Origin of the sequence: Streptomyces sp. NPDC001668, assembly GCF_042893155.1 — a bacterium.
GTDB lineage: Bacteria > Actinomycetota > Actinomycetes > Streptomycetales > Streptomycetaceae > Streptomyces.
The window spans coordinates 445,796-503,466 of record NZ_JBIAUQ010000007.1 but is presented as its reverse complement, the minus strand read 5'-3'; the positions used below and the strand labels follow the sequence as shown (position 1 = coordinate 503,466).

The window sequence follows — 57,671 nt, the reverse complement described above, 5'->3', positions numbered from 1 at the left end:
ACCATGCGGATGTGCTGCTGCTGCCGGGGCGGGAGGACGAGGCGATCTGGGCGTACTTCGCGTCGGTGGGCTTCCCGCCCGAAGACCAGGTGCGTCGCACGCTGGCGGTACTGGAGGAGGCGGGCCGTCCGCTGTCACTGCCGGCGCTGGAGCCGTTGGTGGATCTTCGGCGCTCGCGCCTGGAGACGATGCTGAAGGTCCTGGACGTGGACGGAGCGGTCAAGCGGGTGAAGGGGGGTTGGACCGCCACCGGGCAGCCGTGGGCGTACGACGCCGAGCGGTACGCCTGGGTCGCGAAGCAGCGGGCGGCGGAGCAGCAGGCCATGCGGGACTATGTGGCGACCACGGGCTGCCGGATGGAGTTCCTGCAGCGGCAGCTGGACGACGAGAAGGCGGTTCCGTGCGGGCGCTGTGACAACTGCGCCGGGCCGTGGCTGGAGGCGGCTGTCCCGCCCGGAGCTCTTGCGGCGGCGACGGGCGAGCTGGACCGTCCGGGAGTTGAGGTCGAGCCTCGCAAAATGTGGCCGACCGGGCTCGCCGCGGTCGGCATGGACCTCAAGGGTCGTATTCCCACGGGCCAGCAGGCGGTGACGGGGCGTGCGTTGGGCAGGCTCTCGGACATCGGCTGGGGCAACCGACTGCGCCCCCTCCTGTCGGCGCAGGCCACGGACGGACCGGTCCCGGACGATGTGCTGGCCGCCGTCGTGACGGTACTGGCCGACTGGGCGCGCTCACCGGGCGGCTGGGCCGGCGGCGCTCCCGACGCGGTGGCGCGGCCCGTGGGCGTCGTCGCCCTGCCCTCCCGCACCCGGTCCCATCTCGTTGGCTCCCTGGCTGAGGGCGTGGCTCGGGTCGGCAGGCTGCCGCTGCTGGGCAGCCTGGCCTACACCCCGCAGGCCGGCGACCATGCGGCGCACCGCAGCAATTCCGCCCAGCGGCTGCGCGCCCTGGCCGACTCGTTCACCGTGCCCGAGGAACTCGCCGCCGCCCTCGCTGACACCCCCGGCCCGGTCCTGCTCGTCGACGACTACACCGATTCCGGGTGGACCCTGGCGGTAGGCGCACGCCTCCTGCGCCAGGCCGGAGCCGACCAGGTGCTCCCGCTCGTACTCGCCCTGGCCGGGTAGAGCGCGTTCGCAACCGGCCTTCTCGCTGAATGGGCCGAGCCGGACCAGGATCCCGGCGGCAGCCTCGCGCGAGTCCGTCCTGCTCGTGTGTGGCGTGCCTCCATACAGCAGGGCGCCTCCGACAACGGAGCGTGATGGTGGTCGGGTTGTGGACGACGGGACCGGGCTTGTCGTGGCCCTGATCGGACTTATCCACAGGCTCAAACGGAACATCGGGATTCGCGAGATCGTCGGCGCATGACGAACCACAGCGAAACGACCGGACCCGCCGCAAACGGCAACAACGACGGACGACACGGCGACGGACGGAACGGCCGCGGACGACACGGCGACGGACAGAACGGCGGCGGGCGGAACCGCCACGGGGCGCACAGCGGCGGACGGAGCGGCGACGGCCGGGACAACGGTGGCGGCTCGGGAATCGGTGACCGGGTCGGATTCGACGCACACGGCGCCGAACACCAAGTAACCCTGCGGACTCCGGGCGAACTGGCCGACGCCCTGCCCTACCTGCTCGGGTACCGGCCCGAGGACAGCATCGTTCTGGTCGCCCTGCACGACCGGGACGGCCGTGGCCGGTTCGGAGGGCGGGCCCGGCTGGGCATTCCCGCGAACAAGGACGACTGGGCGGCCGTGGCGAGGCAGCTGGCCCACGGACTGATCACCGGCAGCGAGCGCAGGGGCGCCCGCCCCGAGCAGATGGTCGCCTACCTCTGCCAGGAACCGGGGGCAGGAGAGACGGGCCGGCAGATCACGGAGCGGCTCGCCCCTCTCGCCGGGCTGCTGCGCACCGAGTGCGGCCGGCTCGACGTCCCCGTGATCGAGGCGTTGTGCATCTCCGACGGCCGCTACTGGTCCTACTGCTGCCCGAGCCAGGAATGCTGCCCCGCGGAGGGACTCCCGATGGGCCTGCCCGGTACGTCCGTGCTGGCCGCCGCGGCCACGTACGCCGGACTGCAGGTGCGCGGCTCACTGAGCGAGCTGCGGGCCAGGCTGCAGCCCTTGGAGACCGCGGCCGCGCTGGAACAGGAGGTCGCCCTCGACACCGCGGGTATGGCCCTGGTGCCCAGGATGCTCGACGAGGTGAGCCGGGCGGACGTGGCCAAGGAGACGCTGCGCCTGGCCCGGCGCGCCATGACACGTCTTGCCGAGGCACCGCCGGTGCCGGGCTCGCTCCAGGCCGATCTGCGCGACGACGAACTGCTGGGTCACGAGGAGGCGGCGGAGCTCATCCTCGGTCTGCAGGACCGCACGACCCGGGACCGCGCCGCCGAGTGGATGGAGGCGGAGGAGGCCGGACCAGCTCTGCGTCTGTGGCGCGCACTGGCTCGCCGGTGCGTCGGACCCTACGGCGAGCACGCGGCGGCGCCGCTCACCCTCGCCGGGTGGGTCGCCTGGTCCGGTGGCGACGAGATCGAGGCCAGGGAGGCGCTGGCCATGGCCCTGGGCGCGGATCCCAGCTATCTCTTCGCCCGGCTCCTGCACCAGGCCTGCAACGAGGGGCTCGACCCGGAGTCCATCCGCCGATGCCTGCGCGCGGAACGCGAGGGGCGCGACGGACGCGCGCGCTCCGAGGCCGCCCAGCCCACCGACACCGGGGTGTCCGAGGACCTGCTGCCGCCGAACACGCCTGGTCCTGAGGGGACCCGGGCGGCGTCCACATCTGGTTCCGAGAGGGGCTCGGACGGCGAGTCACGGCCCGGCCGGCCCGACGACACGCTCCCAGCAGGCCCGTCCCGCGCTGAAGGCGTGTTGCCGCCGTGCCCGTCCGGTACCGACGGGACGCCGCCGACACCGCCCTCCACGGCCTCCCGCCGAGGCAAGCGGGTGCGGTCCGGCGCTCGCGCCGACGCCCTTCCCCGCCCCACGGAGGCGGAGGGACGGCAGTGCGCCGAATCCCGCCCAGGCTCCCGGACGGCCCGCGGTACGCGTCCTGGGACCCTCCGCCGCACCACGGGCAAGGACGACGCGCGCCGACCCGAGGGCACACGGCCCGGGGGTACTGCCACTGAGGACGAGGGATGAACGACCGCTGGAGGCGTGTAGTGCGCGAGTGGTCGCACCTGTGCCGCCGGGTGGTGGTTCCGGCCTGCCGCCATTCGGTCGGCTTCCGCGGCCATGGGCGTGACCCGCGACAGGCCCCTCCCGTTCACCTGAGTGGCGGAGCGCCCGACCGGACCGTACCGCCACGTCGCCCATGTCCTTCAGGAGCCCCGCACCGGGCGCCGAGCACGCCCGAGCCGCGCAGAGCGGAGAGGAAGCGCCCCTTGCATCAGCCGACTCCGCCCTCCACCGACGAAGGCCGCCCCGCCCTCGGCACGCCGGCGGCGGCATGGCAACCAAGCGCCGGTCCACCGCCGCGGGCCACGGACAGCGGCATGCCCGAGCCGAGGTTCCCGAGCGGCAACCGGCGCACCTCGCCGACGGCGGAACACCGCTGGAACCCGGCTCCGGACCACGACCGGGAGGACACCGGTTCGTCGCCTTGGTTCGATCAGGAGCCTCGGTCGGCGGGGCCCGTACGACGCCCGTCGACACCGACCAGGCAGGGTCCACCCCCGCCTGCGACAGCGAGCCGTCCTGCTCGCCCGCCTTCACCCGTCCCGTCCGGGCCGCCGTCACAGAATTCCTCCTCGGGCCCCCGAGGCCCCGCTGAACTTCCTCCGGCGCATTCGGTCATCATCTGCGTGGCGCTGCCGGGCCTCGCCATCTCCACGGACCGGGGGCAATTGACCGGCCAGGGGCTGGAAGGCTTCTACCGCGCGGGCAGGCGGGTGCTCTCCCGGTGTCAGATCCGTGTCGCCGGCCGTGAGCCACTCGCCGTCCAGGCACGGGCAACCGCGGCGGACCGTGCGCGCTTCGTGGCCACCGCACGTGTCTCCCAGGGCGGAGGCCCGGACCCCGATGTGGTCGTCGAGCGCACACGTCACGCGGACGGGACGGAACACATCAGGCTGCACAGCGCCGCCACCCGCCCCCTGCGACTGCCCGTGGAGGTGGCACTCGGTACGGACCTGGCGGACCTGGGCGCGATCGCGTCGGGCCGAGCGGGACCCGAACTGCCCGCGAGCGTCCACGACTCAGGCCTGCGCTGGTCCTGCGCGGTCGGCGGGGCGTCGGTGACGGCCGACCCGCCACCCGCCGACGCGCTCGCATCGGCCGGCCTGCTGCGCTGGGAGTTCGACCTGCCTCCTGGTGGTACGGCCGGCCTGGAGCTGCGCGTACGCCTGGACGGCGCGGGCCCCCTCCGGGCCGTGGGGCACGCCGCCACCAGCCCTCTGGCGTCCGCCCGTGCGACGGGAGACCACCCGGCGGTCCAGCCACTCCTGCACACGAGCATCGAAGATCTCCAGTCCTTGCTGCTGCGCGACCCGGCACACCCCACTGACACCCACCTCGCGGCCGGAGCCCCGTGGCGCTGCGGGCTGGCCCCGGCGGACGCGCTCATGGCGGCCCGGATGGCACTGCCGCTCGGTACCCGGCTCGCCGCCGGGACACTCCGTACCCTCGCGCGCACCCAACTCCGCGGGCAGACAACGGGGTCCGGCATGATCCCCGGGCCGCGCCGGGACGCCGGTGCGCACCTTCCACCCGGTTGCACGGGTACAGAAGCGACCCTGCTCTTCCCCGTCCTCCTCGCCGAGGCCTTTCGATGGGGACTCTCGCAGCAGGAGACGGAAGAACTCCTCCCGACAGCCGAGCGGTGTCTGGGCTGGTTGCGGGCGGCCGTGGGGGAGAGGCCGTATCTGTGCGACCCGCAGCCCGGCGGTCCCGCCCGTTGCGAGACGCAGGCGTATGCGCATCGCGCGGCCGTCCTCGGTGCCGATCTGCTCGACGCGTTCGACAGGCCGGGAGGCCAGGGGCTGCGGCAGTGGGCCCGCGAACTGCGCACGGCCTTCCGTGAGGACTTCTGGATCGAGGACCGCGGCGGTGGCCGACCCGCGGCCGCGCGGGGCCCGGGCGGGCGCCTCGTACCGCACCTCGGAGCCACGACCGCTCATCTCCTGGACACCGGTCTGCTGGGCGGCGGAGAACAGGCGCCGGGCCTGCTCGACAGGGTGCAGACCGAGCAGCTCGCCCGGCTGCTCGGCAGCCCGGCCATGGATTCCGGCTGGGGGCTGCGCGGACTGGGCGCGAAAGAGGCGGGATACAACCCGTTCGGGCATCGCAGCGGTGCTGTTCGCGTCCACGAGACAGCGGTCGCCGTCGCGGGCCTGGCCGCAGCGGGGTACGAGAGGGAGGCCGGCTCGCTCCTGCGGGGGCTGCTGGCCGCGGCTGGGACCTCCTTCGGCCACCGGCTCCCCGAGATGTTTGCGGGTGAGCAGCGCACCGACGGGAGCGCCCCGCTCCCGCACCCGGCGGCCTGCCGTCCGGCGGCCACTGCGGCGGCCTCCGGAGTGCTGTTGTTGAGCGTCCTCGTGGGAATCCGCCCCGATGTCCCGGCGGGAACGGTCACACTGCGCCCCGTGAGCAGTGCGCCTCTTGGAGAGATCGGCCTGACCGGACTGAGGCTCGCGGGAGCCCCCTTCTCGGTACGGGTCAGCAGACTCGGCCTCGCCATGGTCGAGGAGGCCGCCGAAGGGCTGCAACTGCGGGCGTGACCTCGAACGACACCGCATCCGGCGGAGACCGGGAGGAGAGGTGGGGCCTGGCCGGGACAGCAGCGGATCAGTCACCCGTGCGACCGGCGAAGGGAGTGTTTATCGTCAGGCAGACGACTATGATCGCCGCATGCCCTACGACCCGTCAGCCTTCCCGCCCTTCGCCGTCACCGTGGACCTGGTCGTCCTGACCGTGCGCCGCCACGCCCTGTGCGCGCTCGCGGTGCGCAGGGGCGAGCCGCCGTTCCAGGGACGCTGGGCACTTCCCGGCGGTTTCGTACGGGCCGACGAGGATCTGGCGCAGGCCGCGGCTCGCGAGCTGGCCGAGGAGACGGGGCTGCACGCCCATGACCCGGCTGTACCCGCGCAGGACAACGGAGCGCACCTGGAGCAGCTCGCGACCTACGGCGACCCCAAGCGTGATCCCCGCATGCGGGTGGTGAGCGTTGCCCACCTCGCCCTCGCCCCCGACCTGCCCGCCCCCCGTGCCGGCGGTGACGCCAGCAACGCGCGCTGGGCGCCCGTCGAGGAGCTGCTGCAGCAGGGCGGTTACGGCCGAGACGGCGAGCCGGTCGCACCGCTCGCCTTCGACCACGCCCAGATCCTGTCGGACGGAGTGGAGCGCGCCCGCTCGAAGATCGAGTACTCGTCGCTGGCCACCGCGTTCTGCCCGCCCGAGTTCACCGTCGGCGAGCTGCGCCGTGTCTACGAGGCGGTGTGGGGAGTGGCACTGGACCCGCGCAACTTCCATCGCAAGGTGACCGGCACACCGGGCTTCCTGGTCCCCACCGGCGGCACGACCACACGCCAGGGCGGCCGCCCTGCCCAGCTCTTCCGGGCGGGCGGCGCCACTCTTCTCAACCCGCCGATGCTGCGCCCCGAAGTGTGACGACCCCGAAAACCGGACATAACGCGCTATCTTGCTACGGGTGATCCAGGCCTTCGGACTGACCAGCGATTCCCGCAAGGACCTCCCGCCCGCGGTCGACGACGTGTCCTTCGAAGCCGGCGCGGGCCATGTCACCGCGCTTCTCGGAGCGACCGGCGCGGGCAAGACAACGGCGCTCAGACTGATGCTCGAACTCCAACAGGGCCGTGGCCTCACCCACTTCAGGGGCCGCCCGCTGCATCGCATTGCGCATCCCTCGCGCGAGGTCGGCGTACTCATGGGCGATGTGCCCGGCCATCCCGCGCGCACGGTCCGCGGCCATCTGCGCATGCTGTGTGCCGCGGCCGGGGTCCCGGTCCGGCGGGCCGACGAAGTGCTCGAAGCGGTGGGGCTGGTCAGCCTGCGCGACGAGCGGCTCGGCATCCTGTCTCGCGGCATGGACCGCCGCCTGGGCCTCGCCTGCGCCCTGTTGCCGGACCCGCACACGCTCGTGCTGGACGCTCCCGCCGAAGGGCTCTCCGCTCGTGAGAGCCACTGGCTGCACGGCATGCTCCGAGCACACGCCGCCCAGGGCGGCACGGTCCTGTTCACCACGTCCGAGCCGAAAGAGGCCGCGCGCGCCGCAGATCACGTCATCACCCTCGAACAGGGCAGAGTCGTCGCCGACCAGGTGGCCGCGGAGTTCGCCCGCACCAGGCTCCGGCCCCGTGTCGCCGTCCGTACCCCCCATGCCGCCCGTCTGGCCGCCCTGCTCGCCGCGGAGGCCCGCACGGCCCACCGCTCCGTCGAAGTCGTCCGGGAGGGCGGCAACCGCCTGTCCGTGTACGGCAGTACCTGCGCCGACATCGGCGAGACGGCCTTCCGCCACGGCGTCCTGGTCCATCAACTCGCCGATGAGATCGGGGACATGGGGCCCGGTGCGGGTCCGTTTCCCGGCGAGGCTCCGGAAGCGGCGGGCGGTTCCTCGGCCGTGCCCCCCGCCGGGGCGGAGTCCGGCGAGTTTTTCGGCGCCGGGGCTGTCGGAGCGGCCCTGAGGGGAATGAGGGGCGGCCAAGTCGCGCACGGCGACCAGGCGGGGCACGGCAGTCCGGAAGCCCACAGCGGCCCGGCCGCGGGAAGACCTGGCACTTCTCTGGACGCCGCTCGAAGCGCTGCCGCCGCTTCGAGCCCCGCCCCGGTTTCCAGGGCTCCCGCCCCGCTGTCCCCCCTCCCGCCCCCCATCTCCGTCAGGTCCGCCCCCAGCCCGCTGCGCCCCCTGCGCTACGAACTGCGCCGCGCGGCGGGGATCGGCACCGGGTTCCTCACCGGCGCCGTCGTACTCGTCACGTCCGCCCTCACCGCCGTACTCCTGGCACGGGTCGGTCACACCCCGCAGGCGCGGCTGCTGGCCGCCTGGCCGAGAGATCTGCCACTGCCCCCGGCCGCGCTCGGGGCCGGACTGCTCGGCGCGCTCGCGTTCGGCGACGAGTTCCGCCACCCCGCCCTGGCCGCGGACCGCGGCACCGTCCCCCGCCGACTGGGGCTGCTCACCGCGAAACTCGCCGTCGCCGCCGTCACCGCGCTGGCGCTGGCTTTTCTCGCGGTGGGCTGCGACGCCGAAGTGCTCTATCTCGTCTACGGACGGGAACTCACGGAAGTTCCCGCCGACTGGATTGCGCTGAGCGCGAGTTGGTTCGGTCTCGTCGCCGGGTGTGCCTGGGCCGGTGTGCTGGCCGCCGGCATCTTCCGGTCCACCACGGCCGGGCTCGCCGCGGTGGTCGCCGTGCCCGTTGTCGTCGTACCCCTCGTACAAAAGGCCCTGGAGGGAGCGTCCATGCGGTCGGCGGCAGGTCTTCCCGCGCGGCTGCGCGAGGTCTTCCTGCTGCAATGGCCCTTCGGCGGAGAGCGCTATCTGGCCGGGGCGGTGCGTGTGATCGCCCAACCCGTGGGCGGAGCGCTGACGTTGTCGCTGACCGCCCTGCTGTGCGCATATCTGCTCACGAGCCTGCGTAGCAGGGTCCGATGACGACCGTCCGGGCGCTTCCGGTCTCGACCTGCGCACAACTTCCCGAGGAAAGCGCATTTCTTTCCGATAAGGCGTCAATTGCGACGGGGTGAGCGATCACCCTTTCGTGTGCTTTTCACCAAAGACCTCAAGGGAGTTGGAGGCGGCGCCGACAAAGGATCCGTGAGTACCCTTGCGCACACCATGATGACCGCCGCCCGCTCCGCCGACTCCGGTCTGGCCGGCCCGGGCGAACTCGATCGCTACCCCTACGCCGAGGCCCCGGCCGCAGGCCGCGTCGGCGCCTCCGTCTGGGACGGCTCGGACCCGGAGCTGGGCCGCGTGGGCCGACGGGCCGCGGGCAGTCGCGGGCGCGGACTGCACGGCCAACTCGTCCAGCAGCTGGGCCAGATGATCGTCTCCGGTGACCTGGGAGCCGACCGGCCGCTGGTGCCCGAGGAGATCGGCCAGCGTTTCGAGGTCTCCCGTACCGTCGTCCGTGAGTCGCTCCGCGTCCTGGAGGCCAAGGGCCTGGTCAGCGCCCGCCCGAACGTCGGCACGCGCGTGCGTCCGGTCAGCGACTGGAACCTCCTTGACCCGGACATCATCGAGTGGCGCGCTTTCGGGCCGCAGCGCGACGATCAGCGCCGTGAGCTGAGCGAGCTGCGCTGGACGATCGAGCCGCTCGCCGCGCGCCTGGCCGCCGGGCACGGCCGGGAGGATGTCCAGCAGCGTCTCGGCGACATGGTGGAGATCATGGGCCACGCCATGAGTCAGGGTGACGCGCTCACCTTCTCCCGTGCCGACGCCGAGTTCCACTCCTTGCTCATCCAGCTCGCGGGCAACCGCATGCTGGAGCATCTTTCCGGGATCGTCTCCGCCGCCCTTCAGGTCTCCGGCGGCCCGGTCGCCGGCTGCGACCGGCCGAACGAGGCGTCCTTGGCGCACCACGGCCGGATCGCCGACGCCCTCGCCGCCGGCGACGGCACGGCTGCCGAAGCGGCCATGCGTCAACTGCTGACCGTCCATCCCGGGGTGGAGCGCGTGGTGCCCGCGCCGCGCGAGCACTGACCGCGCGCCGCGGGCGGCACGGCCGAGGACGTCCTTCCCCTCCTGCGACATCGTTCGGCCGCCGCACCGCCTCCGTCGGACCCCGCAGGATCACCGGTGACCCTGCGGGGTCCGACGGCGCGGCGTGGTGACGGTGCCCCGGACCGCTGCTGGTCGGGATGGGTGACTGACCTCGTCTGTCCTTGTCTGACCGTTTTTGGTCGCTTACGGGGTGTGACTCGGGCCACGCAGATTGGGCGTAACGCTCGCGGGAGCAGCACGATGACCTAAGAGGTGACAGCCGCGGAGGGAATACGGACGCCGTTTCAGGCGCTGTGCATCTTCCCGGCCCCCCGCCCGCGCCGTCGGCCACTCCCAGGCCGGTGGTCGGCTCCTGTCCGTCCTGGACGGGGCCGGAAGCCGTTTTCCAACGTTCCGAGAGGTTGTTCGTGTCGGCCAGCACATCCCGTACGCTCCCGCCGGAGATCGCCGAGTCCGTCTCTGTCATGGCTCTCATTGAGCGGGGAAAGGCTGAGGGGCAGATCGCCGGCGATGACGTGCGTCGGGCCTTCGAAGCTGACCAGATTCCGGCCACTCAGTGGAAGAACGTACTGCGCAGCCTCAACCAGATCCTCGAGGAAGAGGGTGTGACGCTGATGGTCAGTGCCGCGGAGCCCAAGCGCACCCGAAAGAGCGTCGCAGCGAAGAGTCCGGCCAAGCGCACCGCCACCAAGACGGTCGCGGCGAAGACGGTGACCACGAAGAAGGCCACCGCCACCGCCACCCCGGAGGCTCCCGCCGCCGAGCCCGCAGTCGAGGGCGAGGCGCCCGCGAAGCCCGCCGCGAAGAAGGCGGTCGCCACCAAGAAGGCGGCCGCGAAGAAGACCGTCGCCACCAAGAAGACGGCGGCGGCGAAGAAGACGACCGCCAAGAAGGACGACGCCGAGGCCGTCGAGGACGAGGTCCTCGAAGAGATCAAGCCCGGCGAGGAGGAAGAGGAGGGGGCCGAGAACAAGGGCTTCGTCCTCTCCGACGACGACGAGGACGACGCGCCTGCCCAGCAGGTCGCCGTGGCCGGCGCCACCGCCGACCCCGTCAAGGACTACCTCAAGCAGATCGGCAAGGTCCCGCTGCTCAACGCCGAGCAGGAGGTCGAGCTCGCCAAGCGCATCGAGGCCGGCCTGTTCGCCGAGGACAAGCTGGCCAACGCCGACAAACTCGCCCCCAAGCTCAAGCGCGAGCTGGAGATCATCGCCGAGGACGGCCGCCGCGCCAAGAACCACCTTCTGGAGGCCAACCTCCGTCTGGTGGTCTCCCTGGCCAAGCGCTACACCGGCCGCGGCATGCTCTTCCTGGACCTCATCCAGGAGGGCAACCTCGGTCTGATCCGCGCGGTCGAGAAGTTCGACTACACCAAGGGCTACAAGTTCTCCACGTACGCCACCTGGTGGATCCGTCAGGCGATCACCCGCGCCATGGCCGACCAGGCCCGCACCATCCGTATCCCGGTGCACATGGTCGAGGTCATCAACAAGCTCGCGCGCGTGCAGCGCCAGATGCTTCAGGACCTGGGCCGCGAGCCCACCCCGGAGGAGCTGGCCAAGGAACTCGACATGACCCCCGAGAAGGTCATCGAGGTCCAGAAGTACGGCCGCGAGCCGATCTCCCTGCACACCCCGCTGGGCGAGGACGGCGACAGCGAGTTCGGTGACCTCATCGAGGACTCCGAGGCCGTCGTCCCGGCCGACGCGGTCAGCTTCACGCTCCTGCAGGAACAGCTGCACTCCGTCCTCGACACCCTGTCCGAGCGCGAGGCGGGCGTCGTCTCGATGCGTTTCGGTCTCACCGATGGTCAGCCGAAGACCCTCGACGAGATCGGCAAGGTCTACGGCGTCACGCGCGAGCGCATCCGTCAGATCGAGTCGAAGACCATGTCGAAGCTGCGCCACCCGTCGCGTTCGCAGGTGCTGCGCGACTACCTCGACTAGGTCGACGTCGTACGACATCGAAGGCCCGGTCCCTCTTCGGGGGCCGGGCCTTCGTGCTGCGCGCGCAGGCGCCCTGCATGACTCTGGGCTTCCGATCATCATCCCGGAGTGAGGAGCATGCATGCGTCATCCCATTGCCCGGGCGCTGGCCCGGCCGCTGGTTCTGGCGGCCGTGGCGGCGGCCATACCGCTGGTGTCGGCCGCCCCGGTGGCCGCCGACAACATCGTCGTCGGGGGTTTCCCGGTCGATGTGTCCAAGGCACCCTGGACGGTTGCCCTGTCCAGCCGTGACCGGTTCGGGGGTACGCGCGCCGGGCAGTTCTGCGGCGGTGTCGCCGTCGGCCGGACCACGGTGCTCACCGCGGCCCACTGCATGGGCGAGGACGTCCTGGGGGCACCCCCGGAGCAGGTGAGGGACTTCCGTGTCATCGCGGGCCGTACGGATCTGCTCTCGGACCAGGGGGAGGAGATCGCCCTACGTGAGGCATGGGTGAATCCGGGCTACGACCCGCAGAGCAACGCGGGGGACTTCGCCGTCCTCACGCTTGCCGAGCCGCTGCCGCAGAGCGCGGTCCTCACCATGGCGGCCACCGGTGACGCCGCGTACGAGCCGGGGACCGGTGCCACGGTGTACGGCTGGGGTGACGTCACAGGAGGCGGTGACTACGCGCGCAGTCTGCGGGCGGCAACCGTGCACGTGCTGTCCGACGCGAGCTGCGGGGAGGCCTATCCGGGCGGCGCGGACGGGACCTACCGTGCCGACAGCATGCTGTGCGCCGGGGAGGACTGGGGCGGCCGCGATGCCTGCCAGGGGGACAGCGGAGGACCGCTGGTCGCCCAGGGGAAGCTGATCGGGCTGGTGTCCTGGGGCAGCGGCTGTGGGCGGGTGGGCCGACCCGGTGTCTACGCTCGCGTGTCCGAAGTCATGCGGACATTGGACTGGGGTGCTCGCAGTACGGCGGGCGGACGCCACAGGAGCGCGTGAAAGTGCCGCGTGGGGACTGCTGAGTGCCCACGCGGAGCCATGAGCAAGGGCGGCTGCCCCTGAGAGCAGGGGCAGCCGCCCTTGTGCCGGCCTGTGCCGGAGCTGGCTCGTCGTGGACGCGAAGTGTCAGCGCTCTTCTTCTGATACGGATGCGGGAACGGCCGTGAGCCGCTCCGTCTCGTCCTGTATCTCAGCGGCGATCTTCTTGAGTTCCGGCTCGAACTTGCGACCGTGGTGGGCGCAGAAGAGCAGTTCTCCGCCGCTGAGCAGCACGACGCGCACGTACGCCTGGGCGCCGCAGCGGTCGCAGCGGTCAGCGGCCGTCAGCGGGCTCGCGGGGGTCAGAACAGTAGTCACGTCGCCTCTTCTCTAGCTCGACGAGCTGTCGTACCAGGGTCAACATCCAACCAGCCCCAAAACGTTCCCGCTCGGGGCTTCACCCAGAGAGAAATTTTCCGGACGGCCGGCTGCTGCCGGTTTGGCGGCGAATGTGCCGTATTGCGTGTCTGTGTGTCCTACGGTTTCGCGCTGTCGGTCAAGGTCGGTCCTGCCGGCTGGGTTGCCGGTTGTTCATGAGGACGTGCCCGGAGCCTAAATGGTTCATGCCCCCAAGGGAACGTGATATGTACTTCACCCCATCGAGGGATCGAACAGGTATGCGACCCTGGACTACTCTGTGTTTCCGCACGAGGGTGGCGTTACAACGGCTCTACCAGGCCTCGGTACCCTCTTGACGGCGACCGAAGCCGCGCCCTTACCCACAAGGGCCCCATCTGAAATTCAGCGAGGAGCGAACCGCGTGACCGCCGAGACGTCCGTGCCGTCCACAGCTCTGCTGGCAGGAGCAGACCGGGACGGGTCCAACTACACCGCGCGGCACCTGCTCGTCCTCGAGGGGCTCGAGGCCGTACGCAAGCGCCCGGGGATGTACATCGGCTCGACCGACAGCCGTGGCCTGATGCACTGCCTGTGGGAGATCATCGACAACTCCGTCGACGAGGCCCTGGGCGGATACTGCGACCACATCGAAGTGATCCTCCACGACGACGCCTCCGTGGAGGTCCGGGACAACGGCCGGGGCATCCCGGTCGACGTCGAACCCAAGACGGGTCTGTCCGGCGTCGAGGTCGTCATGACCAAGCTGCACGCCGGCGGAAAGTTCGGCGGCGGCTCGTACGCCGCCTCCGGCGGCCTGCACGGAGTGGGCGCCTCCGTGGTGAACGCCCTGTCCGCGCGGCTGGACGTCGAGGTCGACCGTGCCGGCAACACCCACGCGATCAGCTTCCGGCGCGGCGTGCCCGGTGCCTTCGCGGGGAACGGCCCCGACGCCAAGTTCGAGGCCGCGAGCGGCCTGCGCAAGGCCAAGAGGATCCCCAAGACCCGGACCGGGACGCGTGTGCGCTACTGGGCCGACCGCCAGATCTTCCTCAAGGACGCCAAGCTCTCCCTGGAGAACCTCCACCAGCGCGCTCGCCAGACCGCGTTCCTGGTGCCCGGCCTGACCATCGTCGTCCGTGACGAGTTCGGTCTGGGCGAAGGCGGCAGCAAGGGCGAGGAGTCGTTCCGGTTCGACGGCGGCATCAGCGAGTTCTGCGAGTACCTGGCCACCGACAAGCCGGTCAACGACGTCCTCCGCTTCTCCGGCCAGGGCACCTTCAAGGAGACCGTCCCGGTCCTCGACGACCACGGCCAGATGACGCCCACCGAGGTCACCCGCGAGCTCGGTGTGGACGTGGCGATGCGCTGGGGGACCGGCTACGACACGACCCTGAAGTCGTTCGTCAACATCATCGCCACCCCCAAGGGCGGCACCCATGTCGCCGGCTTCGAGCAGGCCGTCGCCAAGACGATGAACGAGGTGCTGCGCGCCAAGAAGCTGCTGCGTGTCGCCGAGGACGACATCGTCAAGGACGACGCTCTCGAGGGCCTGACCGCGGTCGTCACCGTCCGCCTCGCCGAGCCGCAGTTCGAGGGCCAGACCAAGGAGGTCCTCGGCACCTCGGCGGCCCGCCGCATCGTGAACACGGTGATCTCCAGGGAGCTCAAGGCGTTCCTGACGTCCACGAAGCGGGACGCCGCGGCCCAGGCCCGGGTCGTCATGGAGAAGGCGGTCGCCGCCGCACGCACGCGTATCGCGGCCCGTCAGCACAAGGACGCCCAGCGCCGTAAGACGGCTCTGGAGTCCTCCTCGCTGCCCGCCAAGCTCGCCGACTGCCGCAGCGACGACGTCGACCGCAGCGAACTGTTCATCGTCGAGGGCGACTCCGCGCTCGGCACCGCGAAGCTCGCCCGGAACTCCGAGTTCCAGGCGCTGCTGCCCATCCGGGGCAAGATCCTCAACGTTCAGAAGTCGTCCGTCACGGACATGCTCAAGAACGTCGAGTGCGGTGCGATCATCCAGGTCATAGGAGCGGGCTCCGGCCGGACCTTCGACATCGACGCGGCACGCTACGGCAAGATCATCATGATGACCGACGCCGACGTCGACGGCTCCCACATCCGCTGCCTGCTGCTGACGCTGTTCCAGCGCTACATGCGGCCCATGGTCGAGGCCGGCCGGGTGTTCGCCGCGGTGCCGCCGCTGCACCGCATCGAGCTGGTCCAGCCGAAGAAGGGGCAGGACAAGTACGTCTACACCTACTCGGACCGTGAACTGCGCGAGAAGCTGCTGGAGTTCCAGAGCAAGGGGGTCCGGTACAAGGACTCCATCCAGCGGTACAAGGGTCTGGGCGAGATGGACGCCGACCAGCTGGCCGAGACGACGATGGACCCGCGGCACCGGACTCTGCGGCGGATCAACCTCGCCGATCTCGAGGCAGCCGAGCAGGTCTTCGATCTGCTGATGGGCAATGACGTGGCGCCGCGGAAGGAGTTCATCTCGGGCTCGGCCGCGACGCTGGATCGGTCGCGCATCGACGCGTAACTGTGCGCCGGGGCCGGGTTTCTCTGGCCGGCCCCGGCCCCGGCTTCACGTTCGTCGGGGTTGTGGTCCCGAACAGCCCGGGCTCGAAGGTCTCCACCCGTGGGTGGAGGGTCCGCCGCCTGGGAATCCACCCGCGATCCACCCCGGCTCCGATCTCCCGACCTGCGGATTTCCGTAGCTTCGAAGGTGTCGGCGGCGTCCGCTGCCGGCAGACCCTTCCTCGCTCACGGAGGCTGTGATGTCCGGGCTCGTCGACGCGTTGCTGATCGTGGTCGCGGTGGTCGTGGTGATCGCCCGGCAGTTCCGGCCGAGCCGGATCGACAGGGACAAGCGCTGGTGGATGCTGCCCGTCGTCCTGGCTGCAGTGGCCCTTCGCGAGCCAGGGCTGGTGGACACCCATCACCGCGTGGCCTCCGTCGCCCTGCTCACCGCCGAGCTGCTCACCGGCCTCGCCATCGGAGCCGGCTGGGCCTGGACGAGCCGGATATGGACGGAGCCGGACGGCGCGGTGTGGAGCAGGAGCACCAAGGCGAGCGGGGCTGTCTGGGCCGTCGGCATCGGCCTGCGTGCCGGCCTCTTCGGGCTCGGAGCGGCGATGGGCGTCCACCAGAACAGCTCCGCGCTGCTGCTCGCCCTGGCGGCCACCCTGCTCGTGCGCTCCGGGACTCTCGTCCAGCGAGCGCATTCCCAGCGCCCCGGCGTCGTACCCGCCCCTGCGTACGGTGAGCCCATCTTCCGGTCCACGGGGAAGGAACGCGCGTGACGGACAACGTCTGGACCCGCTGGCCCTCCCGGGAGGCACTCGGGCGTGAGGCGACCACACGTCCCCGGCGGCTGCTCGGCTGGGTGGCGCGGTCGCTGGTGCTCGCCATGCTCCTCTGGGGAGCTTTCCACAGCAGCCACGTACGGGGCTGGGGCGTGCTCGGAGCAGTGGCGGGAATTCTCCTGGCGGCACTGGTCGCCTGGGCACTCTTCCGCACCACCCTGGAGCACCGGCTCTGGCTCTCCCTGGCACTCTTCGGCGTCCTCCTGGCGATAGCGGCCGCCGCACAGGCCACCGACTTCGGAGTCGTCGCCCTCGTCCTGTGGTGCGGCTGCGCCATCACCGCTCTGGAACGGCTGCCGATCGCCGCCGCCCTGCCCGTGACCGTGGTCGCCCTCGGCCTCTATGCCGCCGGCAACAACGACGCGTGGCTGACCACCGTGGTCACGACGGCGGGGCTCGCACTGGCCGGTTACGTCCTGCGGCTGGACGCCGAGGCCCGCGGCAACGCGCAACGGCTGCTCAACCAGGAGCGGGCCGCGCGGGCGGCCGAGGCGGAGTCGGCGGCACTCGCGGAGCGGGCCCGTATCGCACGCGAGATCCACGACGTGCTGGCCCACAGCCTCTCGGCCCAGCTCGTGCACCTGGAGGCGGCCCGGTTGCTGATCGAGCGAGGCGCGGATCGGGACCAGATCCTCGAAAGGGTGGTGGCGGCCCGTGGCATGGCCCGCGACGGTCTCGCGGAGACCCGGCAGGCGCTGTCGGCTCTGCGCGGGGACATGACTCCGCTGGAGGAATTCCTCAGCCGGCTCGTCGGGACGGCCGATGGAGCGGAGACCACCATTTCGGGTGAGCGCAGACCGCTGACGGCCGAGGCGTCGCAGGCCGTGCGCAGGGTCGCTCAGGAGGCCATGACCAACGTCCGCAAGCACGCGCCGGGGGCCAAGGTCCGGGTGCGGCTGGAGTACGGCGAGGACCAGGTGACGCTGGTCGTGCGGGACTCGGGGGGCTCGCCGGGTGAACTCACCACCACCGGAGGCGGATACGGTCTGCTGGGGATGCGGGAGCGCGCCGAACTGCTGGGCGGTTCGCTGGACGCCGGGCCGGACGACGAAGGGTTCGTGGTGACGTTGAAGGTGCCGGCATGACGGAGAGGGCGGAGACGAAGCCCGCGCGGGTGGTGGTCGCGGACGACCAGACCGTGGTGCGCGAAGGCATCGTGATGCTGCTGGGTCTGCTGCCCGGGATCGAGGTCGTGGGCGCGGCCGGGGACGGCGAGGAGGCGGTGGGACTCGTCGCCGAACTGGCCCCGGACGTCGTGCTGATGGACCTGCGCATGCCCCGCTGTGACGGTGTGGAGGCGACCCGGCGGATCCGGGCCGAGTACCCGGGGACGCAGGTCGTGGTGCTGACGACGTTCGGGGACGACGAGTCGCTGTTTCCGGCGCTCAAAGCGGGGGCCCGGGGCTATCTCACCAAGGACGCGGGAGGTGACGAGATCGTGCGGGCCGTGCACAGCGTGCTCTCCGGGGACGCCGGACTGTCGCCGAGCATCCAGCGGCGGCTCCTGGAGCGGCTGTCGGATCCCGAGCCGCCGCAGCCGGTCTCCGCGGAGACGCCCGACGGGCTCACCGCCCGCGAGGTCGAAGTGCTGGCACTGATCGCCGAGGGACTGAGCAATCAGGAGATCGCCCGCCAACTGCATGTCTCCACCGCCACGGTGAAGACCCACATCAACAACCTCTTCGCGAAGACGGGCATCAAGGACCGTGCGCAGGCGGTGCGTTACGCCTATGCGAAGGGGCTTGTACGGCCACCGATAGGAGGAATCACCTGATGGGGTGAAGAGCGGGGGGAAGAAGAGTCGGGGATCTTCCCGTTCTGTCCATCCTTGGGCATGCAGTCAAGCAACGCTCGTCCCCGCGGAAGCGGGGGTGATGCCGAGAGTTCGGCCGAGAACCACGACGGCCACGAGGTGGCCCCCGCCGAAGCGCCTACCGGGGTGCGGTACGACGACCCCTGGTACGACGCCCTCGCCTCTGGCTGGGGCGAGACGGGCGGTGACGGCTCAACCGTGGCCCCGGTCGCGACGGCACGTGCGGAGCGCGAGGTCAGGGCCGCCGCGGCGGCCGACGTCTACCTCGAGGTGCAGCGCAGCGCGGCCTTTCAGGAAGTGCGCAGCAGGTACCGGAGGTTCGTGGTGCCGGCGGGCATCGGGTTCTTCGTCTGGTACGTGGCCTACGTCGTGGCGGCGACGAGCGCGCCGGGACTGATGGCGCGGCCGGTGGCGGGCGCGGTGAACGTGGCGATGCTCGCGGGACTCGGGCAGTTCCTCACCACGTTCCTGCTGACCTGGGCCTACGCCCGGCACGCGAGGCTGCGCCGGGACCGGGCGGCCCTCGAACTGCGGTGGGACACCCAGGAACTGACGCGCACGGCCCGGGGCGGTGCGTCGTCGTGACGGGGAACCACCAGACGCTGGCGTTGCTGCTGTTCAGCGCGTTCGTCGCGGTCACGCTGGGGATCACGACGTGGGTGAGCCGCCACCGGCACGGTTCCGCGGAGGAGTTCTACGCGGGCGGCCGGCTGTTCTCGCCGATGGAGAATGGTTTTGCCATCGCGGGCGACTACATGTCGGCCGCGTCCTTCCTCGGAATCTCCGGGCTCATCGCCCTCTTCGGGTACGACGGGATGCTCTACTCGGTGGGCTTCCTCGTGGCCTGGCTGGTGGTGCTGTTCCTCGTCGCCGAACTGGTGCGCAACTGCGGGCGGTTCACGCTCGCCGACGTGGTCGCCGCGCGGATGAGTGAGCGGCCGGTGCGGATCGCCGCGGGGACCTCCTCGGTGACCGTGTCCGTTCTGTACCTGGTGGCGCAGATGGTGGGCGCGGGCAGCCTGGTCGCGCTGCTGCTCGGCGGTACCAGCGAGGCTGCCCAGTCCTGGACGGTCATCGCCGTCGGGGCGCTCATGGTGATCTATGTGTCCCTGGGAGGGATGCGGGCGACCACCTGGATCCAGATCGTCAAGGCGGTTCTGCTGCTCGGCGGGACCATCGTGCTGACCGTGCTGGTGCTGGTGCGGTTCCATGGCGACTTCGACCAGTTGCTGCTCACTGCGGCGCAGCGCAGTGGCCACGGCGAGTCCTTCCTGGCACCCGGTCTGAAGTACGGCGGGGACTGGACCGCCCGCCTGGACTTCATCAGCCTGGGACTCGCCCTCGTGCTCGGCACAGCAGGGCTGCCGCACATCCTGTCCCGCTTCTACACCGTGCCCACGGCGCGCGCTGCACGGCGTTCGGTGGTCTGGTCGATCGGGCTCATCGGCGGCTTCTACCTGATGACGATCGTCCTCGGGTTCGGTGCTGCGGCCATCGTGGGGCCCGAGACGGTCCGGGGATCGAACGCCGCGGGCAACACCGCGGTCCCCCTGCTGGCCCTCGACCTGGGCGGTGGCGCCGACTCCACGGGAGGAACGGTTCTGTTCGCCATCGTCGCCGCCGTCGCCTTCGCCACGATCCTCGCCGTGGTCGCCGGAATCACCCTCGCCTCCTCGGCCTCCGTCGCCCACGACCTGTACGCCTCACTGCGGCGCCGCCGTGCCAAGCCGCACAGCGAGGTGGCCGTGGCCAGAACCGCCGCCGTCGGGATCGGCGTGATCGCGATCGCCCTCGGCCTGCTGGCCCGCGACCTCAACGTCGCCTTCCTGGTCGGCCTCGCCTTCGCCGTCGCAGCCTCCGCAAACCTGCCGGTGCTGCTCTACTCGCTGTTCTGGCGCGGCTTCACCACCCGGGGCGCCGTCTGGTCCGTCTACGGCGGGCTGATCCCGGCCATGGCCCTGGTGCTGCTGTCGCCCGTGGTGTCCGGCAGTCCCGAGTCGCTCTTCCCCGGAGTCGACTTCCAGTACTTCCCGCTGCAGAACCCCGGCCTCGTCTCCATCCCGCTGGGCTTCGTCGCGGGCTGGCTCGGCACGGTCACCTCGGCGGAGGTCGCCGACGAGGCCAAGCACGCGGAGACCGAGGTGCGCTCGCTCACGGGGGCGGGGGCTGTGTAGGGGCGGCGACCTGGACGGACGGCGCCCTCGTCGTCGTACGGCGTCCGTCTTCGTCGTACGACGTCTGCCGCCCAGGCATCTTGCCGCGTACGGCTATGGCGCCACCCACGCGTACCGGTGCTCCGGGCGCCCTGTGTCGCCGTATCTGAGGGACAGGCGGAGGCGGCCGGCCTGTTCGAGGTGGCGGAGGTAGCGCTGGGCGGTGGAGCGGCTCAGGCCGGTCTCGGCGGCGACCTCGTGGGCCGACAGCGGATGGTCGGCGCGTGCAGGACCCGGCAGATGAGGTCCGTCGTCGGCTCCGAGTGGCCGCTGGGCAGGCCGGGGGAGGTAGGGGCCGGTGTGGTGCGCAGGGCGCTGAAGATCCGGTCGACCTGTTCCTGGCCGGCGATGCCGCGGCCGCCGACCCGGTCGACGGTGCGGCGAAGGGCGGCGTAGGAGTCCAGCCGGGTGCGCAGGGCCGCGAAGGTGAAGGGCTTGACCAGGTAGTGGAGGGCGCCCAGGCGCATCGCGGCCTGGACGGTCGTCACGTCCCCGGCTGCCGTGATCATGATGACGTCGGTGCCGTGGCCCTGTTCCCGCATGCGGTGGATGAGTTCGAGGCCCGTCTGGTCGGGCAGGTAGTGGTCGAGCAGGACCAGGTCGATGGTCCCGCGCTGCACGCTGGCCAGTGCCTGGGCGGCGCTGTGCGCGCGGGCGGCCACCCGGAAACCGGGAACCTTTCCCACGTACTTGGCGTTGATCTCGGCGACGCGGAAGTCGTCGTCCACGACCAGGACGTCAATCATCGGGCCTCTTTCCCTCAAGGCCTGGCGGGCCTCACGCCCGTGTTCGGCTTCGCTGTTGTAGCGCGCGCAAAACGAGCACAACAGGCCGTTGCAAGCAAAAGAACGGCATGTGCCCAGAAGACTGATGCCGTGGCGCAGGCCACATCTACCGTCCCCGGCCATGAGCGCAGACACCAGCCCCGCCATCGAGCTGCGGGGCGCGAGCAAGACATTCCGGACCCCGTCGGGGGGTCTGCACACGGCCGTCAGCGGACTTGACCTCACGGTGGGGCGTGGGGAGTTCGTGGCGGTCGTCGGTCCCACGGGTTGTGGCAAGTCGACGACGTTGACGCTGGTCAGTGGGTTGGAGGAGCCCTCCGAGGGCGAGGTCCTGGTCGTCGGGGAGCCGGTCCGGGGAGTCGGGGACAAGGTGGGTTTCGTCTTCCAGCAGGACGCCACCTTCCCCTGGCGCACGGTTCTGTCCAACGTGATGGCCGGTCCCCGCTTCCGTGGTGTGCCCAAGGCTGAGGCCAGGCAGAAGGCGCGGGAATGGCTGGCCCGGGTCGGGCTCGCGGCCTTCGAGGACCGCTACCCCCATCAACTCTCCGGGGGCATGCGCAAGCGGGTCGCGCTCGCCGCCACCTTCGTCAACGATCCCGAGATCCTGCTCATGGACGAGCCGTTCTCCGCGCTCGACGTGCAGACCCGGGCCCTGATGTCCGACGAACTGCTCGAACTGTGGGAGGGCACGGGTGCCTCCGTCGTCTTCGTCACCCACGACCTGGAGGAGTCCATCGCGCTGGCCGACAAGGTCGTCGTGATGACGGCCGGGCCCGCCACCGTCAAACAGGTCTTCGAGATCGACCTGCCGCGGCCGCGCAAGGTCGAGGCGGTGCGCCTGGAGCCGCGGTTCATCGAGATCTACCGCGAGATCTGGGAGTCCCTCGGCGAAGAGGTCCGCATCACGCGTGAGAGGGGCGCCGCCCATGTCGCCTGACGTCCTGCCCGAGGCCCAGGTCGCGCCGGCCGTGGCCGAGCCCGGCAACAAGACGGACCGCGCGCACTCACGCGCGCGTGCCGCCCGCAGACGCCGGACCGTTGTCGCGGCGTCCCGTGTGCTGCTCCTGGTGGCCGTTCTCGGTCTGTGGGAAGTGCTCTCCCGGGCCGAGGTCATCGACCCCTTCAACTTCTCCATGCCCTCGAAGATCTGGGACCAGATCTGGACCTGGGTGACGCACGGGACCGCACTCGGGTCGTTGGGCGAACAGATCTGGTACACGCTGTACGAGGCGCTGCTGGGCTGGGTCGTCGGCGTGGTGGCCGGGGTGGTCTTCGGTATCGCGCTCGGGCGGATCACCTTGCTCGCCGACGTCCTTGGTCCATACATCAAGGTGCTCAACTCAATACCGAGGATTGTCCTTGCACCCATCTTCGTGATCTGGTTCGGACTCGGACCGGCCTCCAAGGTGGCCTCGGCCGTCGTCCTGGTCTTCTTCCCGGTCTTCTTCAACGCCTTCCAGGGCGCCCGCGAGGTCGACCGCAACCTGGTCGCCAACGCCCGCATCCTCGGCGCGAGCGACCGCAGGGTGACGCTTCAGGTCGTCATCCCGTCCGCGACCTCGTGGATCTTCACCAGCCTGCACGTGAGCTTCGGCTTCGCCCTCATCGGCGCGATCGTCGGTGAGTACATCGGCGCGACCAAGGGCATCGGCCTGCTGGTCGCACAGTCGCAGGGCACCTTCAACGCGGCAGGGGTGTACGCCGCGATGGTCATCCTCGCCGTCGTCGCCCTCCTCGCCGAAGGGCTGCTCACCTTCGCCGAGCGCCGCATCTTCCGCTGGAAGCCGGCGAGTTCCGACAGCTGAGGTCTCCGCAGAGGCCGTTCCGCCTCAGCAGCAGCCCAGGCACGCGGACGCCCCCTTCAGCTGCCGCTCATCTGCTCACCCTTCCCGCACCGCCCTCACAAGGACGTGAACTCCATGCGCAAGACCGCCAGATACACCTCCCTGGCCGCCGCAGGCCTGCTCGCCCTCTCCTCGCTCACCGCGTGCGCGAACGACGCCGCCAGTACGGCGTCGGCCGACTCCGGGAGCAAGGGCGACGGCAAGGGAACCAAGGTCAAGATCATGGTCGGTGGCCTCGACAAGGTCATCTACCTGCCCGCCATGCTCACCCAGCGACTCGGCTACTTCGACTCCGAGGGGCTCGACGTGGAACTGCTGAGCGAGCCCGCCGGTGTCCAGGCCGAGACAGCGCTCGTCTCCGGCCAGGTCCAGGGGGCCGTCGGCTTCTACGACCACACGCTCGACCTGCAGGTGAAGGGCAAGGACGTGGAGTCGGTCGTGCAGTTCTCGCACGCGCCCGGAGAGGTGGAGATCGTCTCGAACAAGGCGGCGGGCGACATCACCTCGGCCAAGGACTTCAAGGGCAAGAAGCTCGGCGTCACCGGCCTCGGCTCCTCGACCGACTTCCTGACCAAGTACCTCGCGGTCAAGAACGGCGTGAAGGTCAGCGACTTCACCCCGGTGGCCGTCGGCGCCGGACCGACGTTCATCTCGGCGCTCCAGCAGGGCGCGATCGACGGCGGCATGACGACCGACCCGACCGTCGCGACGATCCTGGACAAGAAGGCCGGCAAGATCCTCCTGGACATGCGCACGCCCCAGGGCTCGGACGAGGCGCTCGGCGGACCGTATCCCTCGTCAAGCCTGTACATGCAGACGGACTGGGTCAACGGTCACAAGGACACCGTCCAGAAGTTGGCCAATGCATTCGTCAAGACGCTCAAGTGGATGTCCACCCACAGCGCGACCCAGATCGCCGACAAGATGCCCGCCGACTACTCGCAGGGCAACAAGCTGCTGTACGCGGTGGCCATCAAGAACACGCTGCCGATGTTCACCAAGGACGGCGTGATGCCCATGGACGGCCCCGAGACCGTCGAGAAGGTCCTCAAGGCGTTCAACCCCAACATCCAGAACGCCGATGTCGACCTCGACAAGACGTACACGACGGAGTTCGTCGAGAAGGCCGCGCAGAGCACCACCGGCTGAGCGCGGGGCACCTCCTCACGCGCGGGTCGCCCACACGTAACGGTGTTCCGGGCGGCCCGCGTCGCCGTACTTGAGGGTGAGTCTGGCCCGCCCGGTGCGCTCCAGGAGCTTCAGATAGCGCTGGGCGGTCTGTCGGCTCACCCCGGTCCGGTCGGCGATCTCCTGGGCCGACAGAGGCCCTTCGGCGTTCATCAGGGACCTGCGGACGAGTTCCACGGTGGTGGGGGAGTGCCCCTTGGGCAGATCGGGCTCCGCGGGCGAGGAGAGGGCGCCGAAGATGCGGTCGACCTCGGCCTGTTCCGCCTCGCCGCCGCCGTCCAGGGTGCGCCGCAGCTCGGCGTACGCCTCCAGCCTGGCCCTCAGGCCCGCGAAGGCGAACGGCTTGACCAGGTACTGCAGCGCGCCATGACGCATCGCCGCCTGCACGGTCGTCACGTCCCGCGCGGCCGTCACCATGATCACGTCGGTCTGGTGGCCGCGTCTGCGCATCTCCTGGACGACCGCCAGACCTGTCTCGTCGGGCAGGTAGTGGTCCATGAGGACCAGGTCGACGTGGGGCAGCGCCTCCAGCTGACGCAGCGCGTCCGCGGCGCTGTGCGCCTCGCCGGCCACGTGGAAGCCGGGCACCTTCTCGACGTAGGCGGCGTTGACGCGCGCCACGCGGGTGTCGTCGTCCACGACCAGGACCTCGATCATCACGACTCCTCCTCGGTGGCGGTCCGCTGGGCGGGCGGCGCGGTGAGCGCCGGCTGCGGCTCGGCCAGCGCGTCGGGCAGTACGACGGTGAACTCAGCGCCTCCGCCACCGGCCTCCCCGACGGTGGCGCTGCCCCCCTGACGTTCGGCGAGCTTGCGCACCAGGGAGAGGCCGAGTCCGCGTCCGCGATGCGCCGGAGGCTCCTTGGTCGACCAGCCCTCGGTGAAGACCAGTTCGCGCTGCTCCACCGGGATCCCGGGCCCGGTGTCGCGCACCCTGAGGACGGCGGTACGGCCCTCCGCGTGCAACTCGACCTCCACGCGCGCGTGCGCTGCGCCCGCGGCGGCGTCCAGGGCGTTGTCCACGAGGTTGCCGACGATCGTCACCAGCCCGCTCGGATCGACAAGCCGGTCCGGCAGCCGGGTCCGGTCGGAGACCCACAGGGCGACCCCGCGCTCGGCGGCGACGGTCGCCTTGCCCACCAGCAGCGCGGCGAGCAACGGGTCCTCGATCTTCTCCGTGACCTGCTCCGCGGTGGCCCGGTGGTCGCCGACGACCTCTCCGACGAACTCCACGGCGTCGTCGTACATCTCCAGTTCCAGCAGCCCGAGCAGCGTGTGCATCCGGTTGGCGTGCTCGTGGTCCTGGGCGCGCAGGGCGTCGATCAGACCGTGGGTCGAGTCCAGCTCCCGGCCGAGCTGTTCCAGTTCGGTGCGGTCGCGCAGGGTGGCGACGGCACCGCCGTCGTCGGTGGGCATCCGGTTGGCGACCAGCACCCGCTGCCCACGGACGGTGACCAGGTCGGTCCCTGTCACCCGTCCCGCCAGGACGTCCGCCGTACGGCCGTCCCCGAGCGCGTCGTCGGGGGAGCGGCCGACGGCCTCGTCGCCGATGCCCAGCAGGCGCCGTGCCTCGTCGTTGAGCAGCCTGATGCGCCCCGCGCGGTCCAGGGCCACCACACCCTCCCGGATGCCGTGCAGCATGGCCTCGCGCTCGGCGAGGAGAGCGGAGATGTCGGAGAAGGCCAGGTCACGGGTCTGCCGCTGGACTCTGCGGGAGATGAGCCACGCTGCCAGCGCGCCGACGGCGAGGGCCCCGCCTGCGTAGGCGAACAACCCTGGGATCGCGTGGATGAGCCGGGCGCGCACGCTGTCGTAGGCGATGCCGACGGAGACGGCCCCGACGATGTGATGCGCGCTGTCGTAGAGCGGCACCTTGCCGCGCGCGGTGCGGCCCAGGGTGCCGCTGTCGATCTGCATGACCTCGCCGCCCGCGAGGGCCTGGCCGGGGTCGGTCGAGACGGTCCTGCCGACCTCGCTGCGGGTGGGGTGCGACCAGCGGACGCCCCGCCAGTCCATCACCACGACGTACTCGGCCCCGGTCGCCTCGCGGATCCGCTCGGCCTCCCGCTGGACGGGGCCGTCGGGCAGCGGGGGCGTGTCCTTGACCTGCTCGGCGATCTGCGACTCGGCGGCGGTGGTCTGGGCGATGGCGAGCGCGCGGCGCATCGCCTGGTCGTCGAGCTGGTCGCTCAGAGGCGCCAGGAAGAGACCCGTCGCGAGCACCGCGACCCCCGCGGCGATCGCCAGCTGCATCAGGAGCACCTGTGAGAACACCCTGCGGGGCAGTCCGAGGCGCAGGCGGCGGGCGGGGGAAGTGCGGCTCATACCCATGACGGTACGGGGAGGTGCCGGATCCGCCGCAGGGGGTGTGGCATGGATCTCTTGATCAATACGTTGACGGAGCTGCCGGCCCGGTCAGCTCGCCAGCGCTGTCGATGTCCTCAGCTCGCGCACCGCCACCACGTCCATCCGCGCGGGCGAGCCGAGCACCGACGCACCGCAGCTCTCCGGACGGGGCGGCAGGGCCGCGGTCTGGGCCACCAGGACGCGCCAGTGACGACCGTCGGCGTGTGCGACGGTCACCTCCCAGTGCGGAGCAGCCCCGTCCATGCGTACGACCGTCAGCGCCTCCGCCGCGTATTCACGCACCGTCGTGCGGACGGCCAGCTCGGCCGCCTGGCCGGGACGCTCCCAGGCGGAGTTGCCGCGACAGCCCTCGACCACGATCCGGCCCGCCTGGACGCTGTGGAGGACTTCCTTGACGGCATGGGCCTCGGCGCGGCCGTAGGCGTAGCCGTACGGCAGGACGAGCAGCGTCGGGGAGAACCGGTGACCACCCAGATGGGTGACCTCCCAGGCGCCCTCGACACCCGAGGCGGCCAGTTCGGCGGCGAGCGGGCGGCCCAGGAGCGCGCAGCATCGGTCCCGCTTGCCGTTGGTGCAGACGAGCGCGAGCGGGTCGCCGGGGTGGGGGCTTCCACCGAGCGTCGCGTCGAAGCCGCTGTGGTCGCCCCTGCCGAGTGCGGCGAGGTCCAGGTCGAGCAGGTCCCGTGGATCGCGGGTCGTCGCACCGTGCAGCCACACGTTGCCGGGCACGGTGTGGGCGGCGTACACCTGCCGGGTGGTGGGTGTACCGCTGTCGGCGTGCCGTCCTGGGCGGCGGATGAGCGCGATACGCACGCCCGTGTCCTTCGCTGCGGCTTCCAGGGCGCGGCCCAGCGCGGGGTCCAGGTGGCTCGAAGTGAGCGCCTTGGCGCCCCAGGGACCGGGCTGTTCCAGCAGCAGCCAGGTCCGCGCGGTGGCCGCGGTTCCGGAAACGGGCTCGTCGAGGTCGTGCGAGACCGTTGAGCAGGTACTCACAGAGGTGAGCCTAACCTGACTTGCGGCGCGGTGACTTCCGGCCTCGCCGGGTCAGCCCTCCGGCAGGGGTTGCGGCGGCTTCGGGCCCGCATAGATGCCGCTCGGGCGCATGCGCAACGGGCGTTCTCCGTACTCCTCCAGCGCGTGGGCGATCCAGCCCGCCGTACGGGCGACGGCGAAGATCGTCTCGCCGGCCGTGGACGGCATCCCTGAGGAGGCGGTGAGCACGGCGAGGGCCAGGTCCACGTTGGCGTGCAGAGGGGCGTGGCGGGCGGTGGTGGCCACCACGTCGCGGGCCGCCAGAAGGGCGGGTTCGGCGCGCGGGATCTCCTCCAGGAGGCCGAAAAGGACACGCGCGCGGGGGTCCTCGCCCGGGTAGAGACGGTGGCCGAGGCCCGGGATGCGGCGGCCGGCCCGCAGCTCCTCCGCGATCACGGGGGCCGCGTCGCCCCGGTCGAGCACGTCGAGCAGCAGCTTGTGGGCGAGCCCGCTGGCCGCGCCGTGCAGGGGGCCCTCCAGGACGCCGAGTCCGGCGGAGACGGCCGCGTACGCGTGCGCGCGGGCCGATGCTGCCACGCGTACCGCGAGGGTCGAGGCGGCGAGGTCGTGGTCGACGAGCAGGCCGAGCGCGGTGTCCAGCACGCGCAGCGACGCCTCGTCCGGCTTGCGTCCGCTGAGGCGTGTCCACAGCCGGGGCCCCAGGGGGCCGTCGTCACGGCGGCGGTCGTGGAGGACGGGGGGCAGGGCGGCGACGAGGGTCGGGATGAGGGTCCGGGCGGTGCCGAGCACGGCCTCCTCGGACAGGTCGAAGCGCAGGGGGTCGGCCGCCGCTGCGGCGATCGCGGCGACCCGCAGGCGGTCGGTCGGGCCGGCGTGTTCGGGCAGCGCGTGCACCGCGCGGCGGGCCGCGTCGACCACGGCGTCGGGTGCGGCGAAGGTGACGCCGGGCCGCATGCGGCCGGTCCAGAGCCACTCCGCGATCTCCTCGTAGGAGTGGCGCGCGACGAGTTCGGTCGCGTCGACGCCCCGGAAGTAGTAGCGGTCCCGGTCGATGAACGTGATGCGGGTCCGTACGGACAGTTCGCCGCCGGAGCCCGGGCTCCCGCCGCTCTCCCGGCGATTGCGCCGGGCGAGGCTCTCCACCTCTTTGGCGTCGAAGGTGCTGCCCCGGCCGCCGGGGACGCGTCGGCTGCTGAGCTGGCCGCGGCTCACGTAGGCGTAGACGGTCTCGGGTTTCACGCCGAGCACTTCGGCGGCCTCCTTGGTGCTGAGCCGGTGGTCGGCGGAGCCGGGGAGCGGGGCTTGATCGCGCATAAGAGGTCACCGTATCCGCAGCCGGGTGGGTTGATTGAGATGTATTGATTCAATCAATATTGACAGATATTGAGTCAACCATGGACAGTCAAATCAAGTCCAGGGAGGAATCATGTCGGTCAACAGGTCCGCAACCGCACTCGTCGACGTACCGCGAGGACTCGCCGGAGTCGTCGTCACCGACACCGAGGTCGGGGATGTCCGGGGGCGCGAGGGGTTCTATCACTACCGCCAGTACTCGGCCGTCGAACTCGCGCAGACCCGCGCCTTCGAGGACGTCTGGCATCTCCTGGTCCACGGCGAACTGCCGGACGCCGGACGGGCCGTGGCCTTCCGCGCCGAGACCGCGGCGTCGCGGCGGCTGCCGGACGAGGTCCGGGCGGCGCTGCCGGCGATCGCGGCGGCGAGCGGGCGGTCGGGGCCGCTGGCCGGTATGCGCACCGCCTTGTCGTTGCTCGGGGCGGCGAAGGGCTTCCGGCCGGTGTACGACATCGACCCGGACGAGCGACGGCGGGACACGATCGCGGCGGCCGCGGCGGTGCCGACGCTGCTCACCGCGTTGCAACGGCTCGGCAAGGGGCTGGAGCCGGTGGAACCGCGTGAGGATCTCTCGTACGCGGCGAACTACCTCTACATGTTGACGGGGGCGGAACCGGAGCCGCGGCGGGCGCGAGCGGTCGAGCAGTACTTGATCTCAACCATTGATCACGGATTCAATGCATCAACCTTCACGGCGCGGGTCATCGCGTCGACGGGCGCGGATGTGGCGGCGTGTCTGGTGGGGGCCGTGGGGGCGTTGTCGGGGCCACTGCACGGCGGCGCACCGAGCCGGGCGCTGGACACCCTGGACGCGATCGGCACGCCCGACCGTATCGATCCCTGGATCCGCGAGCGGGTACTCGCGGGCGAACGGATCATGGGCTTCGGCCACGCGATCTACCGCACGGAGGATCCGCGTTCCCGGATGCTGCGGGAGGTGGCCCAGCGGTTCGGGGGGCCTCGCGTGGACTTCGCCGTCGAGGTGGAACGCCATGTCGAGGCGATCCTGGCGGAGCTGAAGCCGGGGCGGGAGTTGCACACCAACGTGGAGTTCTACGCGGGCGTGGTCATGGAGCTGTGCGGGCTGCCCCGAGAGATGTTCACGCCTACGTTCGCGGCGGCGCGGGTGGTGGGGTGGAGTGCGAACATCCTTGAGCAGGCGGCGGACTCGAAGATCATTCGGCCGGTGGCGCGGTATGTGGGGGTGGAGGCACCGGTGCCGGTGCCGGTCGCATAGAAGAGGCGCTGCACAGGTAGAGGCCCGGCATCCATGGATACCGGGCCTGGAATGCTGGACCAAGCCGACACCGGCGTTCCCGAGATCGGCCGCACCTCTTGCTATACGTCCGGGATGTCGCTTTTCGCGCGCACCAGAGTCTCTCTCGTGATGACCACGATTCTTTCGTAGTCGGCTCGTGCCGCATCGGGTGGGAGCTCCGGGTCGAGCTCCATGGTGGCCTCTCGCCCGATGACGGCGAAGTTGCCGTCGCTGAGCTCGAAGATGTCGGGGCAGGTCTGGCCAGAAGCGCTGCCCCGTTCGCGCGGAGAAGCCCCCACACGGCGCACGATTTTCACGGAGAGATACCAACCTAACTCGGAGTCACGGAAAGGGCTCCGAGTTGTCTCCTCGGATGCTGGTGCCTCCGGGGCAGGGTGGTTCGGCGGAGGCTGGGATCCGCGCGGAGGGGTGGGCGCCCGGATACCCGGGGTGCGGGCAGTCAAAACATAGCGGTTCTTCCGGTGCCGCTGATGCTCACGGGGCCGCACGTCGGTCGAGTGAATTGCTCCGTGGGGGCCTCGGGGGCCTGGGCGCGGGGCTACGGCCATTCCGTCGCGTCGGCCGGTTGCGCAGGAGCGCGGAGGGGGCGCACGTCCGGTATGCATGATCCGCAGGGACTCGGTGGGGCCGCCGAGTTTACCCCTGCAGAGCAAGGCCGGAGGGTGTCGCAGGAGTCTGTCCGATGCCGGCCGAGGCGATCACGCGAGACCGCTCAGTCACGTGGAATCTCGGGCGGCTCCCCCACCACCCACCACTCGTCGTTGTCCGTCTCGGCCAGTTCACGGATCAAGTCATCCATCATGCGGCCCAGTTGGGCTTCTTCGGACGCTTCGGGAAGGCTCTTGCGGTGGTGCTGGGTCGCGGCCCAGTAGTCCTGGAAGATCTTGTTCTGGCAGATGACCCGGAGGTGTCCGAAGAGTTCGGCACGTGTCAGGGCGCCGATGCGGTGGAAGTACAGGGCGTTGGTGTACAGCGCGTTCGCGAAGAGGAACTGCCGCTGTTTCTCCAGGGGTATCTCGGTCTCGTAGGTGTCGAGAACCGCCGCCAGTGTCGGATCGCTCATGGCTTTGCAGAGCAGATCAAAGTGGAGTCGGTGTTGTTCGGTGAGTGCTGCTTTCCTGTGGTTGCGCAAGCCTGGCGTCGCGATGGAGCGGGTCACAACTGCAAAACCTGACGTCACGGCTGAGAGGATCCTCCGTACGCCGACGCTCTGTGTGGCCATGTCATCCCCGATTCAAACGGCCGTCCGCCGGTCGTCGGGGTGCGGGTCGACTGATGGGGACCGGCGAGCGGTGGGCGGCGCTTGCCGTCTCCCAGGGTGCCGAGCGGTTCTGATCGGCGGGGGAGGCGGAGAGGAGGCGCACGGAGGGAAGCGAGGGTCGCACGAACCGGCGCCTTCCCCAACGTCTGCCCCGCAAATGCTGCTAACAATCGTTCACTTCGCGGTGATTATTCCGGCTCGTATCCTGGTCCGGCATTCACACCTCGTACGTGCGCCGGGATCACGATCCGGTGCACGCAGCAGCGCGAAAGAGGTCGTACGTTGAGTCAGCCGAGCGGGAGCCCCCGGCAGATCCCGGTCGTCGTGCTCGCCGGATTCCTGGGTTCCGGCAAGACCACGCTCCTCAATCATCTCCTGCACCGCAGCGGCGGCAGCCGTATCGGCGCCGTCGTCAACGACTTCGGTGCCATCGAGATCGACGCCATGGCCGTCGCGGGCGCGCTCGGCGACTCCACCGTCTCTCTCGGGAACGGCTGCCTGTGCTGCGCCGTCGACGTCAGCGAGCTCGACGGCTACCTCGCCAAGCTCGCCCACCCCGAGGCCGGCATCGATGTCATCGTCATCGAGGCCAGCGGGCTCGCCGAGCCGCAGGAACTGGTCCGTATGGTGCTCGCCAGCGAGGAGCCCCACATCGTCTACGGCGGTCTCGTCGAGGTCGTCGACGCCGCCGAGTTCGACGACACCCGCGCCCGCCACCCCGAGCTCGACCGGCACCTCGCCCTCGCCGACCTCGTCGTCGTCAACAAGCTCGACCGGGCGGCTCCCCAGGACGCCGAGCGCGTTCTGGCGGTCGTCCGGTCCCTCGTCGACCGCGCCGCCGTCGTCCCCGCCACCTACGGCCGCATCGACCCCGAGTTCCTCTTCGACTGCCGGCCCAGCGAGGAGCGCGTCGGGCAGCTCTCCTTCGACGACCTGCACGACCACACCGACGAGCACGGCCACGAGGACCACCTGCACGCCGGCTACGACAGCGTGTCGTTCCGCTCCGACGTGCCCATGGACCCCCGCCGCCTGATGGCCTTCCTCGACAGCAGGCCGGAGGGGCTGTACCGGATCAAGGGGTACGTCGACTTCGGGCCGTACGACGCCCGCAACCGCTACGCCGTCCACGCCGTGGGCAGCTTCCTGCGGTTCTACCCCGAGCCGTGGGGCGCCGGGGACGACCGGCTCACCCAGCTCGTCCTCATCGGGCGCGGCATCGACCCCCAGGCGCTCCACAAGGATCTGGGAGAGTGCGCGAAGGACGCCCCGCACACCGCCGACGAGGCCGGCATGTGGGGCGTCCTGCGCTACGTCCAGGGCACCGAGGAGGACCCCGAAGAACCGGCCTAGGAGAACCGGCCTAGGAGACCCCGTCCAGAAGAACCGCCTAGACCGGCCCCGCCACCACCGACACCGTCTTCGCCAGCGACACGCCCGAGCCGTCGCGGCGCGGGTCGATCTCCGGGAGTTCGGCCGGTGTGCCGTTCTTCTGCGCGGCGCGGGCCGGGACGGCGCCCGCCCAGGCCAGGGACAGGCAGTCCTCGCCCTTCAGGAACCGCTGGCAGCGGACACCGCCCGTGGCGCGGCCCTTGCGCGGGTACTGGTCGAACGGGGTCAGCTTGGCCGTCGTCTGGACCGAGTCGTCGAGCGTGCCGCGCGAGCCCGCGACCGTGAAGACGACCGCGTCCGCCGCCGGGTCCACCGCGGTGAAGGAGATGACCTTCGCGCCCTCGGTCAGCTTGATGCCGGTCATACCGCCCGCCGGACGGCCCTGCGGGCGGACCTGCGAGGCCTGGTAGCGAAGGAGCTGGGCGTCGTCGGTGATGAACACCAGGTCCTCCTCGCCGGTCCGCAGCTCGACCGCGCCGACGATACGGTCGCCCTCCTTGAGCGTGATGACCTCCAACTCGTCCTTGTTGGAGGGGTAGTCGGGGACCACGCGCTTGACGACGCCCTGTTCGGTGCCGAGCGCCAGACCGGGCGAGGACTCGTCCAGCGTGGTGAGGCAGATCAGCGTCTCGCCGTCCTCCAGGGAGACGAACTCCGCCAGCGGGGCGCCGCCCGAGAGGTTCGCGGCCGACTCCGGCAGCTGCGGCAGGTCGATGACGTTGATCCGCAGCAGGCGGCCCGACGAGGTCACCGCGCCGATCTCGCCCCGCGCGGTGGCCGGTACCGCGGAGACGATCACGTCGTGCTTGGCGCGCTTGCCGTCGGCCTCCTCCGGGAACGGCTCGCCGTTCGCCGTACGGGCCAGCAGCCCCGTCGAGGACAGCAGCACCCGGCACGGGTCGTCCGCCACCTGGAGCGGAACGGCCGCCACGGGGGCCGTCGCTCCGGCCTCCAGCAGGACCGTGCGCCGCTCGGTGCCGTACTTCTTGGCGACCGCGGCCAGTTCGGCGGAGACCAGCTTGCGCAGCTCGGCGTCCGACTCCAGGATCCGGGTCAGCTCCGCGATCTCCGCGTTCAGCCGGTCCTGCTCCGACTCCAGCTCGATGCGGTCGAACCGGGTCAGGCGCCGCAGGGGCGTGTCCAGGATGTACTGCGTCTGGATCTCGCTCAGCGAGAAGCGCTCGATCAGCCGCTCCTTCGCCTGCGCGGAGTTGTCACTGGAGCGGATGATCCGGATGACCTCGTCGATGTCGACCAGGGCGGTGAGCAGGCCCTCGACCAGGTGCAGCCGGTCGCGCCGCTTGGTGCGCCGGAACTCGCTGCGGCGGCGCACCACTTCGAAGCGGTGGTCGAGGTAGACCTCCAGAAGCTCCTTGAGGCCCAGCGTGAGGGGCTGTCCGTCCACCAGCGCCACGTTGTTCACGCCGAAGGACTCCTCCATCGGCGTCAGCTTGTAGAGCTGCTCAAGGACCGCCTCCGGCACGAAGCCGTTCTTGATCTCGATGACCAGCCGCAGGCCGTGCGCGCGGTCGGTGAGGTCCTTGACGTCGGCGATGCCCTGGAGCTTCTTCGAGCCGACCAGATCCTTGATCTTGGCGATCACCTTCTCCGGGCCGACCGTGAAGGGCAGCTCGGTGACGACGAGGCCCTTGCGGCGGGCCGTCACCGTCTCCACCGACACCGTCGCGCGGATCTTGAAGGTGCCGCGGCCCGTCTCGTAGGCGTCCCTGATGCCCGAGAGGCCGACGATCCGGCCGCCGGTGGGCAGGTCGGGGCCCGGGATGTGCTTCATCAGGGCGTCCAGATCCGCGTTCGGGTAGCGGATCAGGTGGCGGGCGGCCGCGATGACCTCGTTGAGGTTGTGCGGCGCCATGTTGGTGGCCATGCCGACCGCGATGCCCGAGGCGCCGTTCACCAGGAGGTTGGGGAAGGCGGCGGGCAGCGCGCCCGGCTCCTGCTCCTGGCCGTCGTAGTTCGGGGCGAAGTCGACGGTGTCCTCGTCGATGGACTCCGTCATCAGGCTCGCGGCCTCGGCGGCGCGGCACTCGGTGTACCGCATGGCGGCCGGCGGGTCGTCGTTGCCCAGCGAGCCGAAGTTGCCGTGGCCGTCGACCAGCGGCACGCTCATCGAGAAGGGCTGGGCCATGCGCACGAGCGCGTCGTAGATCGACGCGTCGCCGTGCGGGTGCAGCTTGCCCATGACCTCGCCGACCACGCGGGCGCACTTCACATAGCCGCGGTCGGGACGCAGGCCCATCTCGTTCATCTGGTAGACGATGCGCCGGTGCACCGGCTTGAGGCCGTCGCGGGCGTCGGGGAGCGCGCGGGAGTAGATGACCGAGTACGCGTACTCGAGGTACGAGCCCTTCATCTCGTCCACGACGTCGATGTCGAGGATCCGCTCCTCGTACGAGTCGTCGGGCGGCGGGGTCTTCGTGCTGCGGCGGGCCATCGCTGCCGGCTCCTCTTTTCTGGTCGCTCGCCTACGGGTCGCTCACGTCGGCCCTTTGGCTCACTCTTGCTGAAGCGTGAACGGGATCTGACGCGGACCATTGTGGACCGCGGCACTGACAGTCCGGGCCGGGACCCGGCTGGGCCGCCCTGCACGGCGACCGCACGGCGCCTCCCTCACGGTTGCCCGCAGGCTACGCGATCCGCTGTGGGCGTACGCGCCCCGGGAACTTCACCGAGGGTCCGCACGCTTGCATACAGTGGCAGGACCGGCAGGAAAACCGCGGTTTCGACGACCGCGACCGCGATCGAAGGGACGTACATGCCCATGGGTCACACGGCCACAGACCAGGCAGGCACCGGGGGCCTGACAGCGACCGAGCACCGCCTGGCCAACGGCCTGCGCGTGGTGCTCTCCGAGGACCACCTGACCCCGGTCGCGGCGGTGTGCCTCTGGTACGACGTCGGCTCGCGCCACGAGGTCAAGGGGCGTACCGGCCTTGCTCACCTTTTCGAGCACCTGATGTTCCAGGGCTCCAAGCAGGTGCACGGCAACGGGCACTTCGAGCTCGTCCAGGGCGCGGGCGGCTCGCTCAACGGCACCACCAGCTTCGAGCGCACCAACTACTTCGAGACCATGCCGACCCACCAGCTGGAGCTCGCCCTCTGGCTGGAGGCCGACCGCATGGGCTCGCTGCTGGCCGCCCTCGACGACGAGTCGATGGAGAACCAGCGCGACGTCGTCAAGAACGAGCGCAGGCAGCGCTACGACAACGTCCCCTACGGCACCGCGTTCGAGAAGCTGACCGCGCTCGCCTACCCCGAGGGCCACCCCTACCACCACACGCCGATCGGCTCGATGGCGGACCTGGACGCGGCCACGCTGGAGGACGCGCGCGCGTTCTTCCGTACGTACTACGCGCCGAACAACGCCGTCCTGTCGGTCGTCGGCGACATCGACCCCGAGCAGACGCTCGCCTGGATCGAGAAGTACTTCGGCTCCATCCCCTCCCACGACGGCAAGCCCGCGCCCCGCGACGGCTCGCTGCCCGAGATCATCGGGGAGCAGCTGCGCGAGGTCGTCGAGGAGGAGGTCCCCGCGCGCGCGTTGATGGCCGCCTACCGGCTGCCGCACGACGGCACCCGCGAGGCGGACGCGGCCGACCTCGCCCTCACCGTCCTCGGCGGCGGCGAGTCCTCCCGCCTCTACAACCGGCTCGTACGGCGCGACCGTACGGCCGTCGCGGCCGGCTTCGGCCTGCTGCGCCTGGCCGGTGCGCCCTCCCTGGGCTGGCTCGACGTGAAGACCTCTGGTGACGTCGAGGTGCCGGTCATCGAGGCCGCCATCGACGAGGAGCTCGCCCGGTTCGCCGAGGAGGGCCCCACCGCCGAGGAGATGGAGCGCGCCCAGGCCCAGTTGGAGCGCGAGTGGCTGGACCGGCTCGGCACCGTCGCCGGCCGCGCCGACGAACTGTGCCGGTACGCCGTCCTGTTCGGCGACCCGCAGCTCGCCCTGACCGCCGTACAGCGCGTCCTGGAGGTGAGCGCCGAGGAGGTGCAGGAGGTCGCCAAGGCCAAACTGCGCCCCGACAACCGCGCGGTGCTCGTCTACGAGCCCACCGCCCCGGCGGAGATCGCCGACAGCGCCGAGGAGGCCGCCGAGGACCCGCAGGCCGCGGCGACCGTAGAAGCCAGCGACGACAACGAGGAGGCGGCCAAGTGACGGAGCTCGCCGCGATGGAATTCCACCCGCAGCCGCAGGCGGGCGAGCCCAAGGTCTGGGCCTTCCCCGCCCCCGAGCGCGGGACGCTCGACAACGGCCTGACCCTGCTGCGCTGCCACCGCCCCGGCCAGCAGGTCGTCGCCGTCGAGGTGCTCCTGGACGCGCCCCTGGACGCGGAACCGGCCGGCCTGGACGGCGTCGCCACGATCATGGCGCGCGCCTTCTCGGAGGGCACCGACAAGCACTCCGCCGAGGAGTTCGCCGCCGAACTGGAGCGCTGCGGCGCCACTCTCGACGCGCACGCCGACCACCCGGGCGTCCGCCTCAGCCTCGAAGTGCCCGCCTCCCGGCTCGCCAAGGCGCTCGGTCTGCTGGCCGACGCGCTCAGGGCGCCCGCGTTCGCGGACAGCGAGGTCGAGCGGCTCGTCCGCAACCGCCTGGACGAGATCCCGCACGAGCTGGCCAACCCGTCCCGCCGCGCGGCCAAGGAGCTCTCGAGGGAGCTGTTCCCGGCGGACTCGCGCATGTCGCGCCCGCGCCAGGGCACCGAGGAGACGGTCGAGAACATCGACTCCGCGGCCGTACGCGCCTTCTACGAGAAGCATGTGCGCCCCGCCACCGCGACCGCCGTGGTCGTCGGCGACCTCACCGACATCGACCTGGACGCGCTGCTCGCCGACACCCTCGGAGCCTGGACCGGCTCCACCGCGCAGCCGCGTCCGGTGCCTGCGGTGACCGCCGACGACACCGGTCGGGTCGTCATCGTGGACCGCCCCGGCGCCGTCCAGACGCAGCTGTTGATCGGCCGTATCGGTGCCGACCGGCACGCACGCGTGTGGCCCGCGCAGGTGCTCGGCACGTACTGCCTCGGCGGCACCCTCACCTCCCGCCTGGACCGCGTCCTGCGCGAGGAGAAGGGCTACACCTACGGCGTACGGTCGTTCGGGCAGGTCCTCAGGTCCGCCCCGGACGGCTCGGGAGCCGCGATGCTCGCCATCAGCGGCTCGGTCGACACCCCGAACACCGGTCCCGCCCTGGACGACCTGTGGAAGGTGCTGCGCACCCTCGCGGAGGGCGGTCTCACCGACGCCGAGCGCGATGTCGCCGTACAGAACCTGGTCGGTGTGGCGCCGCTCAAGTACGAGACCGCGGCGGCCGTGGCGAGCACGCTGGCCGACCAGGTCGAGCAGCACCTGCCCGACGACTACCAGGCGACGCTGTACCAGCAGCTCGCCGCGACCGGCACCGTCGAGGCCACCGCCGCCGTCGTCAACGCCTTCCCGGTGGACCGGCTGGTGACGATCCTGGTCGGCGACGCGGCGGCCATCAAGGAGCCCGTCGAGGCCCTCGGTATCGGCGAGGTCAAGGTCGTGTCGGCCGAGTAGCGGAAGCATGACCGAGGGGCCCTGGTGACGGCAGCGTCGCCAGGGCCCCTTCGGCACCCGACTCTCTTAGATGTCCGAATTGGGCAGGAGGTTGCCTGTCTGCCCTGTGGGATGCGCTACAAACACCCTGATCGGTTTGGGGATTGAAAGCGGCCCCGCTTAGCGTCCTCTGGGCTGTCCGTCAGGCACTGCGCCGCGCCCGCGGCACCGGACAGTCATCGCCGAGTCCCCGCATGGCGCGAGCCAGGGGAGCCGGGGACCCACACCACAAGTCCCTGGGGTGAATCGGACGCCCGCGCACCGCGAGGGGGTCCGTAGGAGACCTTCCTGCTCCGAACCCGTCAGCTAACCCGGTAGGCGAGAGGGAAGGAAAGGACCAGCCACTACATGGCGTTCACCTGCGCCACCGGGAAGCACCGTCGTCCCAGCCGCATCAAGCGCACCACCGCCCGCGCGGCGGGTGTCGCGGCCCTCGCCACCACCGGCGTCATCGGCACCATCGCCGCCCCGGCGCTCGCCGCCGACAACTCCGTCGAACAGACCGGTCTCATGCCCGTCGTCAGCGTCGGCGACTCCCTCGCCGACCAGCTCGACGCCCAGGCCGAGGCCCAGGCCGAGGCCGCCGCGCAGAAGAAGGCGGCCGCGGAGGCCAAGCGCAAGGCCGAGGCGCGCGCCAAGGAGATACGCGAGGCCAAGGAGCGCGCCGCCCGCGAGGCCGAGCGCAAGCGCCTCAACGCCTTCGTCGCCCCGATCTCCGGCTCCTACATCTCCACCGGCTACAAGAGCGGCGGCTCCCTGTGGTCCTCCGGCAGCCACACCGGTGTCGACTTCCACGCCGCCAGCGGCACCTCCGTGCACGCGGTCGGCCGCGGCACCGTCGTCGAGGCCGGCTGGGGCGGGTCGTACGGCAACAACATCGTGATCAGGATGGCCGACGGCACGTACACCCAGTACGGCCACCTGTCGTCCATCGGCGTCTCGGTCGGCCAGTCGGTCACCCCCGGCCAGCAGATCGGCCTCTCCGGCGCGACCGGCAACGTCACCGGCCCGCACCTGCACTTCGAGGCGCGCACCACCCCCGAGTACGGCTCGGACATCGACCCCGTCGCCTACTTGCGTTCGCACGGTGTGAACGTCTGACGACCCGTCGCACGATCTCCGCGAGACCCCGGCTCCCCGAGCCGGGGTTTCGTCGTTTCCGCGGCCCCGTTGTCCAAAAAATATCCCTGGATTCCAGTCCGCCGTCGGAAATTCGCGCTCATTGCAATAGAGTCACTGAACACACGTCAATCGGAGACGTTTCACGGGGATTAAGACGGAGGTCGGACATGCGTATTCCGGCGCACTCGGTATGCACGGCGATCCGGGACGACATCGTCGCCGGTGTCTACGAGCGCGGCAGCCGGCTCACCGAAGAACTGCTCGCCCGCCGTTACGGCGTCTCCCGCGTCCCCGTCCGGGAGGCCCTGCGGACGCTGGAGGCCGAGGGCTTCGTGGTGACGCGGCGGCACGCGGGCGCGTGCGTGGCCGAACCGACCGAGCAGGAGGGTGCCGACCTCCTGGAGATGCGCATGCTGCTCGAACCGCTCGGCGCCTCCCGGGCCGCCCAGCGGCGCACCGAGGCCCACCTGAAGGTGCTGCGCGGCCTGGTCCGGCTGGGCCAGGAGCGGGCCAGGCGGGGCAACAGCGACGATCTGCGCTCCCTGGGGGGCTGGTTCCACGAGACGCTCGCACAGGCCTCCGGCAGCCCCGCCATGACCTCGATGCTGACCCAGCTGCGGCACAAGATCGCCTGGATGTACGCCGTGGACGCGCCGGCCGACCCCGTGGAGACCTGGGCGGAGCACGGCGCGATCGTGGACGCGGTGGCGCGCGGCGACGGCGAGCGCGCGCGGGCGATCACGGCGCTGCACACCGAGCGCTCGGGTGCGGTGCACCGGCTGCGGTTCACCTCAGGGCCGGAGCGCACCGATCGTGTGAGGACCTCGCAACATCCTGTAAACGTGACGGGTGTGCGGCATTAACACGGGCGCCGTATACAAAGAGGAGTAATTCGCGGGGGATTATTTCTGCTGCCCGTGAAAGGGAAAAGCGAAGGGGCTCGACCGGTAATTCGGACGAGCCCCTCGGTGCTTTTCAGGGCACCCGTACTCAGACGGTTTCGGGAAGTTCCTCGAGGCCTTCGGCGACCAGCTTCGCGAGCCGGTCGAGGGCCGCGTCCGCGCCCTCGGCGTCGGAGGCGAGGACGATCTCCTCGCCGCCCTGGGCGCCCAGACCGAGGACGGCCAGCATGGAGGCCGCGTTGACGGGGTTGCCGTCGGCCTTGGCGATCGTCACCGGGATACCTGCGGCCGTGGCGGCCCGGACGAAGATGGAAGCGGGGCGGGCGTGGAGGCCCTCGGCCCAGCCGACGTTGACGCGGCGCTCAGCCATGTGATGCTGCCCTTCGGTGTTCAGGGTTGTCTAGACCAGTTTCCCACACGTGAAGCGTCTCCGGACAGGACCCGAAGTCCCTTCCGGGGTGAGTCGTCGGACCGCGGCCTCGGCCCGACTCCCGTCCCTGTGCCTTCTTGCGCGTTCTCCACAGACTGCCTCGCGCCGTTGTCGTACGCGAGCCGTACTCTGGGGCCCATGCAGAGCGCGTCGGACCGGCACGAGTACCCCGCCCACTGGGAGGCCGACGTGGTGCTGCGCGACGGCGGCACCGCGCGCATCAGGCCCATCACCGTCGACGACGCCGATCGCCTGGTCAGCTTCTACGAGCAGGTCTCGGACGAGTCGAAGTACTACCGCTTCTTCGCGCCCTACCCACGCCTGTCCGCCAAGGACGTCCACCGCTTCACGCACCACGACTTTGTGGACCGGGTGGGGCTCGCCGCCACCATCGGCGGCGAGTTCATCGCCACCGTACGCTACGACCGCATCGGCACCGACGGGATGCCCGCCTCCGCCCCCGCCGACGAGGCCGAGGTCGCCTTCCTCGTCCAGGACGCCCACCAGGGGCGCGGCGTCGCCTCCGCCCTCCTCGAACACATCGGGGCCGTCGCCCGCGAGCGCGGCATCCGGCGCTTCGCCGCCGAGGTGCTGCCCGCCAACGTCAAGATGATCAAGGTGTTCACCGACGCCGGGTACACCCAGAAGCGCAGCTTCGAGGACGGCGTCGTACGGCTGGAGTTCGACCTGGAGCCCACCGACCGCTCGCTCGCCGTGCAGTACGCGCGCGAGCAGCGCGCCGAGTCGCGGTCCGTGCAGCGGCTGCTGACGCCCGGTTCCGTCGCCGTCGTAGGGGTCGGCCGCAGTCCCGGAGGAGTCGGCCGCAGCGTGCTCGGCAACATCAGGGACTACGGCTTCACCGGCCGCCTGTACGCCGTCAACAAGGCGTTCCCCGAGGAGCAGAAGGAGCTCGACGGGATCCCCGCGCACCGCTCGGTGCGGGACATCGACGGCCCCGTCGACCTCGCGGTCGTCGCCGTGCCGGCCGAGCAGGTCCCCGAGGTCGTCGCCGAGTGCGGTGCCCACGGCGTGCAGGGACTCGTCGTGCTCTCCGCCGGGTACGCCGAGAGCGGCCCCGAGGGACGCGAGCGCCAGCGCGAACTCGTGCGGCACGCACGCGCGTACGGCATGCGGATCATCGGCCCGAACGCCTTCGGCGTCATCAACACCTCCCCGGACGTCCGCCTCAACGCCTCACTGGCCCCGGAGACGCCCCGTCCCGGCAGGATCGGCCTGTTCGCCCAGTCCGGTGCCATCGGCATCGCCCTGCTCTCCCGGCTGCACCGGCGCGGCGGCGGCGTCACCGGCGTGACCGGCGTCTCCACCTTCGTCTCCTCCGGCAACCGCGCGGACGTCTCCGGCAACGACGTCCTGCAGTACTGGTACGACGACCCGGACACCGACGTCGTCCTCATGTACCTGGAGTCCATCGGCAACCCCCGCAAGTTCACCCGACTCGCCCGGCGTACGGCGGCTGCGAAGCCCCTGGTCGTCGTGCAGGGCTCGGGCACCGCCCCGCAGGGCCACGCCGTCCGCGCCACCCGCCTGCCGCACGCGACCGTCTCCGCGCTGCTCCGGCAGGCCGGAGTGATCCGCGTGGACACCATCACCGAACTCGTCGACACCGGCCTGCTGCTGGCCCGCCAGCCGCTCCCCACCGGCCCCAGGGTGGCGATCCTCGGCAACTCCGAGTCGCTCGGCCTGCTCACCTACGACGCCTGCGTGGCCGAGGGACTCAAGCCGTCCACCCCGCTGGACCTGACCACGGCGGCCGCGCCGGAGGACTTCCACGCCGCCCTCGCGCGCGTGTTGGCCGACGACGCGTACGACGCGGTGATCGTGACGGCCATCCCGGCGGTCGGCGAGGGATCGGCCGGCGACGCCGCCCTCGCCGAGGCGCTCAGGTCCGCGGCCCAGCAGGTCCCCGGCAAACCCGTCCTCGTGGTCCACGTCGAGCTCGGCGGCCTCGCGGAGGCCCTGTCGGCGGCGACCAGCACCGCACCCCAGGCCGCCGCGGGCCCGCCGAAGATCCGTGCCGACCACCCGTTCCGCGCCCTGGACCGGCTGCGCGCCACGCCGGGCCCCAAGGAACCGGCCGTCCCCGAGAACAGCGACCGCCTCATCCCCGCCAACCCGGCCGCCGAGCGCGCCGTGCGGGCCCTGGCCGATGCCGTGGAGTACGCCCAGTGGCGCCGGGAGGCCGCCGAACCCGGCAAGGTGCCCGAGTACGAGAACATCGACGAGAAGGGCGCCGCCGCGCTGATCGACGGACTGCTCACGCGCGGGCAGGGCCTCACCCTCGGCACCGAGGAGACCTGCCGGCTGCTCGGCACGTACGGCATCCAGGTCCACCGGGCCCTGCCCGCCGGCACCGCCGACGCCGCCGTACAGGCCGCGGCCACCCTCGGCTACCCGGTCGCCCTCAAGGCCACCGCCCCGCACCTGCGCCACCGCGCCGACCTCGGCGGCGTACGCCTCGACCTCGCGGACGAGGAGCAGCTGCGGCGGGCGTACGCGGAGCTGACCGAGCTGTTCGGCACCCCCGACGAACTGCGGCCCGTCGTGCAGAGCATGGCTCCGCGCGGGGTGGACACGGTGATCCGGGCCGTCATCGACCCCGCCGCCGGCGCCGTGCTGTCCTTCGGGCTCGCCGGGGCCGCCTCCCAGCTGCTCGGCGACACCGCGCACCGGCTGATTCCGGTCACCGACCGGGAGGCGACGACCCTCGTCCGCTCGATCCGGACAGCGCCGCTCCTCTTCGGCTGGCGCGGTTCCACCCCGGTCGACACACCCGCCCTCGAAGAGCTGCTGCTTCGGGTGTCCCGGCTGGTCGACGACCATCCCGAGGTCGTCGCGGTCACCCTGGAGCCGGTCGTCGTCGCCCCGCGCGGCCTGAGCGTCCTCGGCGCCTCCGTACGGCTCGCGCCGCCGCCCGCCCGTGACGACCTCGGCCCCCGGACACTTCCCGCGTACTGAGCGGGGGCGAGCGGTGCCTCGCAGTCAGTGGTCCACCGTAGGATGGACGTCATGGCCAAGACCAGTACGACGACCCAGGGGCTGCGTGCGGCGATCGAGCGCAGCGGCTACTACCCGGCCCTCGTGGCCGAGGCGGTGGAGGCCGCGCTGGGCGGCGAGCCCATCCGGTCGTACCTGGTCCACCAGGAGACGACGTTCGACCAGAACGAGGTGCGACGGCACGTGACCGTGCTCGTCCTCACCGGCAACCGCTTCATCGTGAGCCACACCGACGAACAGGCCGCGGACAGCACGTCCCCGACGCCGTACGCCACCACCTCCACCGAGTCCGTGAAGCTCGGCCGGATCTCGTCGGTCGTGGTCAGCAGGGTCGTCGCCAACCCGGAGCAGTACCAGCCGGGCACCCTGCCCCGCGAGGTCGTGCTGACCATCGGCTGGGGCGCCGTCTCCCGCATCGACCTGGAGCCCGCCGCCTGCGGCGACCCCAACTGCGAGGCGGACCACGGCTACACCGGCAGCTCCACGGCGGACGACCTCAGCCTGCGGGTCAGCGAGGCGGGGGACGGCCCGGACACCGTGCGCCAGGCGCTCGCCTTCGCGCAGGCCATCTCCGAGGCGACCGCGGACGTCACCCGCTGATGGTGCAGCCCGCCTCCGCCTGGGACCACCCGGAACCCCTGGCCCTCGACACCGCGCCCGTCCCCGAGTACGGCACCGGCTCCCTCGCCGACCTGCTGCCCACCCTGGCCGCCGGCATGGCCGTACCGGGCACGACCGCCGCGATCCAGGAGCTCACGCCCGCCGACCGGAACTGCGTGTTCCTGATCGACGGCCTCGGCTGGGAGCAGCTGAAGGCGCACCCGGACGAGGCGCCCTTCATGACCTCCCTGCTGGCCAGCTCGCGCGGCGGCACCGGCCGCCCCCTGACCACCGGCTACCCGGCGACCACCGCGACCTCCCTCGCCTCGGTCGGCACCGGCCGTCCGCCGGGCGCCCACGGCCTGCCCGGCTACACCGTGCGCAACCCGGCCACCGGCGAGCTGATGAACCAGCTGCGCTGGCAGCCCTGGACCGCGCCGCGGGTCTGGCAGCCGTACCCCACCGTCTTCCAACTCGCCGACCAGGCCGGGGTGCACACGGCGCAGGTCTCCTCGCCCACCTTCCAGAACACCCCGCTGACCAAGGTCGCGCTCAGCGGCGGCACGTTCCACGGGCGGCTGTCCGGCGAGGACCGCATGGACCTCGCGGCCGAGCAACTCGCCGCCGGTGACCGCTCGTTGGTCTACACGTACTACGCCGAGGTCGACGGCGCGGGGCACCGCTTCGGGGTCGACTCCGACACCTGGCGCGGCCAGCTCATGTACGTCGACCGCCTGGTCCAGCGCCTCGCCGAGCAACTGCCGCCGGACAGCGCGCTGTACGTCACCGCCGACCACGGCATGATCGACATCCCCTTCGACGAGCAGCACCGCATCGACTTCGACGAGGACTGGGAACTGCGCGCCGGGGTCGCCCTGTTGGGCGGCGAGGGCCGGGCCCGCCATGTCTACGCGGTGCCCGGTGCCGCGGGCGACGTGCTGACCTGCTGGCGCGAGGTGCTCGGCGAGCAGTTCTGGGTCGCCTCGCGGGACGAGGCCATCGCGGCGGGCTGGTTCGGGCCGCCGGACCACGTCGACGAGCGGGTGTACGACCGGATCGGCGACGTGATCGCCGCCGCCCGGGACGACGTGCTGCTCATCGCCTCCGAGCGGGAACCGAAGGAGTCGGCGATGGTCGGCAACCACGGTTCGATGACCCCCGCCGAGCAGCTCGTCCCGCTGCTCGAAGTACGCTCCTGAAGCCGATCCGCCCGCAACCCCCACAGAAACCGAAAGGTGCTCGACTTCCCATGCCCGAGCTGGTGTTCTTCTCCGGAACCATGGACTGCGGGAAGTCCACGCTGGCTCTCCAGATCGAGCACAACCGTTCGGCGCGCGGCCTGACGGGCATGATCTTCACCCGGGACGACCGGGCCGGCGAGGGCAAGCTGTCCTCCCGGCTCGGCCTGGTCACGGACGCGGTCGAGGTCGAGGACGGCCAGGACCTGTACGCCTACCTCGTCGACCACCTCTCCCGCGGCGGCCGCGCGGACTACGTGATCGCGGACGAGGCGCAGTTCCTCGCGCCGGAGCAGATCGACCAGCTCGCCCGCGTGGTCGACGACCTGGAACTGGACGTGTACGCCTTCGGCATCACGACCGACTTCCGCTCCAAGCTGTTCCCCGGCTCCCAGCGCCTGGTGGAACTGGCCGACCGGGTCGAGGTCCTCCAGGTCGAGGCGCTGTGCTGGTGCGGCGCCCGGGCCACGCACAACGCCCGTACGGTCAACGGCGAGATGGTCGTCGAGGGCGCGCAAGTCGTCGTCGGCGACGTCAACCAGGCCGACGACATCGGCTACGAGGTCCTGTGCCGGCGGCACCACCGCCGCCGTATGACCGCGGGAACGGCCCGTGCGGCCGCGCTCTCCCCGGACGTCCTGCCGGTCGAGCAGACCGGGGCGCACGTCTGACGGAGGGCCTCAGCGCGGGTTCTCGATCAGGGAGAAGCGCGCCCCCTCGGGATCCGCCACCGCGGCCACACGGCCGTGCGGGCTGTCATGGGGCGGCCGCAGCACATGACCCCCGAGGTCCACGACGAGGCGGGCCGCCGCGCTCGCGTCGGCCACCTCGAAGTACGTCATCCAGTGCGGCCCCCGGTCGCGGGGGAGGGCATGGCCGACGCCGTGGAGACCGGCCACCGGGCGGCCGCCGACGTGGAGGGTGACGTAGTCGAAGTCGGCGGAGACCACCGGCTCCCCTTCGCACCCGAACACCGTCTCGTAGAACTTGGTGACGCTCACCGTTTCGAAGGTGAGCAGTTCGTGCCAGGCGGGAGTGCCGGGTACGCCCGCGACGGACGTGCCGAGGTGCGCGGCCGCCTGCCACACGCCGAAGACGGCGCCGGACGGGTCCGAGCCGATCACCAGCCGCCCGGCGTCCCCGGCCTCCAGCGGGCCCACTCCCACCGTGCCTCCGCACAGCCGCACCGTCTCGGCCGTCAGGTCGATGTCGTCCGAGGCGAGGTACGGCGTCCAGGCGACCGGAAGATGGCGGTCGGGCGGCAGCTGGCCGATCCCGGCGACCTCCTGGCCGTCCAGCAGGGCCCGGACGTAGGGTCCGAGCTGCTGCGGGCCCGGCATGAACTCCCAGCCGAACAGCGAGCCGTAGAACTCCTGGGTCGCGGCCATCCCGTGCACCATCAGACTCACCCAGCAGGGTGTACCGGGCGTGTGCCGAGCGGGCGGGGCGGCCGACCCCCTTGCCTCGGTCATGGTCACTCTCTCCTCGGCCCCTCGCGGTGGCCGTGTCGTGTCCGGTGTCCGGACCTCCGTGCCGATGCTCGCACCACCCGCGGTGCCGCGCGCCCCGGGCGCGCCGCCGCACGGCCTCCCGTGCCAGGAGGGTGCCTGCCACGCGGCTGCCCGGCCGTTGCCAGGCGATGGCCCACGGATGTCGATCGGCGGTACAGCATGTGCCCGTTCCCGTACACCTCGTGATTGGGCCGGTCCGGCGGAGCACAGTAGCCGGACCTGGACGACGCGGCCACCCCGTGCGCGAGGATGGTGGCCATGAACGCCATCATCTCCGCATCCGAACTCGCGAGCGCCCTGGAGGGCCCGAACCCGCCCGTCCTGCTCGACGTCCGCTGGCAGTTGAGCGTGGCCAAGGCGGCGGGCGAGGCGCCCTTCGACGGCCGGGCCGAGTACGCGGCCGGGCACATCCCGGGCGCCGTCTACGTGGACCTGGACCGGGAGTTGGCCGGTCCGGCCGGCACCGGCGGCCGGCATCCACTGCCCGACCTCGCGGAGTTCGGCGCCGCGATGCGCCGGGCCGGTGTCTCCTCGGCGCGGCCGGTGGTCGTGTACGACGGTGGACAGGGCTGGGCGGCCGCCCGCGCGTGGTGGCTGCTGCGCTGGACGGGTCACCCGAACGTGCTAGTCCTCGACGGCGGGTTGCCGTCCTGGCAGGGGCCGCTCCAGTCCTCGGTGCCGGGCCCCGCCCTCGCCGAGGGCGACTTCGAGCCGGTGCCCGCGGCGACCGGTCTGCTCGACGCCGACGCGGCCGCCGCGCTGGCCCGCGCGGGGGTGCTGCTGGACGCACGCGCGGGGGAGCGGTACCGCGGTGAGGTGGAGCCGATCGACCGGGTCGGCGGGCACATCCCGGGCGCCCGCTCCGCGCCCACCACGGACAACGTCGGTCCGGACGGCCGCTTCCTGCCCGCGGAGGAGCTCAGCGCCCGCTTCAAGGCCCTCGGCGCCGGCGACGACACCGAGGTCGGCGTCTACTGCGGCTCCGGCGTCTCCGGCGCCCACGAGGTCCTGGCCCTGGCGGTCGCGGGCATCCCGGCCGCGCTGTACGTCGGTTCCTGGTCGGAGTGGTCCTCGGACCCGGAGCGCCCGGTGGCCGTGGGCCCCGATCCCCAGTAGGCACACAGCGCAAGGGCCCGCCTCTGCCCGAGGCGGGCCCTCACAGCCGTGGAACGGCTACTCCTGCTTCTTCCGCCGCGTCCCGAACACGATCTCGTCCCAGCTCGGGACCGCCGCTCTGCGGCCCGGGCGGACGCCGTCGGCCTCGGCCTGGCGGTCGGTCGCGCCGATCAGGCGGTCGCGGTGGCTGGCCACCGAACGCGGCATGAGGACATCCGCGTAGGCGGAACCGGCCGAGGCCGCCGGGGCCGGCGGCTCCTCCACCTCGGGCTCCTCCTCGAGGGCGGGCGGTTCCTCGATGCTCGCCGTCTCGGACGGCCGCTCGGGAACGACCATGTCGCCCCGGAAGCTCGGAACGGCCTCCAAGAGGCTGGTCAGCGAGTCGCGTTCACCGACGGCCTCCTCGGCGGGCTCGGCCGGGGGCAGGCTCGGCCGGTCGAGGGCGCGGTCCAGCGGACGGTCGCGCGGCAGCCGTGCGATGCGCGGCACGAACGGGAAGCTGGGCTCCGGCGCGCCGAGGTCCTCGGACTCGCCGATCAGCGAGCGGGCCTCCTCGTCGACGGCCTGGACGAGCCGCCGGGGCGGGTCGTAGGTCCAGCTCGCCGAGTGCGGCTCGCCCGCCACGCAGTAGACCAGCAGGACCTCCCAGGTGCCGTCGTCACGGCGCCAGGAGTCCCACTGGACGGTGTCCTTCTCGGCGCCGCGCAGCAACAGCCGCTCCTGCACGGCCTCGCCGAGCTGCGGTCCGGCGTTCTCGCCGGGCCGGCGGACCGGGGTCTTGCGGGCTCGTTCGGCCATGAAGGCGCGCTCGGCGAGCACGGGGCCCTCGAAGCGCCGAACACGGTCTACGGGGATACCTGCGAGCTGGGCTACCTCTTCCGCGGTGGCACCCGCGCGTATACGCGCCTGGATGTCGCGGGGACGGAGATGGCTTTCGACCTCGATCTCGATCTGACCGAGGCGGGGACGGTCGCCGCGCACCGCCGCGCGCAGCCGCTCGTCGATCGGAAGCGTGTACTCCGTTGAGTCGGCAGCCTTCAGCACCAGCCGTGTGCCGTCATTGGAGACGGCCACGACACGCAGTTCGGGCATGGGGACCTCCCGGGTGGTGCCTGCCGACGTCACGTGCGTCGCTGCTTCCGCTAGTCGAGTGTGGCCTGCCCGGGTGCAGCCTGCCACAACCTTGCCGAGTTGCCCGGCGTGTCGGGCACGGGCCCTGGATCGCCGTTATGGCACGGTTACCTATTCGCAACGCTAAGTGACCAACTCCGTCACCCTGTGCAACTGGCCCCCTCCCGGCCGCCCTTGAAGGCCACGGACGCCCTGGCGGGAGACCGGACCCAGGGCTCGCAACAGTACTCCATTTGGGCCACGAGCGTGGATTGGCGCGCTACTCAACTTCGTTCAAGAAGCGATCCCGGGCCGTCCGTTGAGCGGTTTTCGCGATCTTGAAAGTGGCGTACTTCACGAAATCGCTACGCCCCCAACACCCGCCGCAGGTAGTCGTTCTGGAACCGCCGGTCGGGATCGAGCCGGTCCCGGAGCGCGGTGAACTCCCCGAAGCGCGGGTAGACGCCGTCGAAGTACTCGGCGTCACGCGTGTGCACCTTGCCCCAGTGCGGGCGCCCCTCGTGCGCCGTGAAGATCCGCTCCGCGGCCGTGAAGTACGCCTGGTACGGCGTCCCCTTGACCATGTGGACGGCGATGTACGCGCTGTCGCGCCCCGAGGCGGTGGACAGTGTGATGTCGTCGGCGGGCGCGGTGCGCACCTCCACGGGGAAGCTGACCCGCAGCCCGGAACGCTCGAGAGCCGTCCTCAGTTCGCGCAGCGTCTCGACGACGGCCTCGCGCGGGACGGCGTACTCCATCTCCACGAACCGCACCCGGCGCGGCGATGTGAAGACCTTGTACGGGATGTCGGTGTACGTCCGCGCGGACAGTGCCTTGCTGGAGATCCGCGCGATCGAGGGGATCGTGCCCGGAGCCGCCCGGCCGACCCACTGGGCCACCTGGAAGACGCCGTTGGAGAGGAACTCGTCCTCGAACCAGCCCTGGAGCTGCGGCACCGGCTTCTCCGGGCCCGCGCTGCGGTTGTTGCGCTTGGTGTTGGTGGAGCCGGTGTGCGGGAACCAGTAGAACTCGAAGTGCTCGTTCTCGGCCCAGAGTTCGTCGAAGGAGCTGGTGACCTGGTCGAAGCTCATGGGCTCCTCGCGGGCCGTGAGCAGGAAGATCGGCTCGACGGCGAAGGTGATCGCGGTGACGATGCCGAGCGCGCCCAGGCCGATCCGGGCGGCCGCGAAGACCTCGGGGTTCTCCTTCTCGGAGCAGCTGAGCACCGAGCCGTCGGCCGTGACGAGTTCGAGTCCTCTGATCTGCGCGGCGATCGAGCCGGACTCGCGGCCGGTGCCGTGTGTGCCGGTGCTGGTGGCCCCGGAGACCGTCTGCTCCATGATGTCGCCCATGTTGGTGAGCGACAGCCCCTCGCGCGCGAGAGCCATGTTGAGCCTCTTGAGCGGGGTGCCGGCCTCCACCGTGACGGTCATGGCATCCCGGTCAATGTTGCGGATACCGGTCAACAGTTGAGGACGGATCAACACACCGTCGGTCGCGGCGATCGACGTGAAGGAGTGCCCGGTGCCGACGGCCTTGACCCTGAGACCGTCCTCGGCGGCCTTGCGCACGGCAGCCGCCAGCTCGTCGACCGAGGCGGGCGTGACCTCCCGCGCGGGACGCGCGGACACATTGCCGCCCCAGTTACGCCACGTGCCGTTCCTCGCGCTCGCTGCCGTGCTCAACGCTGCCTCCCCGACGTGGATCCGGCCTCTTGAGCCGGCGGTACCCCAGGAAACCGACCGCGACCGCGACGGCCCCGGACACCGCCGGAACCCCATACCCGGCGCGCGCACCGGCCGCGTCGATCACCCAGCCGGCCACGGAGGAGCCGAGCGCGACCCCGACCGCGAGCCCGGTACTGATCCAGGTCATGCCCTCGGTCAGTTGCGCGCGTGGTACGTGCTGCTCGATCAGGGACATCGTCGTGATCATCGTGGGAGCGATGGACAGGCCCGCTACGAACAGCGCCACGGCCAGAAACGGCAAGTTTCCGACCAGTAGGAGGGGGATCATACTCACGGCCATGGCACATATGCCCAGCAGCCAGCGAGGTTCGGGCCGTCCCCCGAAGTGCAGGAGCCCGAACACGAGGCCCGCGACGCAGGAACCCGCCGCGTAGAGGGCGAGCACCAGGCTCGCGGCGCCCTTGTGACCCTGTTCGTCGGCGAAGGCCACGGTGACCACGTCCACCGCCCCGAAGATCGCCCCGGTCGCCACGAAGGTGGCCACCAGGACCTGGAGGCCCGGCGCGCGCAGTGCCGTACGGTCGCCGTCCTGCCCGCGCGGGTGCGGGGCCGGCTCGGTGGCCCGCTGAGCGGTCAGCCAGAACACGCCGACCGCCAGGAAGCAGGCGGCCAGCAGCGGACCCGCCTCCGGGAACCAGACCGTGGACAGCCCGATGGAGATGATCGGCCCGAAGATGAAGCAGACCTCGTCGACCACCGACTCGAAGGAGTACGCGGTGTGCAGCTGCGGGGTGCCGCGGTACAGGGCCGCCCACCGCGCCCGGATCATCGCGCCGAGGCTCGGCACCGAGCCGATGCCGACGGCGCACACGAACAGCACCCAGTCCGGCCAGCCGAAGTGCGCGGCGAGCAGCATCCCGGCGGACGCCACCAGCGCGACGAGGGTCGCCGGGCGCAGCACCCGCCGCTGGCCGTGCAGGTCCACCAGCCGGGAGACCTGCGGGCCGATCGCCGCGGCCGCCAGCGCGATGGTGGCCGACAGTGAGCCCGCGAGGCCGTACCTGCCGGTGAGCTGGGAGATCATCGTGACCACGCCGATGCCCATCATCGACAGCGGCATCCGGCCGACGAAGCCCGCGGCGGCGAAACCCTTGGAGCCGGGGGCGGCGAACAGGGCGCGGTAGGGGCTGGGCACAGGGGTCTCCGGTGGGCCGGTGAGTACGGCTCGAGCAGCGGTAAGGCGCGAACACGCCCCATACAGCTTACGAGTGAGGCGACCCTAACGCACCCGCTTGGACACATGTACGAACGGCCGGGGAACCCGGGTGGTCACCCCGCCGTTTCCCGGCTGTCAGTACCGGATGACAGGATCGACCCATGCGAGACGCGCTCGACGCCACCCCCTACGACGCCCTGCTCCTGCTCTCGTTCGGAGGCCCCGAGGGCCCGGACGACGTGGTCCCGTTCCTGGAGAACGTGACACGCGGGCGTGGCATCCCCAAGGAACGCCTGAAGGAAGTCGGACAGCACTACTTCCGGTTCGGCGGGGTCAGCCCCATCAACGACCAGAACCGCGCCCTGCTGGACGCCCTCCGCAAGGACTTCGCGGACCACGGCCTGGGGCTGCCGATCTACTGGGGCAACCGCAACTGGGCGCCCTACCTCACCGACACCCTGCGCGAGATGGTCGCCGACGGCCACCGCCGCATCCTGGTCCTCGCCACCAGCGCCTACGCCTCGTACTCCGGCTGCCGCCAGTACCGCGAGAACCTCGCCGACTCACTGGCCGCCCTGGAGGCCGAGGGCCTGGAGCTGCCGAGGATCGACAAACTCCGGCACTACTTCAACCACCCCGGGTTCCTGGAGCCCATGATCGACGGGGTGATCGAGTCGCTCGCCGAGCTTCCCGAGGAGGTTCGCGACGGCGCCCACATCGCCTTCTCGACCCACTCGATCCCGACCGCGTCCGCGGACACCTCCGGGCCGGTCGAGGGCCACGGTGAAGGCGGCGCGTACGTGGCGCAGCACCTGGATGTCGCCCGGCTGATCGCCGACGCCGTCCGTGAGCGCACCGGCGTCGACCACCCCTGGCAGCTGGTGTACCAGTCACGGTCCGGCGCCCCGCACATCCCGTGGCTGGAGCCCGACATCTGCGACCACCTGGAGGAGCGCCACGCATCCGGCGTCCCGGCCGTGGTGATCGCGCCCATCGGTTTCGTCTCCGACCACATGGAGGTCCTCTACGACCTCGACACCGAGGCGAAGGCCAAGGCGGAGGAGCTCGGCCTGCCGATGCGCCGCTCGGCGACCGTCGGCGACGACCCGCGCTTCGCCGCCGCCGTGCGCGACCTGGTCCTGGAGCGTGCCGCCGTGGAGCGCGGACAGGAGGTCGCGCCCTGCGCCCTCGGCGCGCTCGGGGCCGACCACAACGTCTGCCCGGTCGGCTGCTGCCCGGCCCGCGCCGCCAAGCCCGCCGCCGCGGGCGTCGACAGCCCCTACGCGTGAGGAGCCCCGTGACCGACCCCCTGCCCGCGGAACTGCTTCGGCTGGCCCAGGAGGCCGCCCGACGCGCCGGCGCCCTGCTGCGGGACGGCCGCCCGGCCGACCTCGCCGTCGCCAGGACCAAGTCCAGCCCCATCGACGTGGTGACCGAGATGGACATCGCGGCGGAGAAGCTGATCACGGACCTGATCTCCGGGCACCGCCCGGACGACGGCTTCCTCGGCGAGGAGGGCGCCTCCACCGAGGGCACCAGCGGCGTCCGCTGGGTCATCGACCCCCTCGACGGCACGGTCAACTACCTGTACGGGCTGCCGACTTGGTCCGTCTCCATCGCGGCCGAGCGGGACGGCGAGACCGTCGTCGGGGTCGTGGCGGCGCCGATGCGCGGCGAGACGTACCACGCGGTCCGCGGCCAGGGCGCCTGGGCCACCGGCGCGTGGGAGGGCGAGCGCAGGCTGACCTGCCGCCCGGCGCCGCCCCTGGAGCAGGCCCTGGTGTCGACGGGCTTCAACTACGTCACCGAGGTCCGCACCCACCAGGCCGAGGTGGCCCAGAAGCTGATCCCCCTCGTGCGCGACATCCGCCGCGGCGGTTCGGCGGCGGTCGACCTGTGCGACCTGGCCGCTGGCCGCCTGGACGGTTACTACGAGCGCGGCCTGAACGCCTGGGACTACGGGGCGGGCGACCTCATCGCCCGGGAAGCGGGCGTCCTGACCGGTGGCCGCCCCGGAGAGCGCCCGAACCCCGGCCTCACCGTCGCCGGCACGCCGGGAGTCTTCGAGCCCCTCCAACGGCTCCTGGAGGACCTCGGCGCCTGGCACGACTGACGGGCCGACTCCGGGCGAACACCGTGAACAACCCCGGACACCGACGCAGCGGGCCCCCGGCGCTGGATTCGCCGGGGGCCCGCTGTCGTGCCGCGAAGCCGATCAGACGCTAGGCGCTGACCTCCACACCGTGTTCGGCGGCGAGGCGGCGCAGGTCGTCGAGCTCGCCCTGCTCCACCTCGACGAGGAAGTCGTCGCCCTCGTCAAGAGCCCGCGTCAGATCGGTCTCGGTCGCCCTTATGCGCTGCAGAAGTCCTGCGGTGAATGCGTCCATGCTGCGCCCCCTCGTCCTGGGTCGTGGGTCGGTGGCACGGGGGTGTGCCGATCGGAAGGGGCGATCACGTCTCCTGCAGGTGCCCAGCGCTGCCCTGCTGGGCGGCGACGGTGCCGGACACCCACGCCCGCTCTGCGGAAGCGGATCGCAGCGTGCCGCATGGTGGTACGGCACATGCAGAGGGTGATCGCGGGGTGTAAAGCCGTCCTCCCCCCGCTCCCTTCGACGGAAACCTCAACCGCGCGAGAAAATCCCGCATTCCCGCTCTCACACCTGTCTTTCAGGCGCCCCTCATCCGCCTTACCGCCGACTTATGGCCGAAAAGGGCAGGATGGAGACCGACACTCACCCGAACTCCTGCCCGTGCGCCCGAGCGCGCTACGCGGGTGGACACAGGAAGGACAAGCGACGTGCGCGTACTCGTCGTCGAGGACGAGCAGCTGCTCGCCGATGCGGTGGCCACCGGACTGCGCCGGGAGGCCATGGCCGTCGACGTCGTGTACGACGGTGCGGCCGCTCTGGAACGCATCGGCGTCAACGACTACGACGTGGTCGTCCTCGACCGCGACCTCCCCCTGGTCCACGGCGACGACGTCTGCCGCAAGATCGTCGAACTCGGCATGCCCACCCGCGTGCTGATGCTCACGGCGTCCGGCGACGTCAGCGACCGCGTCGAGGGCCTGGAGATCGGCGCCGACGACTATCTGCCCAAGCCCTTCGCGTTCAGCGAGCTGACGGCACGCGTGCGTGCCCTCGGCCGGCGCACCAGCGTGCCGCTGCCGCCGGTCCTGGAGCGCGCCGGGATCAAGCTCGACCCCAACCGCCGCGAGGTCTTCCGCGACGGCAAGGAGGTCCAGCTCGCCCCCAAGGAGTTCGCCGTGCTCGAGGTGCTGATGCGCTCCGAGGGCGCCGTCGTCTCCGCGGAGCAGCTCCTGGAGAAGGCCTGGGACGAGAACACCGACCCCTTCACCAACGTGGTGCGGGTGACCGTCATGACCCTGCGCCGCAAGCTGGGCGAACCCGCGGTGATCGTCACCGTCCCCGGCTCCGGCTACCGGATCTGATACCCCGTGGCCTCGACACCCGCACCTCCCCAGGCACCTCCGAAGCCCACCTGGGACCCCAGGCGGCCGGCGCCCCAGCTGCCCTGGCTGCGTCCCACCATCCGTATAAGGCTCACGCTGCTGTACGGCGGCATGTTCCTGATCGCGGGCATCCTGCTGCTGTCGATCATCTACCTGATCGCGGCCCAGGCGCTGAACGTCGGCAGCGAACTGCCCTTCAAGATCACCTCGGGCAATGTCACCAGCGACATCTGCAGCAACCTGCCCTCGAGCGGCACCTCCGAGGTCATGAACAAGGCGATGGACAAGTGCGTCAACGACCAGCGCCAGCACGCCCTGGACGACCTCCTCAGCCGCTCGCTGCTGGCCCTGCTCGGTCTCGCGATCATCGCCTTCGCCTTCGGCTACGCGATGGCGGGCCGCGTCCTGTCGCCGCTCGGCCGGATCCTGCGCACCGCGCGCTCGGTGGCCGGCTCGGACCTCTCCCGCCGTATCGAGCTGGACGGCCCGGACGACGAGCTCAAGGAACTGGCCGACACCTTCGACGACATGCTGGAGCGCCTGGAGCGGGCCTTCACGGCCCAGCAGCGCTTCGTCGGCAACGCCTCGCACGAGCTGCGGACGCCCCTGGCGATCAACCGCACGCTCCTGGAGGTGCATCTGTCGGATCCAGGGGCACCTGTGGAGCTGCAACAGCTGGGCAAGACGCTGCTGGCCACCAACGAGCGCAGTGAACAGCTCGTGGAGGGCCTGCTGCTGCTCGCCCGCAGCGACAACCAGATCGTCGAGCGCAAGCCCGTGGACCTCGCCGAGGTCGCCGGGCAGGCGGTCGACCAGGTGCACCGCGAAGCCGAGGCCAAGGGCGTGGCGATCCGCGGTGAGCAAAAGACAGCGGTCGTCCAGGGCAACGGCGTCCTGCTGGAGCGGATCGCGCTGAACCTGGTGCAGAACGCCGTGCGCTACAACGTTCCGGAAGGCGGCTGGGTCGAGGTGACCACGGAGGTCCAGCACGGCCAGGCGGTGCTCACGGTGTCCAACACGGGCCCGGTCGTGCCGGCCTACGAGGTCGACAATCTCTTCGAGCCCTTCAAGCGGCTGCGCGGCGCCGACCGCACCGGCAGTGACAAGGGCGTCGGTCTCGGTCTGTCCATCGTGCGGTCCGTGGCGCGGGCGCACGGCGGCCACATCACCGCTCAGCCACGCGAAGGGGGTGGGCTCGTGATGCGAGTCACCCTTCCGGTCTGAGACCATGGCCCCCGCACTGAGATCGACATACAGGGATGTTCGCTTTGCGCGGAATTTTCTGGGCACCTGGAGAACCACCCCATGTGTGATCGATCACAAGGGAGAATTTCCAGCCATCCACTCTCCGTGATCATGCACCCTGTCGGAAAGCCGGGATAATCCGGGTTTTCAGGGGTCCTGATCACGGGAAGTACACGGTGAGACGCCTTTGAAGTGCGGGATTCGGACCGTGTACGGTCCCGATCGCCATCCAACCCGATCACTCAAGAGGAGTCCGGTTGGGTGTCGATTGAGTAACAGACCTTGATGTGAGGCAAAATCTCCGCCTCGGGTCGGGCACAAGTCCGGCCTCTCACGCGTTACGTGCGCTGGAGACACCGCAGACACCCAGAGGGGGAGAGCGACATGGCAACGGATTACGACACCCCACGCAAGACCGACGACGACGTCGATTCGGACAGCCTTGAAGAGCTCAAGGCGCGTAGGAACGACAAGTCGACATCCGCAGTGGACGTCGACGAGTTCGAGGCCGCCGAAGGCCTGGAACTGCCCGGAGCGGACCTCTCGAA

47 protein-coding genes, 1 pseudogene and 1 riboswitch (2 of these 49 running past the window's edge) are annotated in these 57,671 nt (G+C 71.0%); of the genes and pseudogenes, 33 read left to right on the top strand and 15 right to left on the bottom strand.

Annotated elements, in window-relative coordinates; all coding sequences use genetic code 11:
• The 8 genes from ACFYZ8_RS24145 to ACFYZ8_RS24110 all read left to right on the top strand — a co-directional run.
• A protein-coding gene (locus ACFYZ8_RS24145) for a RecQ family ATP-dependent DNA helicase (protein WP_388537346.1) crosses the window boundary here: on the top strand, positions 1-1,127 show its 3' portion. It extends 1,033 nt beyond the left edge of the window; 1,127 of the gene's 2,160 nt are visible here — the last part of the coding sequence; its start codon lies off the left edge, out of view; it ends in the stop codon at positions 1,125-1,127.
• 237 nt (positions 1,128-1,364) lie between these two features.
• Positions 1,365-3,152 carry a DUF4192 family protein gene (locus tag ACFYZ8_RS24140; protein ID WP_388537344.1) on the top strand — a complete coding sequence of 596 codons (1,788 nt, stop codon included), beginning with the start codon at positions 1,365-1,367 and terminating at the stop codon, positions 3,150-3,152.
• A gap of 662 nt (positions 3,153-3,814) precedes the next feature.
• Entirely contained in the window at positions 3,815-5,728 is a 1,914-nt protein-coding gene (locus ACFYZ8_RS24135; RefSeq protein ID WP_388537343.1) for a glycogen debranching N-terminal domain-containing protein, read from the top strand.
• A gap of 130 nt (positions 5,729-5,858) precedes the next feature.
• Complete coding sequence (locus tag ACFYZ8_RS24130) at positions 5,859-6,617, top strand: NUDIX hydrolase (protein ID WP_359038624.1); 759 nt, start codon at positions 5,859-5,861, stop codon at positions 6,615-6,617.
• A gap of 40 nt (positions 6,618-6,657) precedes the next feature.
• Positions 6,658-8,622 carry an ATP-binding cassette domain-containing protein gene (locus ACFYZ8_RS24125; RefSeq protein ID WP_388537342.1) on the top strand — a complete coding sequence of 655 codons (1,965 nt, stop codon included), beginning with the start codon at positions 6,658-6,660 and terminating at the stop codon, positions 8,620-8,622.
• 162 nt (positions 8,623-8,784) lie between these two features.
• Positions 8,785-9,672: a FadR/GntR family transcriptional regulator gene (locus tag ACFYZ8_RS24120; protein ID WP_359038620.1), complete on the top strand. Its 888-nt coding sequence runs from the start codon at positions 8,785-8,787 to the stop codon at positions 9,670-9,672.
• 428 nt (positions 9,673-10,100) lie between these two features.
• On the top strand, positions 10,101-11,639 hold the full coding sequence (locus ACFYZ8_RS24115) for an RNA polymerase sigma factor (RefSeq protein ID WP_359037278.1): 1,539 nt from the start codon (positions 10,101-10,103) through the stop codon (positions 11,637-11,639).
• Between the two features lie 121 nt (positions 11,640-11,760).
• On the top strand, positions 11,761-12,624 hold the full coding sequence (locus ACFYZ8_RS24110) for a S1 family peptidase (protein WP_388537339.1): 864 nt from the start codon (positions 11,761-11,763) through the stop codon (positions 12,622-12,624).
• Between the two features lie 126 nt (positions 12,625-12,750).
• Here ACFYZ8_RS24110 and ACFYZ8_RS24105 read toward each other — a convergent pair whose 3' ends face one another.
• Positions 12,751-12,981, bottom strand: a complete 231-nt coding sequence (locus ACFYZ8_RS24105; RefSeq protein WP_007385181.1) for a hypothetical protein — start codon at positions 12,979-12,981, stop codon at positions 12,751-12,753.
• A gap of 442 nt (positions 12,982-13,423) precedes the next feature.
• Between ACFYZ8_RS24105 and ACFYZ8_RS24100 the strand changes: the two genes are divergently transcribed.
• From ACFYZ8_RS24100 to ACFYZ8_RS24075, 6 genes are all read left to right on the top strand, one after another.
• On the top strand, positions 13,424-15,547 hold the full coding sequence (locus ACFYZ8_RS24100) for a DNA topoisomerase IV subunit B (RefSeq protein WP_359037273.1): 2,124 nt from the start codon (positions 13,424-13,426) through the stop codon (positions 15,545-15,547).
• A 238-nt stretch (positions 15,548-15,785) separates the two neighbouring features.
• On the top strand, positions 15,786-16,310 hold the full coding sequence (locus tag ACFYZ8_RS24095; RefSeq protein ID WP_359037271.1) for a DUF1453 domain-containing protein: 525 nt from the start codon (positions 15,786-15,788) through the stop codon (positions 16,308-16,310).
• Positions 16,307-17,458 carry a sensor histidine kinase gene (locus tag ACFYZ8_RS24090; RefSeq protein ID WP_388537338.1) on the top strand — a complete coding sequence of 384 codons (1,152 nt, stop codon included), beginning with the start codon at positions 16,307-16,309 and terminating at the stop codon, positions 17,456-17,458. The genes ACFYZ8_RS24095 and ACFYZ8_RS24090 overlap by 4 nt, the downstream gene beginning before the upstream one ends.
• On the top strand, positions 17,455-18,147 hold the full coding sequence (locus ACFYZ8_RS24085; protein WP_388537337.1) for a response regulator: 693 nt from the start codon (positions 17,455-17,457) through the stop codon (positions 18,145-18,147). The genes ACFYZ8_RS24090 and ACFYZ8_RS24085 overlap by 4 nt, the downstream gene beginning before the upstream one ends.
• A 60-nt stretch (positions 18,148-18,207) precedes the next feature.
• Positions 18,208-18,771 carry a DUF485 domain-containing protein gene (locus ACFYZ8_RS24080; RefSeq protein ID WP_359037265.1) on the top strand — a complete coding sequence of 188 codons (564 nt, stop codon included), beginning with the start codon at positions 18,208-18,210 and terminating at the stop codon, positions 18,769-18,771.
• Positions 18,768-20,360 (top strand): cation acetate symporter, encoded by a 1,593-nt coding sequence (locus tag ACFYZ8_RS24075; protein WP_359037263.1) that lies wholly within the window; start codon positions 18,768-18,770, stop codon positions 20,358-20,360. The genes ACFYZ8_RS24080 and ACFYZ8_RS24075 overlap by 4 nt, the downstream gene beginning before the upstream one ends.
• A 93-nt stretch (positions 20,361-20,453) precedes the next feature.
• Here the strand turns inward: ACFYZ8_RS24075 and ACFYZ8_RS24070 are convergent.
• Positions 20,454-21,145: pseudogene (locus tag ACFYZ8_RS24070) on the bottom strand (response regulator).
• Between the two features lie 160 nt (positions 21,146-21,305).
• On the opposite strand from ACFYZ8_RS24070, the gene ACFYZ8_RS24065 reads away from it, so the two are divergent.
• The 3 genes from ACFYZ8_RS24065 to ACFYZ8_RS24055 all read left to right on the top strand — a co-directional run bounded on the left by ACFYZ8_RS24065 (position 21,306) and on the right by ACFYZ8_RS24055 (position 24,177).
• The gene (locus ACFYZ8_RS24065) at positions 21,306-22,121 is read left to right on the top strand and encodes an ABC transporter ATP-binding protein (RefSeq protein WP_388537335.1); all 816 of its coding nucleotides are present in this window, start codon (positions 21,306-21,308) and stop codon (positions 22,119-22,121) included.
• Positions 22,111-22,989 carry an ABC transporter permease gene (locus ACFYZ8_RS24060; protein ID WP_359037256.1) on the top strand — a complete coding sequence of 293 codons (879 nt, stop codon included), beginning with the start codon at positions 22,111-22,113 and terminating at the stop codon, positions 22,987-22,989. Before ACFYZ8_RS24065 ends, ACFYZ8_RS24060 begins: the two co-directional genes overlap by 11 nt.
• A 114-nt stretch (positions 22,990-23,103) precedes the next feature.
• Positions 23,104-24,177 (top strand): ABC transporter substrate-binding protein, encoded by a 1,074-nt coding sequence (locus ACFYZ8_RS24055; RefSeq protein ID WP_388537333.1) that lies wholly within the window; start codon positions 23,104-23,106, stop codon positions 24,175-24,177.
• A gap of 15 nt (positions 24,178-24,192) precedes the next feature.
• Here ACFYZ8_RS24055 and ACFYZ8_RS24050 read toward each other — a convergent pair whose 3' ends face one another.
• The 4 genes from ACFYZ8_RS24050 to ACFYZ8_RS24035 all read right to left on the bottom strand — a co-directional run bounded on the left by ACFYZ8_RS24050 (position 24,193) and on the right by ACFYZ8_RS24035 (position 28,889).
• Positions 24,193-24,873 (bottom strand): response regulator, encoded by a 681-nt coding sequence (locus ACFYZ8_RS24050; protein ID WP_031043638.1) that lies wholly within the window; start codon positions 24,871-24,873, stop codon positions 24,193-24,195.
• Positions 24,873-26,540 (bottom strand): ATP-binding protein, encoded by a 1,668-nt coding sequence (locus tag ACFYZ8_RS24045; protein WP_388537331.1) that lies wholly within the window; start codon positions 26,538-26,540, stop codon positions 24,873-24,875. The genes ACFYZ8_RS24050 and ACFYZ8_RS24045 overlap by 1 nt, the downstream gene beginning before the upstream one ends.
• Positions 26,541-26,630: 90 nt before the next feature.
• Positions 26,631-27,575: a sucrase ferredoxin gene (locus ACFYZ8_RS24040; RefSeq protein ID WP_388537329.1), complete on the bottom strand. Its 945-nt coding sequence runs from the start codon at positions 27,573-27,575 to the stop codon at positions 26,631-26,633.
• A 51-nt stretch (positions 27,576-27,626) separates the two neighbouring features.
• Complete coding sequence (locus ACFYZ8_RS24035; protein ID WP_388537328.1) at positions 27,627-28,889, bottom strand: citrate synthase; 1,263 nt, start codon at positions 28,887-28,889, stop codon at positions 27,627-27,629.
• A gap of 112 nt (positions 28,890-29,001) precedes the next feature.
• Between ACFYZ8_RS24035 and ACFYZ8_RS24030 the strand changes: the two genes are divergently transcribed.
• Positions 29,002-30,165 carry a citrate synthase/methylcitrate synthase gene (locus tag ACFYZ8_RS24030; RefSeq protein ID WP_359037246.1) on the top strand — a complete coding sequence of 388 codons (1,164 nt, stop codon included), beginning with the start codon at positions 29,002-29,004 and terminating at the stop codon, positions 30,163-30,165.
• Positions 30,166-30,266: 101 nt separating this feature from the next.
• Here the strand turns inward: ACFYZ8_RS24030 and ACFYZ8_RS24025 are convergent, their stop codons facing one another.
• On the bottom strand, positions 30,267-30,503 hold the full coding sequence (locus tag ACFYZ8_RS24025; protein ID WP_359037244.1) for a hypothetical protein: 237 nt from the start codon (positions 30,501-30,503) through the stop codon (positions 30,267-30,269).
• Between the two features lie 416 nt (positions 30,504-30,919).
• Positions 30,920-31,429: a DUF6082 family protein gene (locus tag ACFYZ8_RS24020; RefSeq protein WP_359037242.1), complete on the bottom strand. Its 510-nt coding sequence runs from the start codon at positions 31,427-31,429 to the stop codon at positions 30,920-30,922.
• Between the two features lie 321 nt (positions 31,430-31,750).
• Between ACFYZ8_RS24020 and ACFYZ8_RS24015 the strand changes: the two genes are divergently transcribed.
• Entirely contained in the window at positions 31,751-32,821 is a 1,071-nt protein-coding gene (locus ACFYZ8_RS24015) for a CobW family GTP-binding protein (RefSeq protein ID WP_388537325.1), read from the top strand.
• Between the two features lie 37 nt (positions 32,822-32,858).
• On the opposite strand, the gene ACFYZ8_RS24010 is transcribed toward ACFYZ8_RS24015, so the two are convergent.
• Positions 32,859-35,312, bottom strand: coding sequence for a DNA topoisomerase (ATP-hydrolyzing) subunit A (locus ACFYZ8_RS24010; protein WP_388537323.1), 2,454 nt, complete (start codon positions 35,310-35,312; stop codon positions 32,859-32,861).
• Between the two features lie 327 nt (positions 35,313-35,639).
• Between ACFYZ8_RS24010 and ACFYZ8_RS24005 the strand changes: the two genes are divergently transcribed.
• From ACFYZ8_RS24005 to ACFYZ8_RS23990, 4 genes are all read left to right on the top strand, one after another.
• Positions 35,640-37,034: a pitrilysin family protein gene (locus ACFYZ8_RS24005; RefSeq protein WP_359037288.1), complete on the top strand. Its 1,395-nt coding sequence runs from the start codon at positions 35,640-35,642 to the stop codon at positions 37,032-37,034.
• The gene (locus ACFYZ8_RS24000; protein ID WP_388537321.1) at positions 37,031-38,419 is read left to right on the top strand and encodes a M16 family metallopeptidase; all 1,389 of its coding nucleotides are present in this window, start codon (positions 37,031-37,033) and stop codon (positions 38,417-38,419) included. Before ACFYZ8_RS24005 ends, ACFYZ8_RS24000 begins: the two co-directional genes overlap by 4 nt.
• A 209-nt stretch (positions 38,420-38,628) precedes the next feature.
• A riboswitch (cyclic di-AMP (ydaO/yuaA leader) is annotated at positions 38,629-38,794 on the top strand.
• Positions 38,795-38,806: 12 nt separating this feature from the next.
• The gene (locus tag ACFYZ8_RS23995; RefSeq protein WP_359037234.1) at positions 38,807-39,559 is read left to right on the top strand and encodes a M23 family metallopeptidase; all 753 of its coding nucleotides are present in this window, start codon (positions 38,807-38,809) and stop codon (positions 39,557-39,559) included.
• 188 nt (positions 39,560-39,747) lie between these two features.
• Positions 39,748-40,443 (top strand): GntR family transcriptional regulator, encoded by a 696-nt coding sequence (locus ACFYZ8_RS23990; protein WP_359037232.1) that lies wholly within the window; start codon positions 39,748-39,750, stop codon positions 40,441-40,443.
• Between the two features lie 127 nt (positions 40,444-40,570).
• Here ACFYZ8_RS23990 and ACFYZ8_RS23985 read toward each other — a convergent pair whose 3' ends face one another.
• Entirely contained in the window at positions 40,571-40,852 is a 282-nt protein-coding gene (locus tag ACFYZ8_RS23985; RefSeq protein ID WP_007385204.1) for an HPr family phosphocarrier protein, read from the bottom strand.
• 198 nt (positions 40,853-41,050) lie between these two features.
• On the opposite strand from ACFYZ8_RS23985, the gene ACFYZ8_RS23980 reads away from it, so the two are divergent.
• From ACFYZ8_RS23980 to ACFYZ8_RS23965, 4 genes are read left to right on the top strand one after another with little or no spacing between them, the layout of a single operon-like run.
• Entirely contained in the window at positions 41,051-43,888 is a 2,838-nt protein-coding gene (locus ACFYZ8_RS23980) for a GNAT family N-acetyltransferase (protein ID WP_388537318.1), read from the top strand.
• 42 nt (positions 43,889-43,930) lie between these two features.
• Positions 43,931-44,527, top strand: a complete 597-nt coding sequence (locus tag ACFYZ8_RS23975; RefSeq protein ID WP_388537316.1) for a DUF5998 family protein — start codon at positions 43,931-43,933, stop codon at positions 44,525-44,527.
• Positions 44,527-45,726, top strand: a complete 1,200-nt coding sequence (locus tag ACFYZ8_RS23970) for a nucleotide pyrophosphatase/phosphodiesterase family protein (RefSeq protein WP_359037227.1) — start codon at positions 44,527-44,529, stop codon at positions 45,724-45,726. The genes ACFYZ8_RS23975 and ACFYZ8_RS23970 overlap by 1 nt, the downstream gene beginning before the upstream one ends.
• A 50-nt stretch (positions 45,727-45,776) precedes the next feature.
• Positions 45,777-46,436 (top strand): thymidine kinase, encoded by a 660-nt coding sequence (locus tag ACFYZ8_RS23965; protein ID WP_359037225.1) that lies wholly within the window; start codon positions 45,777-45,779, stop codon positions 46,434-46,436.
• Positions 46,437-46,445: 9 nt separating this feature from the next.
• Here the strand turns inward: ACFYZ8_RS23965 and ACFYZ8_RS23960 are convergent, their stop codons facing one another.
• A complete protein-coding gene (locus tag ACFYZ8_RS23960) occupies positions 46,446-47,237 on the bottom strand; it encodes a VOC family protein (protein WP_388537314.1) in 792 nt (263 codons plus the stop codon).
• 288 nt (positions 47,238-47,525) lie between these two features.
• Here ACFYZ8_RS23960 and ACFYZ8_RS23955 point away from each other — a divergent pair, with 288 nt between their 5' ends.
• Positions 47,526-48,392, top strand: coding sequence for a sulfurtransferase (locus ACFYZ8_RS23955; protein WP_359037221.1), 867 nt, complete (start codon positions 47,526-47,528; stop codon positions 48,390-48,392).
• Between the two features lie 57 nt (positions 48,393-48,449).
• On the opposite strand, the gene sepH is transcribed toward ACFYZ8_RS23955, so the two are convergent.
• The 3 genes from sepH to ACFYZ8_RS23940 all read right to left on the bottom strand — a co-directional run bounded on the left by sepH (position 48,450) and on the right by ACFYZ8_RS23940 (position 52,385).
• Positions 48,450-49,484, bottom strand: a complete 1,035-nt coding sequence (gene sepH / locus ACFYZ8_RS23950; protein WP_359037219.1) for a septation protein SepH — start codon at positions 49,482-49,484, stop codon at positions 48,450-48,452.
• A gap of 383 nt (positions 49,485-49,867) precedes the next feature.
• The gene (locus ACFYZ8_RS23945; protein WP_359037216.1) at positions 49,868-51,187 is read right to left on the bottom strand and encodes a D-arabinono-1,4-lactone oxidase; all 1,320 of its coding nucleotides are present in this window, start codon (positions 51,185-51,187) and stop codon (positions 49,868-49,870) included.
• The gene (locus ACFYZ8_RS23940; protein ID WP_388537311.1) at positions 51,147-52,385 is read right to left on the bottom strand and encodes an MFS transporter; all 1,239 of its coding nucleotides are present in this window, start codon (positions 52,383-52,385) and stop codon (positions 51,147-51,149) included. Before ACFYZ8_RS23940 ends, ACFYZ8_RS23945 begins: the two co-directional genes overlap by 41 nt.
• Positions 52,386-52,567: 182 nt before the next feature.
• Here ACFYZ8_RS23940 and ACFYZ8_RS23935 point away from each other — a divergent pair, with 182 nt between their 5' ends.
• Entirely contained in the window at positions 52,568-53,695 is a 1,128-nt protein-coding gene (locus tag ACFYZ8_RS23935) for a ferrochelatase (RefSeq protein ID WP_388537310.1), read from the top strand.
• Between the two features lie 8 nt (positions 53,696-53,703).
• The gene (locus ACFYZ8_RS23930) at positions 53,704-54,519 is read left to right on the top strand and encodes an inositol monophosphatase family protein (RefSeq protein WP_388537309.1); all 816 of its coding nucleotides are present in this window, start codon (positions 53,704-53,706) and stop codon (positions 54,517-54,519) included.
• Positions 54,520-54,628: 109 nt separating this feature from the next.
• Here the strand turns inward: ACFYZ8_RS23930 and ACFYZ8_RS23925 are convergent, their stop codons facing one another.
• A complete protein-coding gene (locus ACFYZ8_RS23925; RefSeq protein WP_185806268.1) occupies positions 54,629-54,793 on the bottom strand; it encodes a hypothetical protein in 165 nt (54 codons plus the stop codon).
• A 410-nt stretch (positions 54,794-55,203) separates the two neighbouring features.
• Here ACFYZ8_RS23925 and ACFYZ8_RS23920 point away from each other — a divergent pair, with 410 nt between their 5' ends.
• The 3 genes from ACFYZ8_RS23920 to ACFYZ8_RS23910 form a co-directional block, all read left to right on the top strand.
• The gene (locus ACFYZ8_RS23920) at positions 55,204-55,857 is read left to right on the top strand and encodes a response regulator transcription factor (RefSeq protein WP_030605557.1); all 654 of its coding nucleotides are present in this window, start codon (positions 55,204-55,206) and stop codon (positions 55,855-55,857) included.
• Positions 55,858-55,863: 6 nt separating this feature from the next.
• Positions 55,864-57,102: a HAMP domain-containing sensor histidine kinase gene (locus ACFYZ8_RS23915; protein WP_359037207.1), complete on the top strand. Its 1,239-nt coding sequence runs from the start codon at positions 55,864-55,866 to the stop codon at positions 57,100-57,102.
• Between the two features lie 405 nt (positions 57,103-57,507).
• A protein-coding gene (locus ACFYZ8_RS23910; RefSeq protein ID WP_005481602.1) for a DUF4193 domain-containing protein crosses the window boundary here: on the top strand, positions 57,508-57,671 show its 5' portion. Its footprint extends 133 nt past the window's final position; the window shows 164 of its 297 coding nt (coding positions 1-164); it begins with the start codon at positions 57,508-57,510; its stop codon lies off the right edge, out of view.

Coding starts and splice junctions, on each gene's coding strand:
- ACFYZ8_RS23925 (WP_185806268.1), bottom strand. CDS start 54,793: ATGGACGCATTCACCGCAGGACTTCTGCAGCGCATAAGGGCGACCGAG.
- ACFYZ8_RS24140 (WP_388537344.1), top strand. CDS start 1,365: ATGACGAACCACAGCGAAACGACCGGACCCGCCGCAAACGGCAACAAC.
- ACFYZ8_RS24030 (WP_359037246.1), top strand. CDS start 29,002: ATGTCGGTCAACAGGTCCGCAACCGCACTCGTCGACGTACCGCGAGGA.
- ACFYZ8_RS24095 (WP_359037271.1), top strand. CDS start 15,786: ATGTCCGGGCTCGTCGACGCGTTGCTGATCGTGGTCGCGGTGGTCGTG.
- ACFYZ8_RS24055 (WP_388537333.1), top strand. CDS start 23,104: ATGCGCAAGACCGCCAGATACACCTCCCTGGCCGCCGCAGGCCTGCTC.
- ACFYZ8_RS24010 (WP_388537323.1), bottom strand. CDS start 35,312: ATGGCCCGCCGCAGCACGAAGACCCCGCCGCCCGACGACTCGTACGAG.
- ACFYZ8_RS23990 (WP_359037232.1), top strand. CDS start 39,748: ATGCGTATTCCGGCGCACTCGGTATGCACGGCGATCCGGGACGACATC.
- ACFYZ8_RS23960 (WP_388537314.1), bottom strand. CDS start 47,237: ATGACCGAGGCAAGGGGGTCGGCCGCCCCGCCCGCTCGGCACACGCCC.
- ACFYZ8_RS24005 (WP_359037288.1), top strand. CDS start 35,640: ATGGGTCACACGGCCACAGACCAGGCAGGCACCGGGGGCCTGACAGCG.
- ACFYZ8_RS24050 (WP_031043638.1), bottom strand. CDS start 24,873: ATGATCGAGGTCCTGGTCGTGGACGACGACACCCGCGTGGCGCGCGTC.
- ACFYZ8_RS24020 (WP_359037242.1), bottom strand. CDS start 31,429: ATGGCCACACAGAGCGTCGGCGTACGGAGGATCCTCTCAGCCGTGACG.
- ACFYZ8_RS23995 (WP_359037234.1), top strand. CDS start 38,807: ATGGCGTTCACCTGCGCCACCGGGAAGCACCGTCGTCCCAGCCGCATC.
- ACFYZ8_RS23975 (WP_388537316.1), top strand. CDS start 43,931: ATGGACGTCATGGCCAAGACCAGTACGACGACCCAGGGGCTGCGTGCG.
- ACFYZ8_RS24060 (WP_359037256.1), top strand. CDS start 22,111: ATGTCGCCTGACGTCCTGCCCGAGGCCCAGGTCGCGCCGGCCGTGGCC.
- ACFYZ8_RS24085 (WP_388537337.1), top strand. CDS start 17,455: ATGACGGAGAGGGCGGAGACGAAGCCCGCGCGGGTGGTGGTCGCGGAC.
- ACFYZ8_RS23980 (WP_388537318.1), top strand. CDS start 41,051: ATGCAGAGCGCGTCGGACCGGCACGAGTACCCCGCCCACTGGGAGGCC.
- ACFYZ8_RS24080 (WP_359037265.1), top strand. CDS start 18,208: ATGCAGTCAAGCAACGCTCGTCCCCGCGGAAGCGGGGGTGATGCCGAG.
- ACFYZ8_RS24035 (WP_388537328.1), bottom strand. CDS start 28,889: ATGCGCGATCAAGCCCCGCTCCCCGGCTCCGCCGACCACCGGCTCAGC.
- ACFYZ8_RS23970 (WP_359037227.1), top strand. CDS start 44,527: ATGGTGCAGCCCGCCTCCGCCTGGGACCACCCGGAACCCCTGGCCCTC.
- ACFYZ8_RS23985 (WP_007385204.1), bottom strand. CDS start 40,852: ATGGCTGAGCGCCGCGTCAACGTCGGCTGGGCCGAGGGCCTCCACGCC.
- ACFYZ8_RS24065 (WP_388537335.1), top strand. CDS start 21,306: ATGAGCGCAGACACCAGCCCCGCCATCGAGCTGCGGGGCGCGAGCAAG.
- sepH (WP_359037219.1), bottom strand. CDS start 49,484: ATGCCCGAACTGCGTGTCGTGGCCGTCTCCAATGACGGCACACGGCTG.
- ACFYZ8_RS23935 (WP_388537310.1), top strand. CDS start 52,568: ATGCGAGACGCGCTCGACGCCACCCCCTACGACGCCCTGCTCCTGCTC.
- ACFYZ8_RS24130 (WP_359038624.1), top strand. CDS start 5,859: ATGCCCTACGACCCGTCAGCCTTCCCGCCCTTCGCCGTCACCGTGGAC.
- ACFYZ8_RS23965 (WP_359037225.1), top strand. CDS start 45,777: ATGCCCGAGCTGGTGTTCTTCTCCGGAACCATGGACTGCGGGAAGTCC.
- ACFYZ8_RS24045 (WP_388537331.1), bottom strand. CDS start 26,540: ATGAGCCGCACTTCCCCCGCCCGCCGCCTGCGCCTCGGACTGCCCCGC.
- ACFYZ8_RS23955 (WP_359037221.1), top strand. CDS start 47,526: ATGGTGGCCATGAACGCCATCATCTCCGCATCCGAACTCGCGAGCGCC.
- ACFYZ8_RS24110 (WP_388537339.1), top strand. CDS start 11,761: ATGCGTCATCCCATTGCCCGGGCGCTGGCCCGGCCGCTGGTTCTGGCG.